This window comes from Faucicola mancuniensis (assembly GCF_046523945.1).
Lineage (GTDB): Bacteria > Pseudomonadota > Gammaproteobacteria > Pseudomonadales > Moraxellaceae > Faucicola > Faucicola mancuniensis.
Map to the genome: position 1 here is coordinate 1,268,775 of NZ_CP171363.1, position 57,671 is coordinate 1,326,445.

Sequence of the window (57,671 nt, forward strand, 5' to 3'; positions counted from 1 at the left end):
AACAAGAACCGTATGAAAACGTGATTTTTGACGTTGAAGAACAACATCAAGGTGCGGTAATGGAACAAATGGGATACCGTAAAGGCGAACTAACCAATATGGAAGTGGACGGCAAAGGTCGTATCCGTATTGAAGCGGTCGTGCCGTCTCGTGGTCTGATTGGTTTTCGTTCAGAGTTTTTGACCTTGACATCAGGTACAGGGATTATGACTTCAAGTTTTTCACACTATGGTCCTGTCAAAGCGGGCGAAGTGGCAAAACGCCAAAACGGTGTGTTAATATCGATGGTGACAGGTACGGTGTTAGGCTATGCCTTGTTCAACCTACAAGACCGTGGACGTATGTTCGTGTCGCCACAAACCGAAGTATACGAAGGCATGATTGTCGGTCAAAACTCTCGTAGCGATGACATGGTGGTAAACCCAACCAAAGCCAAACAGCTGACCAACGTGCGTGCAAGTGGTACAGACGATGCGATTATTTTAACGCCACCAATTATCTTTACGTTGGAACAAGCGTTAGAATTTATTGAAGATGATGAATTGGTTGAAGTTACGCCAAAATCTATCCGTCTGCGTAAAAAACACTTGACCGAAAACGACCGTAAACGCAACAGTCGTGGTAATTAATTGAACAAATTAATTAAGAATATCTAAAAAATAAATAAAAAATAGCTTGTCAATGCAAGCTATTTTTTATAATATGATCCGTTATTTATTCATTTGATAATTTTGAAAACAGTGAATTTATAATTTTCAATTAAAAATGTGATAACAAAAATTTTTTTCACATACAACAAACACAAAACAACCTTAGGTTGGGGTATTTTCTTATGAGTATATTACAAGAATTTAAAGAATTTGCGGTAAAAGGCAATGTGATGGATTTGGCTGTCGGTGTGATTATCGGTGGTGCGTTCGGTAAAATCACCACGTCATTGGTTGAAGATGTAATTATGCCAATCATCTCTGCGATTATGGGCGGTAAGATTGATTTTACCAATATGTTTGTAGTGTTGGGGAATGTTCCAGAAGGCACAGCGATGACCTACGAAGCCCTGAAAGCCGCCGGTGTGCCAGTGCTTGCCTATGGCAATTTTATCACCATTGTGATTAATTTTATCATTTTGGCATTTATCGTATTTATGTTGGTAAAAGGCATGAATAAAATGCGTAAACAAGCAGAAGCCGAGCCAGAAGCACCAGCAGAGCCAAGTGAAGAAGTATTGTTACTGCGTGAAATCAGTGCCAAACTTAGCAAATAATAACAAGTTATTGTTGATTATCAAAGCTCAAAAACCCTTAAAGTCATTGCTTTAAGGGTTTTATTTTGGCAAAATATTCATCAAAATCAACTTAATAGAACCATGAGAAAAATATGACACAGCACGTGATAGTGCTAGGTGCGGGCGTTGTGGGTGTAACGACCGCTTGGCAACTGGCACAAGCAGGCTTTAGCGTTACCGTGATTGAGCAAGAAAGTGGGGCTGGGCTACAAACGTCTTTTGCCAATGGTGGACAAATATCGGTTTGTCATGCAACGCCGTGGGCAAATCCTAGCACCCCGATGAAAGCATTAAAATGGCTATGGCAAGAAGATGCCCCCTTGTTATTTCGTTGGCAACGTTTGTTTGGACGAGATTTTGATGCGGATTTATGGCGATGGGGTTGGCAGTTTTTACAACAATGTCAATCAATAAATGCCGATAAAAACTTGGTGCAAATGGTTAATTTGGGTCTGTATTCTAGACAAATTTTGACAAAAGTGCGAGAGCAAACCCACATTGATTACGATTGTTTAACCAAAGGCATTATGCACTTTTACACCGATAAAAAAGAGTTTGAGCAAGCCCATGCTCCGACCGAACGTATGCGACAGTTGGGTTGTGACCGTGAAATTATCAGCGTGAAACAGGCGATTTTGCTAGAGCCTGCCCTTGCCAGTTGTGCCGACAATTTGGTTGGTGCGACTTATACCGCCCTTGATGAATCAGGCGATGCCAAAAAATTTACCCAAGAGCTTGCCAAACATTGCCAAAATCAAGGCGTTCAATTTTTGTTTAATCATCAGATTGAACGACTTTTATTTAAAAATCAACAAATTACAGGGGTAAAAGTTGTTACTGAACAACAAAGCCAAGTCTTAACTGCCGACAAATATGTGTTGGCGATGGGCAGTTATAGTCCATTTTTGGTAAAAGATTTGGGCGTGCATTTGCCGATTTATCCTGCCAAAGGCTATTCTGCGACTTATCCTGTCGTGGATAAAGACAAAACCCCCTATGTCAGTTTGATTGATGATGAGTATAAATTGGTTTATTCACGGCTAGGTGAACGCTTGCGGGTGGCAGGGACGGCAGAGTTTAATGGTTTTAATTTGGCATTAAATGCGGTGCGTTGTCAAGCAATTAGCCGTAGAGTACAACAAGTATTTGGTAATGTGGTGGATTTTTCACAGCCAAATTTTTGGACAGGCTTGCGACCGATGACACCGTCCAATGTGCCAATTATTGGGCGTGCGGTCAATGCTCAAGGGCGGATTGACAATCTGTATCTGAATACTGGACATGGTACGCTGGGTTGGACGCATTCAAACGGCTCAGCAAAGGCAATGAGTGATATTTTGTTGGGCAAAAAGCCTGATGTGGATTTTAATTTTGTCGGTTTAACATAAAATTTACGCCATTATTTTGGAAAAATAATGCTAAAGGTTGAGCTTTTGCCAATTTGAGATGTAATATGTAATTTTGCATGATGTTGATTTAATACATGCTTCACAATCGCCAATCCCAAACCCGTCCCACCTGTTTCACGGCTACGTCCGCTATCCACACGATAAAACCGCTCGGTCAGCCGTTCAATGTGTTCAGGTGCGATACCGATACCGTTATCCGACACGCTAAAATGGTAGCCATCGGCTTGTTCCGTCCAACGGATATGAATTTCACCGCCTTTGGGCGTGTATTTAATGGCGTTGGTGATAAGATTATTTAATGCACTTGTTAGATAATCTTCATAACCTTGTAGGTGGGCTTGGCTGTCAATTTCCAAATGAATGAGATGTTCAAAATCACGATTTTGGGCTTGGGCATCGTCAAACAACTGGGTCAAAAGTCTTGGCATATCAATTTCTTTCATCTCGCCAAGGTTGTTGTCATTTTCAAGTTTTGACAACAGCAACAAATCGTTGATGATATTTTTCATGCGTAAACTTTGTTGCGACATTTGTGAAAACGCCCGTTGCCAGCGTGGTTCAAGGTCTGGCTGTTCGCTAAAAGTTTCAAGATAACCCATTAGCACCGTCAAAGGCGTGCGTAATTCGTGCGATACATTGGCAACAAAGTCTTTTCGCATGGTGTCAAGCTGTTGGTGTCGTTCGCTAAGCTCTTGTTTTTCTTGGGAAATTTTTTGGATTTTTAGGGCGGATTTTTCAAAAAAAGGGTTTAAACCGATTTTGTTGTCTAACTGATTTTCCGAATTGTCCAAAAATTTTTGCAAATGTTGTAATTGATAAAATAGAAAAATGCAAAAAATACCGAAACCTAGACTAAAACTCAGCGTCAAAGCAAATAATAAGCCAGAAATTTGCCAATTTTTGCAAAAAAATGCCAAAATTAAGCCAAAACATAGCGAAATTGCGATGACAATGCCAAAGTTTTTCCATAAATAGGTGGTTAAGGTGCGTTTTGCCATTTTTATTATCAGCCAAAAGGTGAAAAAGATAGCATGATGATACGGTTTTTTTGTTACAATGCCATGAAATTTTTTCAAAAATGGGAGAGATGATGAAAGCGAGAATTTTAGCCGTGGGGCAAAAAATGCCGACATGGGTGCAAACGGGTTTTGACGATTATTATAAACGTATTCAACCCATGCTTGCAACCGAAATGGTGGAAATCCCAGCGAGCAAACGTGGCAAAAATCCATCGGCGAGCGAGCTTGAAAAATATGCCATTACTGAAGGCGGTCTGATTTTGCAAGCCCATGCCAATGCCAAGCGAGAGCGGTTGATTTGCCTTGATGTGCGTGGCAAAAACCTGTCCACCGAAGATTTGTCCGACAAAATCAGCGAATCCATGCAAATGGGCGATGATATGGCGTTTGTGATTGGTGGGGCGGACGGCTTGTCAAAAGATGTGTTGGCAAAGGCGGATTTTAAGTGGTCGTTGTCAAATTTGACTTTGCCACACCCCTTGGTGCGAGTGTTGTTGATGGAGCAGTTGTACCGAGCGATGACGATTATCCATCATCACCCGTATCATCGTGGTGATTATTTTTAACCTCAATCAATTCATTTGCTAAATCTTCAACACAAGGTTGCATATTATTTCCTTAAAATCACTCAACCGTTACTTTCGCATACGCCTTTTTCCCTGCTTGGATAATCACCGTTTGCCCAGCTTTTAGCGAAAAACCTGTGTCCACGATTTCATTATCCACTTTCACTGACTTGTTTTTCAAAAAGTCTTTGGCTTGAGCTGAATTTTTGACAAGCCCTGCTTGATTTAGCACTTGAACGATAAACAATTGCTCTTCGCCATTTAAACTTAGCGTAACTTCTGGTAAATCAATCGGCAATTCACCGTCCGCTAAGCGATTGCCTGCCGATTTGTGGGCGTTTTCCGCCGATTCTTTATCATGAAAACGCTCAATCAATTCCAACGCCAAAATACGCTTAATCTCTTGCGGATTGCGACCGTTCGCCATTTCATCAAGCAAAGCATTCACTTCGCTCATCGGTTTAAAACTTAACAACTCAAAATAACGAGCAATTAGCGTATCAGGCATAGACAGGATTTTTTGGTACATCATACCCGCAGGGTCATTGATACCGATGTAATTGCCGAGCGATTTGCTCATTTTTTGCACACCGTCTAAGCCTTCCAAAATTGGCATGGTAATACACACTTGTGGTTCTTGGTCGTAGCGAGATTGTAGCGTTCGCCCCATTAGCACGTTAAAGGTTTGGTCAGTACCACCAAGTTCCACGTCCGCTTTCATCGCAATGCTGTCATAGCCTTGCACGAGCGGATACAAAAATTCATGAATAGAAATCGGTGTTTGGCTTTCATAACGCTTTGAAAAATCATCACGCTCAAGCATACGAGAAACCGTCTGCTGACTTGCCAATGCAATCATATCGCCTGCCGACATTTTGCCAAACCAGTCTGAGTTAAACATAATCGTGGTTTTGCTTTTATCCAAAATTTTAAAAACTTGGTCGGCATACGTTTGGGCGTTTGCTTTCACTTGCTCTTCAGTCAATGGCGGACGAGTGGCGTTTTTGCCCGATGGGTCGCCAATGCGAGCAGTGTAATCTCCAATCAAAAACAGCACTTCATGCCCCAAATCTTGAAAATGACGCAATTTATTTAGTACCACCGTATGCCCAAAATGCAAATCTGGGGCGGTCGGGTCCATGCCAAGTTTGACACGCAATGGGCGTTTGGCTTTGAGTTTTTTGATTAAATCTTCTTTAGAATAAATATCTTGCACGCCACGTTCAATTAGGGCTAATTGTTCTTCAATCGGTAAAAAGTTGCTCATAATGCACCTGTTTGTTTATTAAAAATTAAGAACCTGTATTCACAACATTACGCAGTAAAATTTTATATTTTTTTAATGGATATTTGTTTTCTTTTTCATTGCAAAAACGTTGTGAATACAGGTTCTAAGTAAAAATTGTGATTATTCTAACATAAATTGTTAAATAAAAACCAAAAAAATAGCCACACTTTCGCATGGCTATTTTGTTAATTTTACAACAAGCTGATTTTACAAAAAACTGCTTATTTTAATTTTTTTAACGAAGTAACACGGCAGTCTTTATAAATAATTTCTGACGCTTCGTTTTGAATGCTCACATTGGCTTTGTGGTAGTTTGACAAAGTGAAATCATTGCTACCTTCGGTCATCAAGCTATAGTTATTTTCATCGCCAAACACCGTATCTACGCTGTCTGAGCGGTCAAGGTTAATCGGCATAAAGCGGTTTTTGCCGTTGGCATAAATACTGGCATAAGTTGGCAATTTTTCAGCATTAAAGCCATAAGTTACTTTGGTTTTTTTGTTGCCTTGACATTGATAAGACACTTCACGTTTTAAAACGGTGCTTGCGTCCGCTTCATGAGCGTCAGTCGCACTGTATTCTGCGTGGGCTGTGCCGACAAGGGCAGTCATGGTTAAAGCAGTTAAAGCGATGGTTTGTAGTTTCATGTTCATTACCTTTTAATTAATTTACCAAAAATTGTCATGCAAAAGCACAACGTAAAAATTAAGTTTTGTTAAACAATTTGCGTTTAATAACTTATGATATTATTTTAACAAAAAAAATTGGCAAAAATAGGGTAAAAAAGTAATGAATTGTTGCTAGGATAAGCAATTTTGTAAAAAAAGCGATTTTTTGACATAAATTGTTACATTTGACACAATCAACAATAGGAAAGTTATTTTGAAACATTTATTTGAAAAAAAATCAACAAAAAACAAAGATTTTACTTGACCCTGTCGCTAGGTAAGCGATAATAAGCAGTTAAATTTTATTTTAGGTAACGCCATGTCTAATAGCGAACAAAAGTCTTATTTTTTGCATGAAACGGTTTTGTTAAAAGAAACGGTTGCTAGTGTTTTGGGTGTAAAAAAAGTAGATGATTTGCAAAAAAATTTGCCAAAAAAATCGGGCATTTTTGTGGATGCAACCTTTGGGCGTGGCGGACATAGCCGATTGTTGCTTGAATACCTTGCCGATGATGCGGTTTTGGTGGTGTTTGACAAAGACCCACAAGCGATAGCAGTTGCCAAAAACTTGGCAAAAAACGACAGCCGTATCAAAGTCGTGCATGATAGTTTTGCTAATATTATCAATGCGTTAGCAAGTTTAAATATTGACAAAGTGGACGGTATCATGGCGGATTTGGGCGTGTCTAGTCCACAGCTAGATGATGGCAGTCGTGGCTTTAGCTTTATGCGTGATGGCGTGGTGGATATGCGAATGGACACCAGCCGTGGGCAGTCGGTGGGCGAGTGGCTACAGATGGTTGATGAAGAAACGCTTGCTAATGTGCTTTTTGAGTATGGCGAAGAACGCTATAGCCGTAGGATTGCCCGTGCGATTAAGCAGATGGAAAATTACAATTCCACATTAGAGCTTGCTGAAACCATCAAACAAGCCCACCCAAATTGGCAAAAAGGCAAACACCCTGCAACCCAGAGTTTTCAAGCCATGCGGATTTTTATTAACAATGAATTGGGTGATGTGGAGACGTTTTTGGACGCAAGTTTGACCGTGCTAAAACCAAATGGACGGCTTGCGGTGATTAGCTTTCATTCGCTAGAAGACAGACGCATTAAGCAGTTTTTGCAAAAGCACAGCAAGGGGCAATACCCAGAAGATGAGCAGTTGCCGATACCGCCAAAACGCCCAAAATATCTGACAAAACCCGAACGCACCGCCCCAAGCGATGGCGAAGTTAAGCAAAACCCACGAGCCAGAAGTGCGTGGCTAAGGTCGGCAAGTCGCACTGATATTGTTTTTTAACCGTTTTTTTTAATTTTTTCACAGTCAAGCAGTTTGTTATGCTAAAATCCAATGCAACCTTTTTAAACAACGCAAAAAATTCTCAGTCAAATCCTGATAAAGCCAGTTTTATGGACAATGTGCAGGTCGCTAAGGCAATCTTTGCTAAAAAAAACCAACAAAATTCCACTAAATTAACACCGCACCGTGGCACAACAGGCGTGAATCAAGATGGCATTCAACAAAATATCAATGATGTACTTAATGCCGAATATCGTGGCATGAGTTTATACAGCATTGCGATGATTTTTTTGATTATTGCGATTTTGTGGACAGGGGTGCAAACGGTTGAACAGGTGCAACAATATCACCAAGAATACGGACAGTTGCAACAGTTAAAAAAAGATTTTCGTGCACTTCAGATTGAACACCAACAAATGTTGATTGAACAACAGGCATTTAGTGCCACGCCTCAAGTTACCAATCGTGCGGTTACTGAGTTAAATATGTTTTATCCCAACGTGTCTGACCGTATGATTATTAATAACAATGGACAAGAAATTCATCAAAAAAACTTCTGACGAAGATGTTAAACCCATTGTAATTGACTAAAATACTCAACATTAATTCACTGATGTAACTATATTATGTTTAAGCTGTCAAAAAATAAAAAAACCACCCAAAAAACTACCACAACCAAACGCAAAAATGCAGGTGCGTCCATGCGAGCCAGCGTGGAAACGGACAACCCACGTTTTAAATTGGTTTGGTTGTTGATGGTGCTGTGTTTTGGGGCATTGTTTAGCCGTTTGGCATATGTGCAAGTGATTAACCCAGCTTATTACCAAGAAAAGGGCAACCAACTGATTACCACCACGGTCAAACAGTCGCCGTATCGTGGCATGATTACTGACAGAAACAATATTCCTTTGGCGATTTCAGCACCGTTGGTTACGGTCGTTTTTAGCCCACACGATTATGCAGTTGAGTACTACAGTTTAAAAAAGAGTGAAGAAGAATTAAACAAATCCACCCCCAGTAAAGTGGTGAATGAAAATAAAGCACGAGTTGCCAAACGTCTGCAAAACATGGATTTGCAACGATTATCAGCATTAACAGGAATCGATGTCAATCAGTTCAAACATGCGGTACAAATTAACAACAACATAGATTTTTCGGACGAAGAAGCGGTCAAATCCGTGTTACCAAATGGGGCAGGTTCGCATTATTTTATGTTGATGAAAAATGTCAGTCCAGAAAACGCCCAAGGTGTGATAAATGCCGACTTTGCAGGGGTGAATGTGGAGTATTTTTACCAACGTTTTTATCCACAGCCACAACCAAACGCACAGTTGTTGGGTTTTATGTCAAAATCTGATGACAAAGATGGCGGACATTATCGTGGACAATCAGGGATTGAGCGGGTTTTTGATGAGCAATTATCGGGTGATTTTGGCGAAGTGATGGTAATGAAAGATGCCAAAAATAACCGTTTAAAAGAAATCAAACAAATCAAACCTGAAGTTGCAGGCAAAGACATTCAGTTAACCATTGATTCACGCTTGCAATATATTTTGTATCAAGAGTTGGAGCGTGCAGGGCGTTTGCAAAAAGCCCAATGGGCGACAGGTATGATAGTTGATGTCAGTTCTGGCGAAGTGCTTGCCATGTCAAACTGGCCGTCATTTAACCCCAATGATTTAAACAGTATGACCAACGAAAATCAGCGAAATCATGCGTTGATTGATATGTTTGAACCGGGTTCGGTGATGAAGCCTATTACTGTTGCGACAGGGTTAAAATCAGGGCAATATAATTTAAATTCAAAAATTAACACAAGCCCTGGTAGCATGAATGTGCAAGGGCATACCATCAGAGACCACGGCAATTTGGGTGTGATTAGCTTACGTCAGCTTATCCAAAAATCCAGTAATATCGGCTCGGCAAAAATCGCTTTGTCTTTACCACCAAGTACCATGAGCGAAACTCAAAAACTATTTGGTTTTGGCAAAAAAACTAATCTGAAATTACCGGGGGAAGTGGCTGGCAACGTTCCTACGCCCAACAACAATGAAATCGCACGCCGAGCGACAGTCTCTTATGGTTATGGACTTAACGTAACACTGGCTCAACTGGCACAAGCCTACACAGTGCTAGGCTCTGGCGGTATTTTTCGTCCTTTGACTGTGGTAAGAAGTAGCCGTGATAACGCCATCAATAGCCACAGTCTTAACAATGTCGCCGTGCCATTTGCCAAGCCAGACAGCACACAAATTATCAAAAATTCTGATGCCTTGGCGGTCGTGGATATGATGTCAAGCGTAACCGAAGCAGGTGGAACGGCACGCCTTGCCGCCATTGATGGCTACCGTGTCGCAGGTAAAACAGGCACAGCCAGACGTGTGAACCCAAAAGGCGGTTATTATGATAACCAATATCATACTTCATTTGTCGGTATTGCCCCAGCCTCTAACCCTCGCTTTGTCGTGGCGATTATGGTGGAAAATCCGCAATTACAAAAATTTGGCGGCTTGGTCGCAGCACCCGTATTTAAAAACGTGATGAAAGAAACCTTGCGTCTGTACAACGTGCCTTTTGACAAACCGTTAACAGGCAAAGAAGTAACCAGTGTAGATGCCAACAGTGCCAATGATTTATAAAAACACACATGATAAAAAGGAAAAAATCATGAAAATTTCGCAATTTACTCTAAATAATGAATTAAAACAAATTTTACAATTAGTTGAAAATTTAACTTTTAACAACTTTGCCGTTGATAGCCGAAAAGTGCAAAAAGGCGATGCGTTTATTTTGTTAAAAAGCCAAAATCCCAATGCCAAATTTGATTTGCAAACGCTTGGCAGTTATTTAAACCAAGTCAAAGACAAAGCGGTGTTTGTGTTGTCCGAGCTTGACGTGTCAGAGATAGCCAAAGCGTATGATTTTCCGATTGTGCTTTTGCCAAACATTCGGAATTTTTTGGGTGATTTGATTTGTCAAAGTTTGCAATTGACCGAAAAAGCGTTAAATGAAAAAATAGCCTTGCCAAAAATCGTTGCCGTTACAGGCACAAATGGCAAAACTACCGTCAGCCAACTTACCGCCCAGCTTATCAGCCAAGCCAACATCAAAACCGCTGTCATGGGAACGGCAGGTAATGGCATTCTACCCAATCTTACCCCAAGCACGCACACCACGCTTGAAGTGTTTAATTTGCACCATACCATTTTTGATTTTGCCAAACAAGGCGTACAGGCGTTAGCGATTGAAGCCAGCTCGCACGGCTTGCACCAACAGCGTTTACAGGGCGTGGGCGTTAATGTGGCGATGTTTACCAACCTTAGCCGAGACCATTTGGATTATCATGCCGACATGGACGATTATGCACAGGCTAAGGCACGTTTGTTTGATAAAAATGAATTTCCACAATTGACGCACGCCATCATCAATCTTGATGATGAGTTTAGCGAGTTGATGATTAACAAGGCAAAACAGTCGGATTTGACCGTTTGGACGTACAGTTTAACCAACGATAAAGCCGATTTTTTTGCCAAAACAATCGCCCCAAGTTTGAGCGGTGTGGATTTGATTTTAACAACGCCACGAGGGGAATTGGCGGTAAAAAGTCCGCTGTTAGGGCGGTTTAATGTGGCAAATTTATTGGCAAGTATTGGCGGTGTTTTGGCTTTATCAGAGAGTGGGGTAATGGGTTTAACACTTGACCAAATCCAAACCGCTGTGCCAAATTTGTATGGAGCGATTGGGCGAATGGACAGAGTGCCTTCAAAAGCTGGCTGTTTTATCGTGGATTATGCTCACACGCCAGATGCACTTGAGCAGGTTTTTACAAGTCTAAAACAGCACTGCACAGGCGAGTTGTGGGCGGTATTCGGCTGTGGCGGTGATAGAGATAAGGGCAAGCGTCCGCTGATGGCACAAGTTGGACTAAAATTTGCCGATAAGGTGATTTTTACCGCTGACAACCCACGCACCGAAAACCCTAACGCTATTTTAAACGATATGCAACAAGGCATGACCTGCGAGCAACATTACAAGGCGATGATTGAGCCTGACCGCAAAACGGCGATTGAATATGCGGTGCAAAATGCAGGGGCGAATGATATTGTGGTGATTGCAGGCAAGGGGCATGAGACTTATCAAGAGATTGATGGTGTACGGTATGATTTTGATGATAAAGTGATTGTTAAAAATGCGTTGGGAAAATTTGGGAAGTAACGTGAATATTAAAGTTTATTGCCAGTAAGAACATTCTTGCGGTCGGGCTTGACCGTCTGGGAGCAGGAATCCCCGAACGATAGGGAGGAGAGGAAGTCAAAAACAAAAACTATCTAAGATTTTGGCAGTTAACTTGATATATATCAAGATATATACTATAATCAGTCTAAAAAGGAGTGCTTATGTCAAATTTACACATTTCTTCTAAAACCAGCCCACCAACTTCAATCCCAACAACCGCCAAAATCTTCATGAACGGACGCAGTCAAGCTGTACGCTTGCCATTGGCATATCGTTTTGATACCGATGAAGTTTATATCAGCCGTGATGAGACAACAGGCAACATCATTTTGTCTGCCAAACCCAAAAAAATAAACGATTGGAACAGCGTATTTCAAGCCATCAGCGAATTGCAAGTGGACGATGTGGCAGGATTTTTAGACACACCAAAAGACGACAGAGAGCCAAAAGACGTGTTTGGAGATTGGCACGCATGAAACAGTATATGTTTGAAACCAATATGCTTAGTTTTTTATTACGCAGTGTCATGCAAAATCAGCATACTCGCATTCAAGAAAAATTGGCGTATTGTCATCATTCACAATTGTTTATTTCTAACATTGTGCTTGCCGAAGTGTTATTTGGGCTTGCCAAAAAACCTGAAGCAACACGTCTACACAAGGCAACGCATTTACTCCTTGAGCAGTTTAATGTGGCGGTTTTTGATGAAAAAATGAGCGAACATTATGGGCAATTTAAAGCAAATTTGATACGTTCTGGCAAAAATCTCACGCCACTGGATTTATTAATAGCATCTCACGCTGATGGGCTTGGCATGACTTTGATAAGTAATGACCAAGCGTTTTTTCAATTGGAAAATTTTAGTGTGGAAGATTGGACGGTATAAAAATAATGCTCAAATTTGACGAATTGATAAGAACCTTATTTGTAGAAATTGATAAATATAATTTTTATTTAAAATTAAAAATTGAACTTATCAAAACCCACGACAATCGATTTTATACACGAGTGTTTGAAGAAAATCTTTATGAATTAACACCAACTTTTGACGAAAGTTTTTTTGCACCCAATCACCGTTCGGACGAGTTGTTATTTATTCCTATTGATTATTATTTTGATAAGGATAAATATGATGACGAGCAAGAATGCCTTGAAAAAACGCTACAAAAAATTGAGCAGATTTTTAATTAAAAGAGAAAAAATATGACCCCATACATTTGGCAAAAAGAAAACCTAACCCAAGCGGTAAAAGACCTAAACCCAACTTGGCAAGGCGAATTTACCGCACAAAGTACCAAAATCACGACTGACACTCGCAAAATTGAGCAAGGCGACATTTTTTTGGCAATTAAAGGCGACAACTTTGACGGACATGACTATGTGCAAACCGCCAAAGACAAAGGGGCGATTTTAGCCATTATCAGCACGGCTCAAGCGGTGGAATTACCGCAACTGATTGTCAGCGATACCAAACTGGCACTTGGCAAACTTGGGGCGTATCGCAGAGACCAGCACCCAAATCTCAAAGTCGTTGCCATCACAGGCTCGATGGGCAAAACCACCGCCAAAGAAATGCTCGGTGCGATTTTGGGTCGCATTGCCCCAACGCTCATCACTCGTGGCAATCTCAACAACGATTTGGGCGTGCCGATGATGTTGCTTGAATTAACGGACGAACACCGCTATGCTGTCATGGAGCTGGGGGCGAACCACGTTGGAGAGATTGCTTATACTACAAGCCTTGTCAAGCCTGATGTGGCGTGCGTGCTAAACATTGGCACGGCTCATTTGGGCGAGTTTGGCGGACGAGACAACATTGCCAAAACCAAAGCCGAAATTTATCAAGGTTTAAATCAAGATGGCGTGGCGGTTGTGCCGTTTGGTGATGATTATTTTGAAATTTTGCAAAATACCGCTCAAAATTTTACCAAAAATATTATCACTTTTGGTGAGCGTGAAGTATCGCTTGAGCAGGCTGGCGTAGATATAAGCAAAATTCACGAAATTGGCTTGACCAAAGACGACATGATTATGCTTGCAGGCGATGTATTTGCCGATGATGTGGACGTGGGCAATGTGTGCGAATCTAGCCTAAATTTTAATTTTGAAATTGATGAAATTCAAAGCACAGACGTAACCTTGCATTTTGCAGGCGAGCATAACATTACCAATGCGTTGGCAAGTTCCGCTTGTGCGGTGGCGTTGGGATTATCCATTGATGAGATTGCACAAGGTTTAAACGTGGCAAAACCTGCTAAAGGGCGGTTAAATTTTAGTGACTTTACCAATAAAGGGGGCAAACATACGCTGATTGATGACACTTACAATTCCAATCCGTCTGCGGTAATGGCGGCTGCTAACGTCTTGATAAATCAAGATAAAGTAAAAGTTTTGGTGCTGGGTGATATTGGCGAGCTTGGCGATGAAGCGGTCAATGAACACGCCAAACTTGGCGAAAAACTTGCCCAAATGCCAATTGATAAATTACTGGTAGTCGGTGAATTAATGGCTCATACGGCAAAATCCGCCAATGCCATTACGCCTGATTTTGCCATTCATTTTGACAACAAAAGCGACTTGGCAGAGCATTTAAAACAACTGCTTGCCAATGACGCTTGCACCGTGCTGTTTAAAGGTTCACGCTTTATGGCGATGGAAACGGTGATTGCGGATTTATTAACCAACAATTAAAAATAGAGCTTTTGGCAAAAACTGTTACGTTTTGCAAAACTTGATGATTTTTTTGCCAAAATTCTTTACAATAGCACTTTTTTATTATTTTTGCTAATTTATACCAAATATATCAAATACAATAAATTTTGTGTGGTAGAGGCGTATTGTATACGCCCTTAAATAAAATGCATTTTATCATTAGCCAAAATCCAAAAATTCCAAATAAAGGAGCAACCCATGCTATTATGGTTGTTTGAATGGCTTAGCCAGTTTTATTCCCCATTTTCGGCAGTGTCGTCCTTGACATTGCGAACTTTGCTGTCGGTTTTGACAGCGTTGGGCATTTGTATTGCACTTGGTAATCCTGTGATTGACCGCTTGCACGCACTCAAATTTGGGCAGGCTATCCGTGATGACGGTCCAGAAAGCCACAAGAAAAAAATCGGCACGCCAACGATGGGCGGTGTGTTTATTTTAATCAGTATCTTTTTGACGACAATCCTATGGGCGGATTTGACCAATCCGTATATTTGGATTTTGATGGTGGTGTTGCTGATTTTTGGGGCAGTCGGTTGGGCTGATGATTGGCTAAAAATTAAGCATAAAAACCCAGATGGCTTAATCGCTCGCAAAAAATATTTTTGGTTATCGCTTGGTGCATTGTTTGTCGGTATTTCGTTGTATTTTATCGCCACAAAACAAACTGATGTCGCCACCACAAAAGCCATGCAGGACTTGTTAATTCCGTTGTTCAAAAATTGGAATATTGCGTTTTCGGCTGTGCCGTTTGGTTTGGCTTTTATCATTTTTACCTATTTTGTGATTAACGGTGCGTCCAATGCGGTGAATTTGACGGACGGTTTAGACGGCTTGGCGATTTTCCCTGTGGTGCTTGTGTCGGCAGGGCTTGGCGTATTTGCCTATATTTCGGGCAACGCCAATTTTGCCAACTATATGCACGTGCCTTTTATCGCTTACAATGCCGAAGTTACGCTTGTTTGTGCGTCTATGATTGGTGCTGGCTTGGGTTTTTTGTGGTTTAATGCGCACCCTGCCAAAGTATTTATGGGTGATGTTGGGTCGCTGGCGTTGGGCGGTATGCTTGGCACGATTGCGGTGATGACACGCCAAGAAATCGCTTTTGCTATCATGGGCGGTGTGTTCGTTGCCGAAGCGGTGTCGGTGATTTTGCAAGTCGGTTCGTATAAAACTCGCAAAAAACGTATTTTTCGCATGGCACCGTTGCACCACCATTTTGAATTAGGCGGTGTTGCCGAAACACAAGTAGTCGCACGGTTTTGGATTGTTACAATTGTTTTGGTAATTTTGGGGTTAATGACGTTAAAATTACGTTAAAAATTAAAATTTTGTGTTATACTAAGTTATTGATTTTATAAAACTTTTAACTAAAACTTTAAAAACATTAATAATATCTAAAAAAAGGGGTAGTATAACATGAAAGTTCAAATTTTACAGCATGCGCAACCCGCTCAAATGCACATTATCAGTACAAACCAAGGAAAACAAGCCTTACAAACAGACGAACCGACCCCAAGAGAACGACAGTTTTTGTTGTTATTGGATAAAGATGATAGCGAGTTGAGCCGACAAGCTGTGTCGCTGTTGTTAACAAAGTTGGATTTGAACAAAATTGTCAAAAAAGGTTGGGTTGAGTATCATGTGTCTGATGATTTGTCAGTAACTCTTGATTTTCATGATAAAAATCATCAAAATGTTGACTTTTCAGTAAGTACCGACAAGCAAACAGGACAAAGAAAGATAAAAAGTTTTTTAAGTGAATATGCACAAAATCCACCAAAAACATTGACAACAGATTTAAAAACCCATATTGCCGACAGTCAAAATGCCGAACAACCTTATCATCAAAACCTACAACATCAGTTAGATAAAGTTATTGATATTCAACTACCAAAAGCGGTGAATGAAGACTTTGAAGATGTGATGATTTTGCAATCTTTGTTATAAATTTTTGCTATAATAATCATTTGTTGCCAATTATTTATAAGTTATGCTAAATTTATTTGTTTGCCCTGTTTGTCAATCCCCCTTATTGCCTAATGCTAAAACATGGCAATGTGCAGGGCAAAATCTAAACAACCAAAATCCCAACTTACGCCAACACAGCTTTGACGTGGCAAAACAAGGCTACGTCAATCTGTTACCTGTGCAACACAAACACAGCAAAAACCCCGGGGATACTGACAACGCCATCAAAGCTCGGCAACAGTTTTTGGCAAAAGGTCATTATCAAGGTTTTAGACAAAGTTTGTTGGATTTTGCCAAAGACAGCTTAACGCCAATAGACGATTTTTGTTGGCTAGATATTGGCTGTGGTGAGGGTTATTATTCACAAAAACTTTTTGAACAAGTCTTTGATTTTGCTCAACAGAACAACCTTAACAACCCAACCGCCATTGCCCTAGATATCAGCAAACCTGTGGTAACAGCGACTGCCAAAGCACTTAAAAATTTCACAAAAAATCAAGTGTATAGCTGTGTTGCATCAGCGTCCAATGTGCCGATATTGAGCGGAACTGTCAATGTGATTAGCACGATTTTTAGTCCGATTTTGCCAGAAGAATTTTATCGTTTATTGGCAAAAGATGGATTTTTGTTGATTGGAAAACCTAAAGCTAATCATTTATTTGAGTTGCGACAGGCGATTTTTGATAGGGTAGAAGCACACGATTCACAAAAATTTGTTGAGCAACTTACCCCATTGTTTCATCTGATAAAAGAACAACATTGCAGTTATCAAATTCAGCTAAATGCCACAGAACTTGCCGATTTATTGGCGATGACGCCCTATGCCTACCGAGCCAAACCTGAAAAAATTCAAGCCTTGCTGTCAGATTGTGAACAACAAGGTCAGATGATATTTACAGTAGATTTTTTGATGTATTTGTTAAAAAAAGTTGATTAATTTTTTAAAAATTAACAAGTCCCAAAAATTTCGGCTCGTTTGATAATCAATTCTGCCCAATTTTTATGGGTAGCAGGTTCAAGCATCATGTTATCTTGTTTGAACACCGCTTTGGCATTGGTGTGCAAAATGGCTTGGGCTTGCTCCAATTCGGCTTGTTTTACCATAAAACCTGTCTGTACTACTTCAATTTGACTGGGGTGAATGATGGTTTTGCCGACCAAGCCCAACTGCACGTCTTTGGCGATTTCTTGTGCGAACAATTTAGGCTTGTCCAAAAATTCAAACACAGGCGATGTCAAATAAAAACCATACGGCACAAAACCGCCCAATAACCGATAAATCAACGTGCCAAGCGGTGATTCGTACAAGGTGACATCAGGCAAACGACGCATTCTTAAGCATGACAACAAATCATTACCGCCAACACGCAACGCCAAAATCTGCTGACTAAAACTTTCGGTCAAGGCAATCGCCAACTCATCATTGTGCGTTGGGTGAAAAATCTGTGCGGTTTCCAAAGTCGGCATCAAAAACTGCCCATCGCTGTGCGTTTGGCTTGCCAATCGCCAATCAGCAAGACTTTTCATATCCACTTTTGGCAACACAAAACCATCAACCAAACCAATGTTGGTAAAATTTGACAGTTGATGAAGCATTTTGGCATGGCGTGGACGGATAAAAACCAACGGACGATTGTGAGGTTTTTCTAAATTTTTATCTTGTAAACTGTTGTGCCAATCGTTTAACAAGGCTTGTAAATTTGCCAACGCCATAGGCACGTCTGTTTCTTTGACTGCATCTTCAAGACAGATAATAATACTGTTAATTTTTTCTAATCTTTTTCGCTTAATCACCGCCAAAATATCGGTGCGTGTCGCAGGCATATACAGGCTCGCCCCTAGATGATAGGGGTGAATGCGTGGCACTGGCACAGGGTGAATGATATGCGTTGGCAAGTTTAAAATGGTCATACATTTTTTCCGTTAAAACTTTTTAAAATCAATGAATTATTTGACTTTTTTTGGCTAAATTATTGGCGTTTTTTGATGATGGTGATGGCTTGATAAGGGGTAATTTTATCACCGACAATCTCAATTGCAACATTTCTTTGTGCACACAGATGTCGCAATAACACGGTGTCGGCATGGTCGGCATTTTGTAGCAACACTCGCTCAGGCTCTCGGCGTAGCACCGCACGAGTGGCTTCGGCGATGGTCGGCTTGATACGGTTTAAATTATCAATGTGAAATTTATTGGCAAGCCTTGATATTACAGGCTTGGTACGAAATGTTGGCGTGCTTTGATAGGTTAAAATTTTTGGTAAAATGTGATTTTTTTGTTGCATATCACTTAAACAGTTTAAAATATTGTCAATAAAAAATAAACTTTTATCAAATTTTTCTAAATTATCATAATAGACACAGGCATGAAATTCATCGGCATTTTTGGCAAATAACGTACGAGAAATCAGCCCCGAAACGGTACTGTTTAACAAACTGGCAGGCATTAGCCAATCATCATCACTTGCCGACAGCCACGCCACGCCCGCAGGGTCGGACAAGGTGACTAGCGGAATAATTGGCTCGTGAGTGAGATTGTCATTTTGGTGATAAATTTGTTGCTTAAAATCAAATTGCGGATTTTGTTTGTTAAATTTTTCTAAACTATTTTTTAGTTCATGATAAATCGCTCCTTTGCCTGTCCAACCATCAACAAACACAATCGGCGAATCAGGAAAATTGGTCAAAACCCACGCCAACGCCACGCTATCAAGGCTACGCTCACGAATGATACTCATGCCAAAATGTTGGCTAGGCAGTTGGCAGTTAAATTGTGTATCAGCAAAAATCCGCTGTAACAATACGCCAACAGGCAAACCTGCACGAACCAAACTTAATAGAATCAATGGTTTATCATGGCTAACTTGCTGTACAAAATGGGTTTTTAGGGTGTAGGCAAGTGAAAAAATATCGCTTGCCATACGGTTTTGATATTGATCTAAGGCTTGTAAAAATAGGTTTTCATGGGTGTCGCTTGGCTTATCTTCTAGGGTGAGCATATCGGAATAATGGCGTTTGCCTGTTTGGATTAGCTGTTCTTTTTGGGCGACATCGGTGTTTTCTACCGCATTTTTTTCCAAGATTGTTAATAAAAACTTCACATCGCTGGCTAAATAACTGCCTGATGTTAAAGTGGAAAAATCATATTGTTTCATCAAAAATTTCTTAAAATTTTTTAATTATTAAAGATTAAAAATGTATTGGTTAATCGTGGCAAATTTGACAAATTTTATCGTGTAATTGTCCATGATTGGGCGTGCCGTACCAGTCCAATTGTTGCAAAAATAGCAAATCGGCAAGGCTATCGCCAAAGCCAAAGTAAGGGCGGTTGTTATCCAGTTGCTTTAACAAAAATGCCACCGCATGGCGTTTATGAATGGCATTTGGCAAAATCGCAAGATTATTGGCATTGACATGAATATAAAAGTTTTGGTTAAAATTTGGTAAATTGTCTTTTAAGATGTTTGCTAGATTATAGGCAATATCTTGAAGTATTTTTTCATCTTTTTGGCGGTGTTTGATTGCCAAATAAATTTTTAAGTTTTGATAACAATTACCATCAACAAAATTATCATTGTGTAAACTAAATACCAAACCCAAATCGTGCGTTTGGCTATGTTGTTCAAGTACATTTTGCAACAGGGTTAAATCATTTTGCAAAGGCGTTAATTTCTCAAACATTTGTTGTTGCCAAATGGGATTGCGTCGTCCATTTGGCTCTAACAAAATCGCCCCATGGGTGAGAATTTGCCAACTATCAAAGGGCAGTTTTACTCGCTTGATTTCGTTGCTATCCCTTGCAGTTACTGGGATTAGTTCGCAACTTTGCGATAACCAATTAAAAAAATTGGCTTGTTTTTGGCTAAAAAAACTTAACGGCTCGCCTTGTTTATTGACGCTGGCAATAGTTAGATTTTTGTTGGGTAATTGTTTGAGTAGTTGCCATTGTTCAATTTTGCGTAAAGTTTGAAACAAGGTATCGTCCAAATCCATCAAGGCATACGGCTTGACAATCGGCATGTGCTGAAAAAAAGGTGTGGTCATGGTAATCTTTGAAATTTTGATAAAATTTTTGCAAAAAAATTGGCATTGATACTAGTGCGACTATTATAGCACAACATGGGCGTGCAGGCGTGCGAAGTTGTGCTATAATGAACAAAATTTATCAAAAGGTTCACCCATGAGCGAAATCACATTTAACGACAATTTTTTTAGCCATTTTACCGAAATTATGGACGAAGCGATACAGCCGACACAGGTCGGACATGGCAAAACCTTGTCAAATTCGCCGTATTATATCGGTATGATGAGCGGTACAAGCCTTGATGGTATGGATGCGGTGCTGTGCCAGTTTTATGATGAAACGGGCGAGATTGAAGTGCTAGAAAGCCACAGTTTGGCGTTTCCAGACGATTTGCGGACGGTATTGTTGGCTCTGACTGTGCCAAATGGGGCGTATCAGCTGATTGAGCAAAATCAGCTTGCCTTTGAAAGTGAGCTGGATTTGTATGGTTGGGCGAGTAGTTTTTATGCCGAATTTGCCAGTCAAGTGGTGATTGAGTTACTACAAAAATCAGGCATGACGGCGGACGACATCGGTGCAATCGGCTGTCATGGGCAAACGGTGCGACACCACCCAAACTGGGGCTTTACGCTTCAATTGATTGACCCAAATATTATCGCAGAACGCACAGGTATTGCGGTGGTGAGTGACTTTCGCAGACGTGATATGGCGGTGGGCGGACAGGGTGCTCCGCTTGTGCCAGCCTTTCATCAAGCGATTTTTAAGCAAAACCAACAAAAAAATCAGCCCAATATCAGTGCCGTGTTAAATTTGGGTGGGATTGCCAATGTAACGATTTTTAATGAAGAGCAAAGTTTTGGTTTTGATACAGGCGTGGCAAATTTGCTAATTGATGGTTGGGCGTATCGTCATACTGGACAATTGTTTGATAAAAATGGCGACTGGGCGAAATCAGGTCAAGTGATTGAACCGCTATTAAAGCAATTATTAACCCACCCATTTTTTGCTGAAAATCCGCCCAAAAGCACAGGGCGAGAAGCCTTTAATTTAGCGTGGTTGGACGAGCAATTGCACCTTTTTTATCAAGTTTATCAATCCGACACACCAAACGAGCTTGCCCCAGAAGATGTGCAAGCAACTTTGACAGAATTAACGGTGGTGAGCGTTGCCAATGCGTTACAGGCGTTTGAATTTGACGATAAATATTTGTTGGTTTGTGGTGGCGGTGCGTTAAATACTTATTTGATGAGCCGTTTGCAGTCGCATTTGGGCGATTGGACGGTGGAAAGTAGCAAAAAATATGGCGTTTTGCCGACTTTAGTTGAAAGTATGGCATTTGCGTGGCTTGCTCGCCAAACCATGACTGGCAAACCCAGCAACTTGCCAAGCGTGACAGGGGCGAATAAAGCGGTGGTGTTGGGGCAGGTTTGTTTTTAATTTTTTTTGGGCAATTGTCAAAAATGATTTTGGTAAACGCATTTTTTTTGTTAAAATTGTAACAAAATTTTACCAAGCTTTACCCAAAATTTTGGTTTAATATGCAATTAATTTTTTTAACATCAGCAAACGCATAAGGATATATGCATGACTACCGAATTTTCTAACCACTCAAAAAAACCATATTTTGAAAAATCAGACCACGAGCGTATCGTGATTACAGGCATGGGGGCGGTTACGCCTTTGGGGCTTGATGTAGAGAGTAGTTGGCAAGGGATTTTGGCAGGTAAAAGCGGTATTAGCCAAATTGAACATTTTGATACCACCGATTACCGCTCAAAAATTGCAGGATTGGTCAAAGATTTTGACATTAGCCAATATATGTCGGCAAAAGATGCCCGCCGTTACGATATTTTTGTACAATATGGCGTGGTGGCGGCAACGCAAGCCTTAAAAAATGCAGGTTTGATTGACGGCTTACAAGCCGAACCTGTAAAAGGCATTGACCCTGAACGCATTGGTGTGTTAATCGGTTCTGGCATTGGTGGTATTAGCAATATTGAAGAAAATGCTGGCAAACTTATTCATGACGGTGCAAGAAAAATTTCGCCATTTTTTATCCCATCGGCGATTATTAACATGACCGCAGGGCAAGTGGCGATACGTCATGGTTTGCAAGGCTTAAACCTTGCCATTGCGACTGCTTGTACCACATCAACGCACGCCATCGGCTTGGCGGCTCGGCTGATTGCCTATGGCGATGCCGATATTATCGTGGCAGGTGGTAGCGAAAGAGCGTCCAATCAGCTTGGCATGGGCGGATTTGCCGCTATGCAAGCCTTATCCACTCGCAACGATGAACCGACTAAAGCCAGTCGCCCATTTGACAAAGACCGTGATGGCTTTGTGCTAGGCGATGGGGCAGGGGTGTTGGTACTTGAGCGATTGTCGCACGCCAAAGCCCGTGGGGCAACGATTTTGGCAGAGTTGGCAGGCTTTGGCATGAGTGATGATGCCAATCATATCACCGCACCGCCAGAAGATGGCAATGGTGCAAAGCGTGCCATGCAAATCGCCCTAAAAGACGCAGGTATCCATGCGGACAAAGTCGGCTATATCAATACTCACGGCACAAGTACGCCGTTGGGCGATGTTGCCGAAAGCCGAGCGATTGAAAGTTTATTTGGGCAAAACCAAAACTTTGCGGTCAGTTCCACTAAGTCCATGACAGGACATTTGCTCGGTGCGGCAGGTGGTATTGAAGCGATTTTTAGTGTCAAAGCCTTGATGGAACAAGTGTTACCACCGACCATTAATTTGGATAACCAAGACCCAGATTGTACGTTGGATTATGTGCCAAACGTGGCTCGTAAGGTGGAAAATTTGCAATATGCTTTGTCCAATAGTTTTGGTTTTGGCGGTACAAATGGTTCAATTTTGTTGGCAAAATGGCAGGATTAGCACATTTTTGCCAATTTTTTACAAAATTTTGGATAAATTTTCAAACCACACTTAAAAAAGTGTGTGGTTTTTGTTAATATAAAGCAATATTTTTAACAAAAGTAGAAAAACCATGTCAGGATTTGCCTTTTCTCCCCAATTTTCTCAACGCTGGCTTGCCACGTCTGATAGTATAAAAACTGCTATTATCAATGAGTTAGATGATATTCACACTTTGTTACAACGTGATACCGACATTGATACGTTTCAATTTCGTGTGAACAATTTGCATGATGAAGTGGAAACTATCATTGTAAAAGAGCGACAAGCCGAAGCTGAACGTATCGCCAAAGAACAAGCGTTGCAACGCCTAGAGCAAGAACGCCTTGAACGTGAACGCCAAGCAAAACTAGAACAAGAACGCCGTGAACAAGAAGCCTTACAAAAACAAATTGAAGCGCGTCTTGAAGCGGAACGCCTAGAAAAAGAACTTTTGGCAAAACAAGCCCGTATTGACAACGTCAAACAAGACATCATTGACAGTTTAAGCAAAAAATTGGACGATTATTTTGATGAAAAAATGGACGCATTGCGTCAAGAAATGCAAGCATGGCTAACGGCAGAAGTGGATAAGCAATTACAAGAAAAACTACAAGAACAAAATTAATTGGTTAAAAATATTTAACAAAAAATGCCAACCACCCAAATTTTTAATCTACCCGTAACCGCCCTATCAGGTGTCGGCACAAAAATCGCCGAACAGCTCGCCCAGCTTAACATTGAGCGAGTGTTTGACCTGCTCATGCACCTGCCACGAGATTACGAAGACCGTAGCCGACTGATTAACCTTGCGGACGTAACGCACGGACAGTCGGTGCTGGTACAAGGACAAATCATGCGTGTGGAAAACAAACGCACAGGCATGAGCGTCTATCTGCAAGACGGCACAGGACAGGTGATTTTACGCTTTTTTCATGTCTATAAAGGCTTAGCCGACACCATGCAAATTGGCACGGTTTTGCGAGTGTTTGGTGAAATTATCATCAATCAATACGGTACGCAAATTTCTCACCCAGAATACGAAATTATCATCGGACAAAAACCGCTGAGCAACACAGGGCTTGTGCCGATTTATCCAACGGTAAAAAATTTACACCAAAATAAATTACGCAGTTTGATAAAATTAGCATTGCAAACTGTTAAACAAAACTACAAAAATAATATTATACAAATTAACAATAATGATTGGCAACTCATTGAAAAACAAATCAAAACCCAATTTCCGTTAATTGCCAATTTAACCAATCCTTTTACTGAATTTAGCCTGATTGATGCGTTAAGTTTTATTCATCAACCGCCCACTTACACCAATTTAAGCCAACAATATCAAGTATTAGAGCGTTTAAAAAACCGCACGCACGCCACTTGTCAAAGGTTAATTACCGAAGAAATGTTGGCAAATCAATTGGCGTTACTTTACCGAAAACAGCAACTTTTTCAACACAAAGCCCCACGTTGCGATGATAAAAGCCAGCTTGCCGAACGTTTGTTAGCCAATTTACCTTTTACACCGACCAACGCCCAAAATCGTGTTGTCAATGAAATTGTCAAAGATTTGGCAACGTCCATTCCCATGTTACGCCTTGTGCAAGGTGATGTCGGAGCGGGTAAAACGTTGGTTGCAGGGCTGTCGGCTTGTTATGCGTTGGATAGCGGTTGGCAAGTGGCGGTCATGGCACCGACTGAGATTTTAGCCGAACAACATTTGATTAATTTTAAAAATTGGTTTGAACCGCTCGGCATAGGCGTAGGCTGGCTTGCAGGCAAACAAACCGCCAAAGAACGCACCAAAGCATTAAGCAATATTGCCGAAAACAACGTACAAATCGTGGTCGGTACGCACGCTTTATTCCAAGAGCAAGTGCAATTTGCCAAATTAGGTTTGGTAATTATTGACGAACAGCACCGTTTTGGTGTGGAGCAACGCATGGCGTTACTCGGCAAAGGCTTGGCACACACCACACCGCACCAACTCATCATGACAGCAACGCCCATTCCACGCACGCTTGCGATGAGTGCGTTTGGCGATATGGACACGTCTATTATTGACGAATTACCGCCCAACCGCACTCCCATCACCACAGTTACCATCAGCCGAGACCGCAGAGATGAAGTGATTGAGCGTATTGCGGTAAACTGCGAACAAGGCAAACAAGCCTACTGGGTGTGTCCGCTTGTAGAAGAATCCACCGCCCTAGACGCACAATCCGCCGAAATCACCTATGCCGACCTAGCCGACCGCCTAAACATCACCATTGGCATGGTACATGGCAAAATGAAACCTGCCGAAAAACAAGCCGTTATGCAAGATTTTAAAGCAGGAAAAATCTCGCTACTCGTTGCTACCACTGTGATTGAAGTCGGTGTTGATGTGCCAAATGCGTCCTTAATGGTGATAGAAAATGCCGAACGGCTTGGCTTGTCGCAACTGCACCAACTGCGTGGGCGTGTCGGTCGTGGTGAAGCCAAAAGTTTTTGCGTTCTGCTGTATCAAACGCCATTATCAGAAACAGGCATAGAACGTCTCAATGTGTTGCGAGATAGTACGGACGGCTTTGTCATCGCTCAAAAAGATTTGGAACTGCGTGGGGCGGGTGAGTTGCTTGGCAAACGGCAAACAGGGCATGACAGCTACTATATCAGCGACTTAGTGCGAGATGAATTTTTGCTTATCACCGCACAAGCGATTGCCAAACATTTGTTAAACAAACAAAACAAAATCGTTACCCAAGAAATGCAAAACCTTATCCAAATCTGGACACCTGATGCGTTAAAATTTATCAATGCCTAAAAAATACACGATAAAAAGATGGTTTTGTTAAGATTTATAAAGATTGTAAAAATTTAATATTTGTTCGGTTTTTAACAACCCAAAAAAATTGGCAAATATTTTGTGAATTGGCAAAAAATTATGATAAATAGTAAAAGATATCTGTTTTTTTTGCAAAAAAAATTTTATCCTTAACTAATAACCATTTATCAGGTTTACAAAAAATTAGCAGAAAATTTAAAAAAAAATCGGTAAAATAGAACTCATTAACTTTCATAAGAATTTTATTTGTTAAAGTGGTTAGCGGTATTTGATAAATAAAATTAAATTCACTCTTAAGTAAAAGGATATGTATCATGTCACAAGCTAAATACGAAAATGTAAAAGTTGCTGATAAAGCTGCTGCTGACGACCTAGCAAAAAAACTTGAAGGCGTTGCAGGTGTAAAATTTGTCAACGTAAACCACGAAACTGGTATCGTTGTTATTACTCATGGTGATGACTATGACGAAGGCAGTGCAAAATCTGCAATGGGTGTGTAATTAACTTTACCACTTCATAAAAAACCGCTTAATATCAAGTTAAGCGGTTTTTTGTTTTTGTAGGGTTTGATTAGGCTGATTTTACCAACTCTACCGCACCATGGTCATCGCAATGGTCGCCATGTTGATGGTGCAAACGCCCATCAACAATATAATCAATATGGTCGCCATGTGGTACAGCTTCGTGTCCACAGTTTTCACCGTGAATATGCTCGCCACAGTTAAAGCTGTGATTACACGCATCTGGGTTTTGTTCGTTAACATCTAGCGTATGTTCATCAACATGGTCGCCATGCACATGGTGCAAATGTCCGTCATGTAGATAGTCAATGTGGTCGCCATGTTTGATAGCCGTGTGTCCACAGTTGTCGCCATGAATGTGGTCGTGATTTGCGTGGATAGTACAAGTCATGATTTTTGTTCCTTTAGGTGGATTTATAAAAAAATTGATTAAAATGTAATGTTATATCATGTCAAAACACAATATTTGTTTGGTTTTATGTTTTCATTGTAAACCTTTAATAAAAAAATGTCAAGGACAAAAACAAAAAAAATCTGCCATTTTTGACAGATTTTTTATTTTAAAACAATCAGTTATGTTATAACATTTACATATTTGGGTAGTTTGGACCACCGCCACCTTCAGGCGTTACCCACGTGATATTTTGTGATGGGTCTTTGATATCGCACGTTTTGCAATGTACGCAGTTTTGAGCATTAATCACAAATTTGGCTTCACCATCATCATTGACGACCACCTCGTACACACCTGCTGGGCAGTAGCGTTGAGCAGGTTCGGCAAAGATTTTTAAGTTACGTTTAATCGGCACATTTGGGTCGGTCAAACGCAGATGGCAAGGTTGGTCTTCAGCATGATTGGTATTTGAGATAAACACCGATGACAGCTTGTCAAAGGTTAGTTTGCCGTCTGGTTTTGGATAATTGGGGGCAAAGGCATGGTCGGCACGCTCAAGCATATCATAATCGGGCATATTGTCATGAATGGTGAGTGGCATTTTGCCTTTTAACAGATTTTGGTCAATAAAGTTGAATGCACCACCCATCCAAACGCCCATACGGTGCATAGCAGGGGCAAAGTTGCGTGCTTCATAGGCATCTTCATACAGCCATGAGTTTTTGAATTTTTCTTCGTAACTGGTGATTTCGTCATGCTGACGACCTGCCTGAATGGCTTCAAAGACGGCTTCGGCAGCGAGCATACCTGATTTGATAGAGGTGTGCGTGCCTTTGATTTTGGCAGCGTTCAAAAAGCCTGCATCATCACCGACCAAAACACCGCCTGCAAAGGCAAGTTTTGGCAATGAGTTTAGACCGCCTTTGGCTAAGGCTCTTGCCCCATAAGACAAGCGTTTGCCACCTTCCAAAATGTTACGGATAACAGGGTGAGTTTTGAGGCGTTGCATTTCGTCAAACGGTGATAAATACGGATTGTGATAAGATAAATCAATCACCAAACCAAACGATACTTGATTGTTTTCATCAAAATACAACCACCAACCGCCTGATGAGCCCGTTTCGGTCAAAGGCCAGCCAGAGCCATGCAATACCATGCCTTCTTCGTGCTTGGCTGGGTCAATTTCCCACAGTTCTTTTAAACCAATGCCATAATGCTGTGGGTCTTTGCCATCAGCCAAATTAAAACGGCTAATCAAGCGTTTGCCCAAATGTCCACGACAGCCTTCGGCAAATACGGTATATTTTGCCAATAGCTCATAGCCTGGTTCAAAGCTCGGTTTGGCTTCCCATTTGGCATTTATACCCATATCACCAGTCACAATGCCTTTCACCGAGCCGTCTTCGTTATACAACACATCAGAGGCAGCAAAACCGGGGAACATCATCACTTCAAGCTCTTCGGCTTGCACTGCTAACCAACGCACCAAATTCCCCAAAGAAATGATATAATTACCATCATTGTGCATAGACGCAGGCACGATATTATCAGGCAGTTGGCAGTATTTTTGTTCATTTCTGAGCAAATATACACGGTCGCCTTTGACTGCCACATTGACGGGTGCCCCTTTTTGTTGCCAATCAGGAATGAGTTCATTTAACGCACGAGGCTCCATCACCGCACCAGACATGGTATGCGCCCCAAACTCTGAGCCTTTTTCAACCACGCATACGGTGAACTCTTCTAAGCCTTTTTCAATCGCCAACTGGCGTAAACGGATTGCCGTTGCCAAGCCAGCAGGCCCACCGCCAACGACAACAACATCAAATTCCATCTGCTCACGCTGAATATCTTGCATAACAACTCCAAACAATCCCAAACTTGCCAATGCTGGTGAAGGATTGTACTGATGATAAAAAAATGGATAAAATCACAAAAAGTTATTTATTATAATCTAAAATCTTGTGAAACAACATAGCCAAATGATTACAAAAAACTAGCAATCGGATTGAGCCATCTGACAACAAATTGATGTAATATATTATCATTTTACAAAAAACATCGGATAAAGCATGAATTTTTTGTCAAATTTTTTTTACAATTTTTGATAAAAATATTGATAAAATAGCATTCACGCTTAAAAATTTTTTTTAAAATTTAACATAAAAAACCTTATGAAACAAGACCTTATCGCCAAAATCAATCAAGCTGAACAACAAGCAGACAGCACCAATGCCAACAAAAGAGTGATTCCGCCTTTACAAAACTGGCAACCCAAATTTTGTGGCGATATGAACCTAAAAATTTGTGCCAATGGCGAATGGTGGCACGAAGGCTCAAAAATGACTAGACAGTCATTGGTGGATTTGTTTGCCAAAATATTGTGGTGCGAGATTGATGAAAACAATAACGCCCATTATTTTTTAAAAACGCCTGTGGAAAAAATCGGTATTCAAGTAGAAGACGCACCTTTGCACATTGTGGCGGTCAATCAAATTCAACAGTATAACCAAACTTTTATCAAGTTTTGTACTGCCAACGGCGATGAGTTTTATTTGGATAAACAACATGAAATCCGTTTTGGTTTGCCTTTTAACAATGCCAAAATTTCGGCTGATATGCTTGAAAAACAAGCAGAACAGCCTTATATTTTGGTGCGACAAAATGGCGAGTCTGTGCTGTATGGTTTGATTGTGCGGTCGATTTTTTATCATTTGGTGGCGATGGGTGAATTGATAGAAAAAAATGATAACGTGTATTTGCAATTAATTAGTGGTGATGAAACATTTGAATTAGCCATGTAATTTTACGTAAAAAATTAAAAATGATGGTGCAAAAATCAAAAGTAGCGTAAAATAGCAGGATTTAAAATTTTAAAAAATATTGGGTCTGGGCGATGAGCGAAAGATTGGTAGCAGCACCGATTGGGGTGTTTGATTCTGGGGTGGGTGGTTTGTCTGTATTGGCGAACATGACCGCTTTGTTGCCGTATGAGTCTTATATTTATTATGCCGATACCTTGCACGTGCCGTATGGCTCACGCAGTAGCGATGAAATCCGAGAGTTGACTATCCGTGCGGTGGATTTTTTGGCAAAACAGGGTTGTAAATTGGTGGTAATTGCTTGTAATACTGCGTCCGCTTATGGGCTTGATGCAGTGCGTGCGATGTATCCTGATTTGCCGATGGTGGGGCTTGTGCCTGCATTAAAACCTGCGGTGCTTGCGAGCAAAACCAAACAAGTCGCTGTTTTGGCAACGCCTGCGACCTTAAACGGACGTTTGTTAAACGAAATTATTGACAACATTGCCACGCCAAATCATGTCAATGTGCATAAACATAGCTTAGCAAGCCTTGTGCCGTGGGTTGAAGCAGGTATGCCAGAAACGCATTTGGCGGTTACAGAGCTTGAAGAATTGTTAAAACAGTTGCACCAAAATCAGATTGACCAGTTGGTGCTTGGGTGCACCCATTTTCCGTTTTTTAAGCCGTATTTGATGAATAAACTTACCACTATGGCGATGGATTATGAGCTTGCGATGATTGATTCTGGTAAGGCGATTGCTAAACGGGTGAAATCCTTGTTAGATAAAGATAATGCAAAAAATCCCGCAGAAGTTCACATGCCTGTGCAGTTTTTTACCACGTCAAATCAGTTGAACACCCAATCGGTTGTGACACGGTTATTAAGTCAATTTGACAAAAATGTGCAAATGAATTTTTGCAATATTTAACAGATTTTTTAAACATTTTTTTTAATTGAATTTTTCAATTAACAAATAAAGACCAATAATAAGTGAGAATAAAGTGCCAGTAAAACAACGTTTTCATGTTCATGTTTGTATTGTGCGAAATGAACACCCAGAGTTTGAAAATGCGTTGCAATTAGCATTGTCTGATGAGTATTTTTTGACGTGGGATTTGATTGCTCACCCCAGTCAATTTATGGATTATAGCAAGCAACAGATTGACCGTTGCGATTATTTATTGTTTGTGCTTGGGACGGGGTATGGGCATTTAAGTCCGTCAGGGGTGAGTAATTTGCATTTGAGCTATATTTATGCAAATACCAAACGAAAGCCCATGCTTGCGTTAATCAAATCGCAAAATGCCACGTCCGATTATTCTCGTCAACGCCTTGATTTAGCAAGTATGATTCAAAAAGATTTGTTAGACAATGCGATTTTTTATGAACGCACCCAAGAAGCGGTGAGTGAGTGCCAACGTGCCTTAAATGCGTTGATTGGCAGTAAGCCGACAGCAGGTTGGGTGCGTGCAAACAAGCCTGATACATCACTACGCACCACAGGGGTGAGCAAGCCACAAGTGATTACGCCTGTGGCGACCGCAAAACCAAAAGTCGTAGAACCAAAAATCATACTAAAAGCAGAAGATGTCGTGTTGGTGAATTATTCGGCACACGCCTATCAAGATGGTAATTTGCAAGATGTGATGGCAGCTCATACTTTTACATGGGGCGAAGTATTAGAGTTGTTAAAAATATTGCCACAACCATTTAGCAGTGAAATGATGTTAAAACAACTCAACGACTCGCTGAAAAACTTGGCATTGATTGAAGCAAGCAAAATTTTACCCAATGTTCATGCGGTTTCTCGTTGCCAAATTAACGCTGTGGATTTTCAATGGCTAAAACAGCAACTGGTAGACAGCGGCTGGCTGGTTTCTGCCAAAGAAGAACATAGCAACCGAGAGTTATGGCGTGTTAATCCAACCATGACCAATTAAACCAATCATTTCATCAAAAAGGAAAATAAAATGACCCAACATTTTACTCAAGAAGCCAATAATTTAGAACAAAAAATCAATAACTTAGAAGACACCATGCACGAAACCGAGCAGTTTCGCACGCTAGAAGAACAAGTGGCGGATATGAAACGCCGTGGCATTGACCCAAAAGACAGCTACAAAAAATGGGACGATGAAGAAGAGGAGGATTGATTTGGTAAAAATCCTATCAAAGTCTTTTAAATCTGTAACTTTGATTAAAATGCGTTAATTGGGTTAATCAAGGTTACGCCCGCTCTCTGTCCCATTCACTACGAATTTGGCGTTCATATTCTAAACCGTCAATTTTGTAATCTTTTAAGGGGTTGTTGGCAAAATTGCGGATTGGTTGGTAAATCTTTGATAATCATAGATTTTGGTTTACCATTTTCTACAATACACACGTTAAAATATTCCGTGGGTTTTTGGTGTAGGCGGATTTAGCCATACAAATAAATTTGCCAAAATCGCCCAACACAACACAAATGCCAAAAACTTGGATAATTTTGTTTCAAGTTTGGGAATTATATCAATTTTTTTCATTCAACTAATGCCCAAATTGCGGTTTAACAATTACCAAAATCACCACAGCAATCAAAATAAAAACAGGCACTTCGTTAAACCATCGCCAAAAAACATGGCTTTTGTATTGCGGATTATCAATCAACTTTAGGCGAAAATGTCCACAAGACAAATGATAAAACGTTAAAAACATGACCAAACATAATTTGATATGTAACCAAATTTGATTTTTATAAGCGTCCCAATTTGGCAACAACATACTTAACCCAAAAATCCAAGTCGCCACCATCGCAGGGGTCATAATGCCACGATAGAGTTTTCGTTCCATCACGGCAAACCGCTCTTGGCTCGTTTTGTCTTCGCTCATCGCATGATATACAAACAAACGTGGCAAATAAAAAATCCCCGCAAACCAACAGATAAGCGAAATCACGTGCCACGCCTTAAACCACAAAAAATATTCAGCCATATTACAACTTCAGTTATTTAAAAGGGCTATTTTACCCAATTTTTGCCAAAAAAACAGCACATTAATACACCGCCAAACTGCCAATCCGTCCACTCACCGCATTGGTAACAGGAATTTGGCGTGGTTCGGCTTTTTCTACAGTTAAACCCAAATCCGCCATCAACTTATCATCATGATTGGTCGTGGCATTGTCCGTTGTCAAAAGTCTATCACCATAAAAAAACGAATTTGCCCCCGCCATAAACAACATGGCTTGTTCGGTGTCGCTCAAACCATCACGCCCCGCAGCAATCCGTACATAACTGGTCGGACAGGCAAGACGAGCCACCGCAATCGTGCGAATCCACTCAAGCACAGGCAAACGAGTTTCGCCCAACTTATCGGCAATTGGTGTACCTGCAATCGGTACAAGCATATTAATTGGAATGGATTCAGGCGGTTTTGGTAAATTTGCCAACTCATGCAATAGGCTAATACGGTCTTCACGGCTTTCGCCCATGCCAATGATACCGCCTGCACAAATGTTTATCCCTGCATTTCGCACATGAGCCAGTGTATTTAAACGGTCATCATAATTACGAGTGCTAACGATTTGGCGATAAAAATCTCGTGACGTATCAAGATTGTGGTTATAGTAGTCAAGTCCAGCTTCGGCAAGCAGTTGGGCTTGGTTGCCTGTCAGCATACCGAGCGTCATGCACGTTTCTAGCCCCAACGCTTTGACTTCTTTAATCAGTTCAAGCACATAGGGCATATCTTTATCATGTGGGTGCTTCCACGCCGCTCCCATACAAAAACGGCTTGAACCGCTTGCTTTGGCTTTTTTTGCTTCTTCAATGGCTTTTGCGACAGCGATTTTCTTTTCAGGTTGTAAATCGGTGCTATGATGTCCTGATTGTGAACAATAACCGCAATCTTCTGGACAATTGCCTGTTTTGATAGATAAAAGTGTACTCACTTGTACGGTATTAGCAGGAAAATTTTCTCGCAAAACATTTTGGGCTTGCATAAGCAAATCCATCAAGGGCAAGTCAAACCACGCTTGAATTTGCGATTTACTGGGACGATGAGATGAAGTAGATGAAAGTGATAGGTCAGCCATGACAAATATCCTAAAATTTTAAAAAATGCCATTATACCAAAAAATCTTTTGCAAAAACCAAAAAAACAACCGTATCAAACGGTTGCTTTTTTATCGCTAAAAAATCAATTACGCATTACGAGTAACAGTGATGTTGATAATCGGTGATTTATTATTTTTCACTGCATCCGTTTTGACATTTTCAGCAATCACTTCATCATCAGCGTGTTTGGCTTCCAATGCTTGCGATTGGGTCATCGCAGGGGGTTGTGAATTATCTGCCGTTTCTTCTTTGTTTTCGCCACTCATTGCTTCCAATTGTTGATTGACTTCGTCCACTTTTTCTTCGGCAGTGGCTTTTAGTCCATCAAGTTTTTCTTTGCCATCTTCAATTTTGGTTTCAGCAGTGGTTTTGACTTCTTCCACTTTTTCTTCTGCAGTCGCTTTCAAATCAGCAACTTTTTCTTCGGCAGTGTGTTTTAATTCGTCAAGTTTTTCTTTACCGTCTTCAATTTTTGTTTCGGCTTTTTCTTTGATTTCTACCGCTTTTTCTTCTGCAGTCGCTTTCAAATCAACAACTTTTTCTTCGGCAGTGTGTTTTAATTCGTCAATTTTTTCTTTGCCTTCTTCAATTTTGGTTTCAGCAGTGGTTTTAAGTTCGTCAAACTTTTCTTCAGCCGTGTGTTTGACTTCTGCCAATTTTTCTTCGGCTTTTTCTTTGATTTCTACCGCTTTTTCTTTTAGGTTGTCCAACACGCTGTTATCTGTTGTTGTGCTATTGGTTGGCGTGTTTTGTTCGTTAAAAAATTTACTTTCGCCTTGTACGGTTTTTTCAGTTTTTTCGGTTTTGTCAAAAAAACTGCTGGCTTTGGCAAACAAATCTTTGGCAATCGGTGTGGCTTTGTCAATCAACGGTTTTGCTTGTTCAACGAATGGTTGCAATGGTTCTGGCACTTTTGGCACGATAAATTTGGCAACTTGGTTAAACCACATCAATAACGAATAATCGCCCGCCATTTTTAAATCGCCGTTTTGAATGCCAACCATAAATGCAGCAGCATCACCTTTGGCAAGCAGTTTTGCACCTGTCATGGAGTCTTTAAAGGTGATACTCAAAGTTGGGTTTTCGGTTTTGTCCGCTGTTTGGGTAAAATAGCCATTGTTTACCGCAAAGGTGCGAAAAACCTGCTCGGCTTCGCTACCCATTTGGATAGTAAAGTTGCGGTTTTCAAGTAGGCTTTTAAATTTGCTATCGCCTGATTTGGCAAGCTGTGATAAACGCAAGCCAACGGCAAATAACAATGCGTCTAAAGGGTCTGATTTTACGTTAAACATGGTGTTTCCTTAAAAAAATAAAGTTATGCTATATTATAGGCAATTTTTTGGTTAATTATCGTAATTTTTTCAATATAGTTATGGTTGTTTTGTAACAATTATAAAAAAATTGTATTTTTTGGTATTATTTTGGCTCATTCATGGGCGTATGACGCACAAAATGTTGATAAAATGATGTGTCACGCTCCAGATTATAAGGGCGAGCACCTGCCATGCGAGTCGGTTTGGCATGATGTTTTAACATTTTTTTGCCAAAACGATAAAAAATCGGTTTTTCCAACGCAAAACGGGCAATAAAAGGCAATATCGCCAAAACACTCGCTAACATATAACTGTGAATCCCCGTCAACGACGTGGCAAAAACCACCAACTGATGCATACTCTCAAGCCAAAAACAACATAAAAATCCCAACGCAAAATAACCCAACAAATAACGATAATTGCTGAATGCCAACGCTACCACGCCAAATAAACTCACCGCCAAAACCACCGATAACAAGATAGACATAAGTTATCTCCTTTGTGTTAAAAAGTTTAAAAACGTTTAAAAAATCTTAATTCAATAAAAAATATATCTATACAACACATGACTATATTATGGGTGTTTTTTGTTAAAAATAAAAGACAGTCTCTGCAATAATACGACAACGATTGTCGTGTATTTTGTAACTTGGTAAAAAACCTAAATTTTTTTGATTTTTGAGAAAAAATTGTGAAAAAAATGACAAAGTTTTGGCTATTTGGGGTGATAAATGGTTATAATAAGCAAATTTTTAACCACATTTTAGAGAAAAAGTTATGCTAACCTTTCAAGATTTGATTTTAACCCTACAAAACTACTGGGCAGAAAAAGGCTGTGTGGTCTTGCAACCTTATGATATGGAAGTGGGGGCAGGGACGTTTCACACCGCCACTTTTTTGCGTGCCTTAACGCCAGAAAAATGGAACGCCGCCTACGTTCAGCCGTCTCGCCGTCCGACCGATGGACGTTATGGCGACAACCCTAATCGTTTGCAACACTATTATCAGTTTCAAGTGGTGCTAAAGCCAAACCCTGCCAACATTCAAGAGCTGTATTTGGGTTCGCTTGAAGCCATTGGCATTGATACACTGACCCACGATGTGCGTTTTGTGGAAGACAACTGGGAGTCGCCAACGCTTGGTGCGTGGGGCTTGGGCTGGGAAGTGTGGTTAAACGGTATGGAAGTTACCCAGTTTACCTATTTTCAGCAGGTGGGCGGTATTGAGTGTTTCCCTGTTACAGGCGAGATTACTTATGGCTTGGAGCGTCTTGCCATGTACATTCAAGGCGTGGACAGCGTGTATGATTTGGTGTGGACGGACGGCGAATTTGGGCGTGTTACTTATGGCGATGTGTTCCACCAAAATGAAGTGGAGCAATCGACTTATAATTTTGAATATGCCGATGTACCAAAAATGTTTGAACTTTTTGATTTTTATGAACAACAAGCGGATAAATTGGTCGAAGTCAATTTGCCGTTGCCTGCGTATGAAATGGTGTTGAAAGCCAGTCATACTTTTAATCTATTGGACGCTCGTGGGGCGATTTCGGTAACGGAGCGTCAGCGTTTTATTTTGCGTGTGCGTACTTTGGCAAGAAAAGTTGCGGTCAGCTATACCGAAGCTCGTGCGAAATTGGGCTTTCCGCTTGCCGATGAAGCACATAAGGCGGAGGCGTTGGAAAAATGGTTGCCGAAAGTGGATAAAGAATAAATGTGGGAGAATGAATATGCAAGTAATGATTGAATTACCAAACACAATTACACCAATTATTTAAGATTTGGCTCATGAAAGTGGTAAAGATGAAAAAGATATTATCACATCTGCATTACTTGCTTATTTTGCCAATCAATCTACTAAATAAAATTTTGGTAATGGTTGGCAACAAATGTATCGTGCATTAGACGATTTTGAGCCAAATTTTAAGCTAGAACGTGAAAGTGATATTGAACAAATAAGACAGGAAATAGGCTAACTATGTATTTACTAGATACCAAAGAATTTGAGCGTATTCGTCAATTAAAGTTAGAAAACTGGGTTTAAATATTCTATGATCGCATAACTTTATCAAAAAACAAAACAGGACGGAATAATAAAACACGACTAAAATACCCACTCTAGCAACTTTTCTCAAAAAAAATCCAAAAAGAGTGGCGTATGGACATTTACTTTATCTTAGCAGGTATCTTTGTCGGCTTTTGCGTGGGAGTTACAGGCGTGGGCGGTGGCTCGCTCATGACACCGATTCTCATCATACTGTTAAAAGTTGAACCGCATATCGCAGTCGGTACAGACCTACTTTATGCCGCCATCTCAAAATTTTTTGGTGGTGTCGTCCATTTCAAAAAATCCAATGTCGTCTGGTCAATCGTGCTGTGGATCGCCATCGGCAGTATTCCTGCGTCCATCGCCACCAATTACCTAGTCGCCACTTATCTCGGCAACATCAACGCCATCAAAACCATCATGACGCTGATTTTGGGGGCGATGCTCATGGTAACAGGCGTGTCGCTGATTTTTCACAATCGTATTGAAGCCTTTTTTGACAAATATCGCAAAACCGCCAAAACTCACCATTTAGCCGTCCATATCCCAAAGTACAAGCTCGCCTTAATGGGCGTGTTGCTTGGCGTGGTGGTAACGCTGTCATCGGTGGGAGCTGGGGCGTTTGGGGTCATGGCGTTGGTGTTGATTTTTCCGCAGTTGCCTATGATTCGTATTATCGGCTCGGACGTGGTTCATGCGGTGCTTTTGACGCTCGTGGCAGGGCTTGGGCATTTGTTTACAGGCAGTGTGGATTTTCATATGCTCACCTTTTTGTTAATTGGAGCAATCCCTGCGGTGATTGTCGGAACGCTTGTTAGCAGTAAGTTGCCTGAGAAAAAACTTCGTCCGATTTTGGGCGTTACCTTGTTGTTATTGGGTGTGAATTTTATCGCTCACCCAACCAAAGAAAAACCCAAAACACCGATCACCGCTCAAGTGGTTGTAAAAAATCAATCGGCATAATTTTACAAAAATTAACTTTTATACCCCAATCGGTGCTGATTGGGGTATTTTTATGGGGGTAATTTCTGTTATAATCACAGTTATTTTTGTCTGTTGATACAATGTTAAAAAACTCAAATCCAATTCAGATTTACCAAGCCCAAAATGGTATAACGGAAGTTGAAGTGCGTTTTGATAACGAAACCGTTTGGCTGTCGCAAGTTCAAATGGCAGAGCTTTTTGACACAAGTGCGGACAATATTAGCTTGCACTTAAAAAATATTTTCTCTGAAAATGAGTTAGATGAAAATTCAACTACCGAGGATTTCTCGGTAGTTCGTCAAGAAGGTAAACGCCAAGTTAATCGTAAGATTAAATACTATAATTTAGATGCAATCATATCGGTTGGCTATAGGGTAAAATCTAAGAATGCGACCCAATTTCGTATTTGGGCGACTGCTCGTTTAAAAGAATATTTGTTACAAGGTTATAGCATTAATCAAAAACGCCTTGAACAAAACGCTCATGAGCCTGAACAAGCCTTAGCCCTAATCCAAAAAACTGCCCAATCGTCCGAATTAACCGTACAAAGTGGGCGTGGGTTGGTGGATATTGTCAGCCGTTATACGCAGACCTTTTTGTGGTTACAACAATATGACGAAGGCTTATTGAGCGAGCCAAAAAGCCAAATCGGTGGCACATTGTCAACGGTGGACGAGGCACGCAAGGCTTTGGCCGTTTTAAAGGCGGATTTACTTGCCAAAGGCGAGGCGACCGAGCTGTTTGCCAAAGAGCGTGGTGATGGTTTGCCTGCGTTATTGGGCAATTTGGAGCAGACGGTATTTGGCGAACCTGCCTATCCAAGCGTGGAGGCAAAGGCAAGTCATTTGCTGTATTTTGTTATCAAAAACCACCCATTTGCCGATGGTAATAAACGCAGTGGGGCGTTTTTGTTTGTTGATTTTTTATACAAAAATGACCGTTTGTTTAATGCCAAAGGCGAGCCGATTATTAATGATACAGGCTTGACGGCGTTGGCTTTATTGATTGCCGAATCCGCCCCAGAACAAAAAGAAACTTTGATTAAACTTATTATGAATATGCTACAAAACAATCATTCATTGTAAAGTAAAGAGAACCCTATGACCACCATTTTATTTGAATTAGGCACTGCCGAGTTGCCACCAAAAAACCTAAAACAAATGCGTGATGCCTTGCACAGCGGTGTCGAAAAATCGCTAAACGATGCCAATATCACCTTTGACAACATCAAAAGCTATGCCACGACGCGCCGTTTGGCGGTGCAGATTTTTGGCATTAGCGACAAACAGCCCGACCGTGTGGAGCAAAAACGAGGCCCTGCCGTCAAAGGTGCGTTTGACGCTGATGGTAATCTGACCAAAGCAGGACTTGGCTTTGCTCAAGGCTTGGGCATTAGCAAGGATGATTTAATCACCATTAGCACCGACAAAGGCGACTACATTGGCTATAATTTGACCGTACAAGGGCAAGCTGTGAGCGACTTACTGCCAGCCATTTTCCAAAAAGCATTGGACGAGTTGCCAATCGCTAAGCGTATGCGTAGTGGGGCAGAGCGTAGCGAATTTGTCCGCCCTGTGCAGTGGGTGGTGCTGATGGCGGACGACCAAGTCATTAATGCCAATATTCAAGGGCATAGCACGGCTAATAAGACTTGTGGACACCGTTTTCACGCCCCAGACTTTATCGATATTGACCGTGCGGACAATTACGAAAGCATTTTGCAAAACGCCTTTGTCATTGCCGATTTTGACAAACGCCAACAAGCCATTCAAGAACAAGTGCAAAAATTGGCGGACGAAGTCGGAGCGGTTGCCATTGTGCCACAAGATTTGCTAGACGAAGTAACCGCCCTTGTAGACTTGCCTGTGGCACTGCGAGCGAGCTTTGAAGAGCGGTTTTTGGCTGTGCCACAAGAAGCACTTATTAGCACAATGCAAGCCGACCAAAAATATTTTTGTTTAACTGACAAAGACGGCAAATTGCAACCGTATTTTATTTTTATCAGTAACATTGACAGCAAAGACAAAGCCCAAGTCATTGCAGGTAATGAAAAAGTGGTGCGTCCACGCCTTGCCGATGCTGAATTTTTCTTTTTACAAGACCAAAAACAGCCGTTATTTGCCTTGACCGAAAATCTTAAAAACCGAGTTTTTCAAGAAAAACTTGGCACAATTTGGGAAAAATCTGAGCGTATCGCCAAATTATCTGCCTTTATTGCCACGCAAATTGGGGCAAATGTCGAACACGCAACCCGTGCAGGCGTGCTGTCAAAATGCGATTTGGCAAGTACGCTGGTGGGCGAATTTCCAGAGTTGCAAGGCATTGCAGGCACATATTATGCACGCCTAAACAACGAGCCGACCGCCGTTGCCGATGCCATTGAAGAGCAATATTTGCCAAAATTTAGTGGCGACAAACTGCCCGCCACCGACATTGGCACGGCATTGGCGTTGGCTGACCGCATTGACACTTTAGTGGGGATTTTTGGCATTGGTGAAGCCCCAACAGGCTCAAAAGACCCATTTAGCCTTAGACGAGCGTCCATAGGTGTTTTACGAATTTTAATTGAGAAAAAATTGGCGTTAAATTTGGTGAGTTTGATTGAACAAGCCTTAAAAAATTATCAAGGCAAAATTGACAATCTTGCCAAAACTTTTACCGATGTGATGGAATTTATCAACGCTCGCTACCGTGCGATGTACACCGAGCAAGGCGTGGCGGTTGATACCATTATGGCGGTGCAAGCCATTAATCCGCATATGCCACTGGATTTTGATGAGCGTATTCGTGCCGTGCAAGCGTTTCGTGCGTTGCCACAGGCTCAAAGTCTTGCCGAGGCAAACAAGCGTGTGGCAAATATTTTGGCAAAAGCAGAAGGGCAAGTTGCCGACAACGTGGACGAGAGCCTGCTTACCGAAATAGCTGAAAAAGAGCTGTATCAAGCCGTGCAAAACGCCAAAAACGCCACCAAACCGTTACAAGAAAACGCCGATTATCAAGGGATTTTGACCGAACTGGCTAATCTAGCCACGCCTTTAACGGCATTTTTTGATAATGTGATGGTAAATAGCGATGATGTTAATCTTAAAAACAACCGTTTGGCACTGTTAAAACAAGTGCGTGGGTTGTTTTTGAGCGTGGCGGATATTGGCGAGTTGCAGGGCTGATATTACAGTTATTCATGTTAACTTTATAAAAATGGTAGTCTGAATTTTAAGACTACCATTTTTTTTGGGTGTAGGTTGATATACCAACCTATTTTATTAAATATTTTTATTAATATTATTTAGAAAATTTTAATTTATAAATAGCTTATCTTTATTTTTAGTATGTTAGTCATTTTTTTCTTTGGCTTTATTTACATAAATGTTAATATCATTATATATTATATATACATTTATTACGTTTTGTAAGTCGCTTATTCGTTAGAGTCATTCAAATTTAAAAAAAATTAAAAAATTTGAACACATCGTGCAAGATAAGGTAGTTACCATGATAAATTTTTATAAAACTTTGCCTTTATTTGTTGTATTGTTATGTACAGCATGTGCAAATCAAAAATCCAATGAGCAATCAGAAACAATAGCCTATCCAACAGCCAAGGTTGGCATGTCTATGAGTGCAATAGCAACCAATGCCTTTTTTAATGATATGTATGAGTCTGCCAAAGGCGTAATGCAACAACAGCCATCTTTGACTTTGTTGCTAGAGCAAGCGGATAACGACCAAAACAAACAATATCAACAACTTGATGATATGTTACAACAGGGTGCTAAAGCATTGGTGGTAAACCTTGCTGATGTATCACAAGGTCAAGCGTTTGTTGAAAAATATTGTAAAAAAGGTGTGCCTGTTGTTTATCTAAACCGTAATCCCGGCGATAAATATTTGGCAAGTTGCGATACGGCTTATTTTGTAGATGGCGATGCTAACCAAGCGGGTGTATTGCAAGGGCTACAAGTGCTAGAAAAGTGGAAAGCCAATCCAGATTGGGATAAAAATAAAGATGGTGCTATCTCATATGCGTTATTAGAAGGCATTCCAAACCATGCAGGGACAATGGCTCGTACTAAATGGTCAATCAGTACCATGCAAAACTACCCTTCGTTAGGTATTCCTGTACGACAGGTTTTTTCGGATACGGCAATGTTCCAACAAGACAAAGCGAGTGAAGTTGTAGAAAACTGGATAAGCCAACCAAATTTTGGCGATGTGGAAGTGATTTTAGCAAATAATGACAACATGGCGATAGGTGCGATTGATACCCTTAAAAAACACAATATAAAATTGCCTGTTTTTGGTATTGATGGTGGTAAAGTAGGGCTAGAGTTGGTAAAATCTGGCGATATGAGTTCAACTGTATTTAATGATTATGATAATCAAGTCAAAACAGCTTTGAGAATGGCAGCGAATTTGGCGACCAATCAACCTGTAATGAACGGCATTAATTATCGTATGGAATATAAAATTGTAAACGTTCCTTATCAAAATATTACGTTAAAATAAGGTATAAGACATGGCAACAACAAATCATACGAATACCACAGGTTCAAAATATAAAAAATATACCATGTTACTGACTTTGGTTGTGTTATTTTTGGTATTGACCGTTGGTATGTTAGCACTGAATTTTTTATCAACCAACCGTTTTACAACGTATGCACAATCATTAGAAGTTGCGAATAGCCAAGGGGCAACGAGTCAAGAGCTATCAAAAAACTTGCTAGATATTAATCTATATATTAATACAGCCTTAGAGCAACAAAAACAAAATGCTGTAGCGACAACGATAAATACAACGCAAAATCTAGCAACGCCAGTAACAGAAAACCAAGCAACAACGGTTGCGAGTGCAGTAGCCAATACGGAAACACCATCTGTTGCGAATACACAGCAGACGGTTAGTATTGATGCTTTGCCACAAATTGCTGTGTATAAAATTGATGAGATTAAAAAACAACGAGATACATTGTCTCAAGCATTACAAGCTTTCCAAAAAGGTGGTGCAGTTACTTTAACATCAGGCAAAGAAATTTCTTTAAATGCTACAAATAATCAAGCCGCTTTGAAAAGTTTACAAGAAACGGAGCAAATTTGGATTCCTTATTTGGGTTTGTTAGATAATTTTTTACAAGATATTCAAAAAGGCTATATTTCTAAACAAACAAGTGATTATTTGGTGGATTATACCCGATTATATAACCGAGCATTACTAACCGAATCTAATAATTTAACAACTGCCTTAAACCAAGAAATTGAACAACAAACCTTATTACAAAAAAATATACAGCTAGCAGGTATTATCAGTGCTTTTTTACTGTTCTTTGCGATTGTATTTGGTGCATTGCGTCAATTGTTAAATAGTGATAGTCGCTTGGCTCAAGCACGTCAACAGACAACGGACATTTTAAATACGGTCAATGAAGGACTATTCTTGATTGACAAAAATATGGTCTTGTCAGATGAGTATTCTCGCAGTACAGAGCAAATTTTGCATAAGTCTGAATTAAAAGGTAAAACTTTAACAGACTTGTTAAAAGATACGATTTCTCAACAGGATTTGGACAGTACAAAGCTGTTTATTGAACAATTATACAACGCTTGGGTTGTAGAAGAGTTAATCCAAGACTTGAACCCTTTAAAAAATATCCGCATGAGCTATGTAGATGACAAAGGGCGTACACAAATTCGCTTTTTAGATTTTAACTTTTTAAGAATCGTAGAAAAATCAGGCGAAATTAGTAAGGTGTTTGTGAGTGTTGTTGATATTACAGAAGCTGTTCATTTGCAAGAAAAACTTGAAAAAGCACGTCAGCAACATGACAATGAGCTAGAAATGATTAGTGCTATTTTGACAATTGATAATCAAAACCTAGTCGCATTCATTGCCAATACAAATCATCGAATTGATAAAATTAACGCTGTGTTAAAACAAGAATCTGCAGGTCATTTTGACCTACAAGAAAAAGCACGTCAAATATACCGAGAAATGCATAGCTTAAAAGGCGAGGCATCAGCGATTAAAATGAGTGCGTTTGTGAGTGCTGCAGAAAAACTTGAAAGTCAAATTAAAGAGTTATTGCAACATTCAAATTTAACAGGTAATGACTTTTTAGCGTTTACGATTAATTTAAAAGAATTATTGGATTTAAATCTTTTTGTAAGTAGCATATTAGAACGTTTACGTTTGGTAGGATGTAATGTGGACACTGTCGTTGCCCAACAACCACAAAGCAGTCCATCAGCTAGTGTCAGTCAAACAAAAGTAAATCCATGGCATGATTATTTTACGCAATATGCTCAAGATATCGCCAATCGTCAGTCCAAAAACGTGAATGTTCAAGTGAATGGGTTTGATGAGCTATTGCCATTTCACGATGAAAAAGCGAATGTATATAAAGACATTGCCACACAATTTTTGAAAAATGCGATTGTGCATGGCATTGAAAGCCCAGCCGAACGTTTGGCAAAAGGCAAAAATGAATCAGGTGAAATAACCTTAAGCCTTGAAAAAGTTGATGAAAATCATCAAAAAATCAGCATTCATGACGATGGTCAAGGCATTAATTGGACAAAAATCCGCCAAAAAGCCGTTGAGCTAGGTCATGTAACCGAGCTACAAGCCGAACAGCTACAAGCAAAAGATTTATTACGCTTAATGTTAAGTTCAGGTATTTCAACTGCCGAAAACCAAGATGAAGATGCAGGGCGTGGCGTTGGCATGGATATCGTGCGACAACTGGCGATAGAAGGCAGAGGCAAATTGGGTATCAATAGCCAACCTAACCAATTCACGATGATGAGTGTAACTTTTCCAAACCAATAATTTAAAAAAGGATATTCCATGGCACACCGTTTAATGATTGTTGATGACTCAAATATTATCCGTAACCGTATTGAACGTAGCTTTGAAGATAGCGATATACAAATTGTGGCAACAGCGAGCAATGGCTTAGAAGCGTTGCAAAAGTTTGATTTGGTAAAGCCTGATTTTATCACGATGGACTTGACCATGCCACAAATGGACGGCTTAGAATGTATCCAAAAAATCATCGCCCAAAACACAGGCGTAAGTATTTTGGTCGTTTCGGCACTGTCAGACAAAGCCACCGCTTTACAAGCTTTGCAATATGGGGCAAGGGGCTTTATTTGTAAGCCCTTTAGCGAAGATGAGTTGGTCAATGCGATTAATCGTTTGATTGAATTACAACAATCCTAATCCAAAAAAGCCCCAAATCTTGGGGCTTTCTTAATTAGCCTTAAGGCGTTGTATTCACATCAACCTTGTCGGTTACGATTACCGTTTGTGGATTGACAATTTGGGTCACAGGCTGAATCGTAGGCTGTGCGGTTGCCACAGGGTCAATACTTGGCGGTGTGACAATCACTGTATCTGTTTTGACAGGATTAGCATCGTCCAATGTGGGTTCAACCACGACAGTTGAAGCATTTGGCACTGTTACCACCGCTTGTGTCGCAGGTACAACCGTAGGCACGGTGCTTAATTTTTGTGATGCTGGCATGACCAAGTCATTTTTTGGCACGTCCACGATAGGGGCAGGGGTGGTATTTGGGTGCAACGGATAAGCGTTGTCAATATTTAACGGAATTTGTTTTAACGTGCCGTTTTTGTCAATCACTAATTGCATGGTGCGAATGCCTTCAAGGCTTTTTTCGGTCATACTGGCGACGGCTGTGCCATTTCGTAAAATGGTCGGTTGTAAAAACACAATCAAGTTTGTTTTGTCGCTGTTTTTACTTTTTGATTTAAACAAATTACCAACCACAGGAATATCACCAAGTCCCGGCACTTTTTGTTGCCCATAAGTGCTGTTATCACGCATTAAACCGCCTAGGGCAACGGTCTGTTGGTCATCTGCCAAAATGGTGGTTTTAATCAAGTTTTTGTTGGTAACAACACCGCTAACATTGTTTAGCGTACCGTCCACGATAGACGACACTTCTTGGGTAATTTCAAGTCTGACCGTGCCATTTTCGCCAATGTGTGGCACAACGTTTAGATTAATCCCCACGTCTTCACGGCTCACCGTCTGAAATGGATTGGTAGAAGAATTGTTGGTCGTGGTATAAGAACCCGTTACAAACGGCACATTTTGACCGACCAAAATATTGGCTTTTTCATTGTCCAACGTCAAAATTGACGGCATGGATAACAAATTGGCATTGTTGGTTTTGTTAATCGCTTGCAAAATCGCCCCATAAAATTGGCGATTGCCATTGCTATCCACTCTACTATCGCCCACACCAAACAACGCCCCTGCAATGGACGCAGCCGCTTTGCCGACTTGACCTGTTAAGGCTTCGGTAGCCAGACCAATCGCTGTTGCACCGACATTGTTAAAGTTCACCACGCCCACACCGCTATTGGCATTGCCCATCGCCCATTGTACGCCCAGTTGTTGCGTGTCGTTGCCAGAGATTTCCATGATGGCGGCTTGGATTAACACTTGGTCTCGGCGAGTGTCCAGTTGATTGATGGTATTTTCAATTTCAATCATCAAATCTGGACTGGCATTTACCACCACCGAATTTTGAGTTTGGTCGGCGATAATGCTAAAAGGGCGACCTTGCGTATTTGCGGTGCTGTTACTGCTGGTGTTGGTGGAACTGGTATTAATCGGTGAACCTGTTACCGAGGTGTTGCTTGTGCTGTTTGACGTTGATGTGTTGCTGCTATTGCCAAACATAGAAGTCGCTTCTAGCGTGGTTTGGTCACCTGCACTGTTAATAGATTGGTTGGATAACAAACTTCTTAACATATTGGCAATGTGGGTGGCACTGGCATATTTTAGGCGAAACACCCGCAAACCGCTCAAACGCTGACTTGGTATGGTGTCAAGTTCATCTACCATGCGTTGCACTTTGGCGGTCATTTCCACGCTACCTTTGACAAGCAGTCTATCGGCAATTGGGTCGGCAATGATTTTTATCAAACTGCCATTGCCTGATGCGACCGCAGGCGAGCCTTGTCCACTGCTGGCGGTACTTGTGCCTGACACGCCTGTCAATGAGCTGAGCAGTTGCATCATGCGTTCGGCATCTACATGACGCAAGGGAATGACGGTTAATTTGTCATTCATATTGCTGTCTAAGTCATTGATAAGTTTGGTAAGTTGGTTTAAATTATCGGCTCTGTCTGACAAAATCAACGCATTGATATTTGGCAAAACGGCGGCGTTGGCATACTGTGGCATCATCGGGCGGATAACGTTTAACACATCAGTGGCACTGGTATTGGTCAGATACAAAACCCGTGTCGCCAACTGATTGCCTGTGGTATTACCACGCAAATCCACATCAACGCCCGCTTGTTTGGCAACCGTATCAGGCAACAACTCAATGGTCGTACCACGGTCAATCGCCACAATCCCATTGACTTTCATCACCGCCAAAAACAAATCATAAATTTCGGCACGGTTTAACGTTTTGTTGGCAATCACCGTGACATTGCCATTAATGCGTGGGTCTAGCACAAAGTTTTTTTGCGTGATGGTCGCCACTTGGTCAATAAAGGCTTTAATATCAGCATCTTGCAAATGCACCTTGTAGCCTGTTTCGCCAGCCGCCACCGCCGTTGGGATATGACAAATACTGAAACTTACCAAAATACTGAATGTCAAAGGTTTTAATACAGATTTTAAAAAAGTCTTGCGTTGCGTGTGTTGTTTCATATCTAACCTATAAAATTTTCTTTTGTAAAATGCGAATTGATTGGCATTGCCAAAAATTTAAAACGACTGATTCAGCGTAATCACCTGTTCGCCACGTTGCACTTGGATTTGGGCTTGTCCTGACTGTCTGGCTTGTTGTAAAAGCTGAGAATCTTGTGCAGGATTTTGCCCCACATTTTGTCCATTTAATGAAATCACCCTGTCGCCTGTCTGTAGCCCCAAGCGGTCTTTAATCCCTGATGGCATTGCATCGGTTACCATATAGCCATTACCAGTCGCCGCCACACCCATTTGGCTAAGATAGCCTGCTGGATTTGCCTGTAAGCCTTCAATCGCATTATCCAACGGCGTTGGCGTATTTTGAGCTTGCGTTGGGCTTGTGCCATCAAGCGGTTGATTTGGCATTGGTGGTGGCGTTTGTGTTGGAATTTGTGGTACAGGCATACCTTGAGATGGGGGCATGACTTGTGGCATATTTTGGGCGGACAAACTTTCGTTGTTTAACACCATGGTATTGCCTTGCGTTCTCATCGCTTGTTGGGGTTGTTGTCCTCGTTGGTCAAGCAAAAATGGCTTACCAAAATCCACTTTGAACGTTTGTCCATTATTATCTGTCAAAATAATGTGGTCAATTTTCACATCGCTTAATTTAAAAGCCGAACCATCCAAAATTTCGTCCACTTTATAACTTTTGGTTTTGCCATTAAAGGTTAAAATCGCAAAAGATAAACTTTTGGGATTTGCCACCGTGATACCAACGATTTTGACATCAGGTGGTGGCAGACTTGACTGGGTCGCCATTGGGCGTGCAAAAATATCCAACCCATTGCCGACAGGCATAGCCATTTGACTGTTTTGTAATGGCACAGGCGAAAGGGCAGGGGCAGCCGGTGGGGCAATCACCAACCAAAACCCACGAGCCAACAACCAACACGCCCACACAATCACCACCAACAAAATCAGTGGATAAAATTTTTGTAAGGCTTGAAAAATGTTAAAATCCGTTCGCTTCACAACACCCCCTAAAAACTGCCAAACAACGGCTGACGAAGCGAAACCGCCACGCTGTCATCTGCCCCTTGTCCTTGATAATTTGGCATATTTTTTAACAAACGTTGGGTCAAAGCCACATCAAGCATATTGTCATTGTCCAAATACAAATCGCCCAAACGCTGTCCTTGCGGTGTCGCTAACGCCAAATGCAGACGGCTAGGCGATTGTGAAGTTTTTTCTTTATCCAAAACACCGACCATTTTTGGCAAATTAATCTGATAAACACGTCCGCCAAAAGGATAGCCCATATTACCACCCAACCAATCAAAATCGCCAGACGCATTGACAAAACCTGTCTTATTACGCGATAGCGATAAATTTTTTACCATAATTGGCGAATCAGGCAATTGCCAACTGCCCAAAGAACTTAACAAATCTTTGTTAATTTTGCCGTTAAAGTCATGGATTTGCCAACTATTTTTGCCGATTTTTGCCAAACCGTTTAACTCCGTTGTACCAGAGCGAATTTTAACATTCATGCCAATTTTGCCTGTAAAAATGTACAAGGGTTGCCATTGCCAGTCTAATGTTCCCGATAAACTTTTGTTTGGATTGTTGGGTGGGGCGATTTGCCAATTGGCTTGACCTTGCCAAAGATTGCCAGAGATTTGTTGTAAATATGGATTGTTCGGCACAAATTTTTGTACAAGCCAACTGGCTGGCAACTGCACCAACAAAAACAAGCATAACAAAATAAGACCGACTAACCACCAAAGTCGTGTAGGACGAGAAATTACCGTTGCCAAATCAATGCCCTTTTAAGCAAATAAAAAAATGTACAAAATTTTTATATGATAACTGATTTTGGCAGATTTGTAATGTGGTTTTTGTGAAAATGGGAATTTTTTTTGTTTTTTAACAAAAAAATAAAAATAGTGAATAGAAAAAGGAACATCAAACAATGTTCCTTTTTTTGATGTTGATAAATCAACAAATTAGTGAGCAGCAGATGCAGTAGCAGTTGCGTCAACAGCGTCTTTAGTTGCGTCAGCAGCTTGTTCAGCAGCAGCTTGTGCATTTTCAGCAACAGCTTCTGATTGTTCGGCAGCAGCTTCGTTACCAGCAGCAACCGCAGCAGAGGCGTTCGCAGCAGCAACAGATGCAGTAGATGCAGCAGCAACCGCAGTAGAAGCAGCTTCTTGTGCAGCAGCGTCAGTTGGTGCAGATGCAGCGTCAGCTACCGCAGCAGATGCAGCTTGAGTTGCTTCAGTTTTTGCTTCAGCAGCTTCTTCAGCTGGTTTTGAGCAAGCAGTCAAAGCTACAGTAGTAGCCATTAAAGTAGATAGTAAGATAGATTGGAATTTCATAAGTTTCTCCTAAGGAAATATAACCCGTTACTATTCTTACTCAATACAACTTTTAAGAATATTACGGGACATAGTGCGAGCGTATTTTAGCTCAAATCTTATTAAATTTAAACATCTTTTTTCATCACTTTGTAACAAAACATATTTTTGTTTAAAAAAAGATATCTTTTTAATGAAATTTTTGGGACTGCAATTATATTATAATTATCTTTGTGTTGTATAGTGATTTTTTAGATTTTTACAATTTTTTTTTAATTTGGCTGAAATAGGTTAAATAATTGATACAAATGTTTTTTTATTTTGACGTTATAATAAGGCAATATTTTTAGTTAAAGGGTGTTTTATGAAGTGGGAAGGCAGAGAAGGCAGTAGTAATGTGCGTATGAGCGGTGGCAAGGCTGTCGGCGGTGGTATCGGTAGTATTATTATTGGTTTGATTTTGTGGCTCGTGTTTGGTATGGACCCGATGACGGCGATGAAAACAGGTCAGCAGGTTACGGGTGGTGGACAGCAGACGACTACGGCGGTTAATCAACAAACGGCGGATAGAGATGCCAAGTTTGTATCGGTGGTGCTAGCGGATACTGAGGCGGTTTGGCAACAGATTTTTAAAGAAAATGGCATGACTTATAAAGAGCCACAGTTAATTTTGTTTAATGGGCGTGTGCAGTCGGCTTGTGGTAGCGCGTCTTCTGCGACAGGGCCTTTTTATTGTCCTGCTGACCAAAAAGTGTATTTGGATACGTCATTTTTTACCGAAATGCGTCAAAATCTGGGCATTTCTGGCGACCAAAATGGTTCTGGTGATGCACAAAATCAAGGCAAGGCGGGTGATTTTGCCCAAGCGTATGTGATTGCTCACGAAGTGGGACACCACGTGCAGACGTTATTGGGAATTAGCCAAAAGGTAAATGAAGCCAGCCGTAGAGCGAGCAAAGCCCAAGCCAACAATTTATCAGTACGCCAAGAGCTACAAGCCGACTGTTTTGCAGGTGTGTGGGCGAACCGCAATCAACAACGCGTGCAGTTTTTGGAGCAAGGCGATATTGAAGAGGCGATTAACGCCGCCGAGCAAATCGGCGATGACCGTTTGGCACATTCGCACGGACAAGTCGCCATGCCAGACAGCTTTACCCATGGCACAAGTCAGCAACGTATGACGTGGTTTAGCCGTGGTTTAAAATCAGGCGATATCAACCAGTGCGATACCTTTAACGCCAATATTTAACACATTTTTAACATATCAATATGGGGAATGTTATCTTCTAGGCAGCCTTTCCCTTGTTGTCTAAAGCCCAACGATTCATAAAAACCTTTTAAATAAGTTTGAGCCGAAATATATAGTAATTTAAAATAGGATTAAGACAAAGTTTCCGTTCGTGGTGAGCTTGCCGAACCATAACGGACACCGACCCTTCGACGAGCTCAGGGCGAACGGTTTCCTATTTCTAATTTAAATTACTATAGATTGGTTAAACTGAGCAAAAAAAATCGTTAGCGAAACCATCAACGTGCCTGTTACGTTAAACCGTGAAATTTTGGTGATTGAAAATGCAAACAATTTTGACAATGTCAATGCCGTTGAAAAAGTAAATATCACCATAAGCGAACCGCTATCTGCAATGATAAAAATCAATGGCGAAACGGTGAATATTACTGATGAACCGCTTGAAATCGTATTAAGCCAACAAGTTGCCAATGTAGCGATTAGCACCCATGTGGTAGAAGAAATTAATTTATCCACCGAAACGCTGACAACCCAATAACAAATCCCTGTTACCGTGCGTCATGAAGAATTGGTCGTAGAAGAAACCAAATTGGATAATTGACTTTATCAACGTTCAACATATCAAAGCCAACAATTTTACCAAAAACAAAAAAGCACATTTTCATGTGCTTTTTTAAGGTTTAACAGATTATTTATTTTCGTCTGATTTTGGATTGATTTCTAACAATTCCACATCAAAAATCAGCACGCTATTTGGCTCAATGTCGGTCATACCTGCTTCGCCATAGCCCAAATCAGCAGGCACGACAAAATGATATTTTGAACCCATAGGCATTAATTGTAACCCTTCTGTCCAACCTGTAATCACTTCGTTTAAGGGTAGGGTAATCGGCTCACCACGTTTGTACGAGCTATCAAACACCGTACCGTCAATCAATTTGCCTTCATAATGCACTTTGACAGTGTCAGTCGCTGTTGGACGTTTGCCCGTGCCTTGGGTGATGACGTTGTATTGCAAACCAGATTTGGTCGTGATAACGCCTGTTTTTTTGCCATTTTCAGCCAAATAAGCCTTGCCTTTTTCAAGGTTCTTTTTTGCCAATGCTTCTATTTCTTTGGCATATTCGGTTTCTTTGCGAGTTTGGTAATCCATCAAAGTTTGTTTGATTTGCTCTTCGGTCAAAGCTGGTGTGTTGCCAACATAGGCATCACGAAAACCTTGAAAATACGCATCTAACATCAAATCGGTCGCTGTGCCTTTGTTGCCATCGCCCATCATGTAACCAAAGCTATAGCCAACTTTTGTTAGCTCATCGCTTTTGACAGACACTTTGGATTTTTTTGGCAAATAGCTTGAATCTTTGACAGTCGTTTCGGCATGGCTAACCAAACTGGCAGTTGCCAACGCCAGGATACTTAAGGTGTGAAATAATTTCATACAATGCTCTTTTAAAATGTTTGTTTAAGCCTTTATTTCAGCCATTAGTGTGCAGGTTGCGAAGCGGTTTGTGCTTGTTGCATTTGGGCTTCTAACTGGCGTAGCTGGGCTTGGATATCTGGATTATCGCTCATCTGGGCTTGCTTTTGGGCTTCGCTTTGTGGCGGATTGACTTTTAACAATTCCACATCAAAAATCAGCACGCTATTTGGCTCAATACCGCCTTGTGGTGCACCTTGTTCGCCGTAGGCTAGGTTAGATGGGATATAAAAACGGTATTTTGCCCCTTCGCCCATCAACTGCAAGCCTTCTGTCCAGCCTGCAATCACTTGATTAAGCGGGAACTCAACAGGCTGACCGCCAGATTTTTCGGTGCTGTCAAATACTTGACCGTTTAACAATTTGCCTTCGTATTTTACCGATACTCGGTCGGTGGCTTTTGGTTTGGTAGCGTTGCCTTCTTTTAATACTTCATATTGTAAGCCTGAAGCGGTGGTTTTTACGCCTGCTTTTTTGCCATTTTCTGCCAAAAATTGTTGTCCTTTTGCCAAATTCCCGTCTAACATTTCTTTCATTTGGCGTTCTTGGTAAGCCATGACCGCTTGTTCCATCTGTTCACGAGTTAGGACGGCTTGTTTGCCTGCTTGTCCGTCTTGCAAGCCTTTGATGATGTCTTCTTGTTTTAAATCTTTGGCACTTTGAGCGACATTTGTTCCCATCATATAGCCCAGACTGTAGCCAGCTTTGGTGATGTCATCGCTTTGGGCGGTGATGTTGCTTGCTGTGGCTGTGCCAGTTTTGCCAAGACCGACATTGGCAACTTCAGGTTTATCACCAAAACTTTTTAAAAAAACAGGGGTTAAACCGACCGCACCCAAAACAACGGCTAATAAAATCGGAGCAGTTTTGTTACTCATATTCAAATCCTAAATAAAGTAGAAAAAATCAAACGAAAAATAATGCCTATCATAGCAGAAAATCACATGAAAACCTATAAAGCCAAGATAAGTTTGTAAAAAAAATCTGTCATTGTAAAAATATTTTAACAAAAAATTACGTTTTTTAACAAAAATTTAGAAAATAAGCCTTGTTTGCAACCAATCTATACTTTTTTTAACCATTTGTTTAATGTTACACTACTTACGTTTATCAAATTTAGGTTAATTGTTGTTTATTTTTTATAAAAATTAACCGTCATTGATAGCTGTTTTATATTTTCTACACAACTTTTATACAACATGATGTTGATGGTATTGCAAAACTCAAGGATTTATCAAGTGGTAAGTCCTTATTTTTTGTAAATTTTATCAACACTTGGAGGGGTTATGGATAATTTTTTTATCAATTTTAACCAAACGCTTGGTTCATCGGTGGTTACCATGATTGGGGCGTTGGTGATTTTTTTAATCGGTTGGATTTTGGCAGGTATCATCGGTTCTGCGGTGCATAAACTGCTTGCCAAACTGGATTTGAACCAAAAAATGAACGCATCAACAGGCAAAAATTATGATTTGGCGACTTTGTTGTCTCGTATCGCATTTTGGTTTGTATTTGTGATTGGCATTTCGGCAGCGTTGAGTTTCTTGCGTCTGGACGCAATTTCTGTACCGTTTGCCAACATGATTAATCAAGTGTTGCTATTTATCCCAAATCTGTTTGGGGCGACGGCGTTGGCAGTGTTGGGCTTTGTGATTGCAACCATTGCTCGCACAGCGTTGTCAGGCGTGTTAAACCGTACTTCATTGGACGAAAAACTTGCTAAAGATGCGGGCGTACCTGCGATGAGCGACAACATTGCCAATATTGCATATTGGTTTATTTTGTTGATGTTTTTGCCGATGGTATTGCAACAGTTAGGCTTAACAGGTTTATTAAATCCAGTTAATAATATGATTGGCAAAACGCTTGACTTTCTGCCAAATGTTGTTATCGCTGGCGTGTTGTTCTTTGTTGGTTTTATCATTGCAAAAATCTTGCGTGGTATCGTTACCAACGTGGTGGCAAGCCTAAATATCCAGTCAGTTGCGAGCAAAGTTGGTATTAGCAATCAGCTAAAACTTGCCAATATCGCAGGGACGTTGGTGTATTTGTTGGTGATGATTACCACGATTATCATGGCGTTAGATGCCCTAAAAATTGAGTCTATCTCTCGCCCTGCGACCAATATGTTAAACCAAATCATGTCCGCCGTGCCACATATCATTGCGGCGGTAGCGATTTTGGGGATTACTTATTATATCGTGAGCTTTGTGGCAAATATTGTCAAAAGTTTGCTTGAAAACACAGGCGTGAATGAGTTGCCTGCAAAATTGGGTTTGCAAAATGTGTTAAACACCAATGCACAAAACATTGACCCAACCAAACCACAAAGCACGAATACCAAAGTATCTGATATTATCGGTACGTTGATTGTTTGTTTTGCGATGTTGTTTGCTAGTATTGAAGCGGCAAATCGTTTGGGCTTTACCCACATCAGCGAATTGATTACCATGTTTATTGAATTTGGTGCGCAAATCTTGTTGGGTGCGGTGATTTTGGCGATTGGTTTTTGGCTTGCCAACTTATTGGCAGGTATGGTTCAACGCTCGCCAAGCGGTTCGTCATTTTTGGCAAACCTTGTGCGTGTGCTAATCATGGGCTTGGTGCTTGCGATGGGCTTGCGTGCGATGGGTATCGCTGATTCTATCGTAAATCTAGCCTTTGGCTTAACTTTAGGTGCGGTTGCGGTTGCATTTGCCTTGGCATTTGGTCTTGGCGGTCGTGATGCGGCAGCACGTTTGTTAAAAAACATTCAAGACAAAGCGGAAGCGGAAAACGAAGCCAAAAAACTGACTCAACCAACCAGCACATTTTCAACTGATGGTTTAAAACCAAAATCTGATGACAATGTCTAATGAATTGATTTTTATCAAAAAAACGCCTTCATTGTGAAGGCGTTTTTTTATGATTGTTTAAAATTTATTTTCTTAAATCTTGCAACGGTTTTGACATATTTTCGGCGACACCGCCTGTCACTCCTTCATAATAGTCATAAATTTTTGGCAAATCGGCATTGATGTCGCCAGTTGGATAAAAAAGTGGCAAAAATCGCACCTGTTTGCTCGGATAATCAATGGCAATCGGCAAAATCGGTACACCTGCCCCCACCGCCAGATAATAAAAACCTGTTTTCCAGTTTTCGGTATATTTGCGAGTGCCTTCTGGGGCAAGTCCCAAAAATAACTGGTCTTCTTTGTTAAAACGGTCAATGCTTGCCTGTAAGGTTGAGCCTTTTTTCTCACGGTCAATAGCGATAATCCCACCCCAACGCAAAAATTGAGCCAAAACAGGCACTTGAAACAGCTCTTTTTTGCCCATGATTTTGATATCCACGTTTAACGCCAAAATGGTCGCAATCGCCCAAAGTCCATCAATATTGGTGGTGTGTGGCACGGCAAGCATGACACATTTTTTGATATTGGGGATTTCGCCAACAATTTTCCAGCCACTTGCTTTCATAAAGGCTTTGGCAAGTTTTGGGGCGATTGTACCGTTTCGGCGTGGGGCGTTTTCGCCGATGGTATTGAGGTTGATTTCGGGTAAGTTGCTAGAATCCATGATGTCTTCCTATTTTTAAAATTTTTGGTAGTTTATAACAAGTGTAAACTAAAGTACAAGTTTTTTTGGCATTTATCCTAAAAAATGTCAAAGAAATTGACACAATTTTACACATATTTTTGAGAAAAAACGTTACAATGACAAAAAATTTTAAAAGTTTAAAAGCAAAATCATGTTAAAAAAATCCCTAATCACCCTAACCATCGCCAGCGTTTTATCTTTAACCGCCTGTTCATCTTTTTTAGAAAATTTAGGCAAAGTGCCACAAAACTACACCCAAGCGGTCAAACAAGGCGTACTCGAACAAAAATACACGCGTATGGGGTAATTTGCCGTTGCCAGTCAAACTTTTGGCGTGGGCAAAAATAACCAATTTAGCCAAAAAATTTGGTATCTGCAAAATTTAGAAAGTGGCAAAACTTATCCACTGGTGATGATGGTTAACGGCTCTGGCTCTACCTTTGGCAATTATGAAGCGGTGTTTGTGGGTGAAAATACCGAAATCCGTCATAATGCCAATTGGCAAAATGTGAATGTAAAAAATTTACCCAATTAATACAGCGAGCTTTTAAAAATTTGTTTAAATGCCAATTTAAGCCACAGGAGTTTTTTATGAAATTATCTGTAAGAACCTCAAGCGTTATTTACACTTTGTTTAAAATAAAACTCCAACCACTCATAAGGAGTAAAGGTTTGAGTTTTGCCAGTAATATCATCTTTTTTAGTTAAAGATGAATGGGGTTTAACGGTATTATAGAAATTAAGAAATCTTGTTAATTCTTGCTTTCTATGTTTACTACTTGTAAATTCACATTGTTCATGCCACATCTCCATGAGCGTACGTATTACTCGTTCTGCTTTACCATTGGTTTGTGGTTTGGCAACTTTGGTGAATTTCTGATTGATGTTGTTATTATAACAGGCTTTGACAAATTCATGGTCTTTTGTGCCTTTATATTCTGTGCCATTGTCAGA

57 protein-coding genes (2 of these 57 cut by a window edge) are annotated in these 57,671 nt (G+C 40.7%); 36 read left to right on the forward strand and 21 right to left on the reverse strand.

Annotation, left to right across the window (positions count from 1 at the left end; translation table 11 throughout):
- The 3 genes from typA to ACGTJS_RS06240 form a co-directional block, all read left to right on the forward strand.
- Positions 1 to 629 carry the final stretch of a translational GTPase TypA gene (typA, locus tag ACGTJS_RS06230; RefSeq protein WP_410473140.1) on the forward strand. 1,213 nt of this gene lie to the left of the window's left edge, so 629 of the gene's 1,842 nt are visible here — the last part of the coding sequence; its start codon lies beyond the left edge, outside the window; it ends in the stop codon at positions 627 to 629.
- A 203-nt stretch (positions 630 to 832) separates the two neighbouring features.
- Complete coding sequence (gene mscL, locus ACGTJS_RS06235; protein ID WP_410473141.1) at positions 833 to 1,264, forward strand: large conductance mechanosensitive channel protein MscL; 432 nt, start codon at positions 833 to 835, stop codon at positions 1,262 to 1,264.
- 113 nt (positions 1,265 to 1,377) lie between these two features.
- The gene (locus tag ACGTJS_RS06240; protein WP_410473142.1) at positions 1,378 to 2,673 is read left to right on the forward strand and encodes a D-amino acid dehydrogenase; all 1,296 of its coding nucleotides are present in this window, start codon (positions 1,378 to 1,380) and stop codon (positions 2,671 to 2,673) included.
- A gap of 11 nt (positions 2,674 to 2,684) precedes the next feature.
- On the opposite strand, the gene phoR is transcribed toward ACGTJS_RS06240, so the two are convergent.
- Positions 2,685 to 3,692 carry a phosphate regulon sensor histidine kinase PhoR gene (phoR, locus tag ACGTJS_RS06245; protein WP_410473143.1) on the reverse strand — a complete coding sequence of 336 codons (1,008 nt, stop codon included), beginning with the start codon at positions 3,690 to 3,692 and terminating at the stop codon, positions 2,685 to 2,687.
- A gap of 92 nt (positions 3,693 to 3,784) precedes the next feature.
- On the opposite strand from phoR, the gene rlmH reads away from it, so the two are divergent.
- A complete protein-coding gene (gene rlmH, locus ACGTJS_RS06250; protein ID WP_315041135.1) occupies positions 3,785 to 4,279 on the forward strand; it encodes a 23S rRNA (pseudouridine(1915)-N(3))-methyltransferase RlmH in 495 nt (164 codons plus the stop codon).
- Between the two features lie 58 nt (positions 4,280 to 4,337).
- Here rlmH and tyrS read toward each other — a convergent pair whose 3' ends face one another.
- Both tyrS and ACGTJS_RS06260 read right to left on the reverse strand, forming a co-directional pair.
- On the reverse strand, positions 4,338 to 5,546 hold the full coding sequence (gene tyrS / locus ACGTJS_RS06255; RefSeq protein WP_315041134.1) for a tyrosine--tRNA ligase: 1,209 nt from the start codon (positions 5,544 to 5,546) through the stop codon (positions 4,338 to 4,340).
- Between the two features lie 242 nt (positions 5,547 to 5,788).
- Positions 5,789 to 6,214: an adhesin gene (locus ACGTJS_RS06260; protein ID WP_315041132.1), complete on the reverse strand. Its 426-nt coding sequence runs from the start codon at positions 6,212 to 6,214 to the stop codon at positions 5,789 to 5,791.
- 340 nt (positions 6,215 to 6,554) lie between these two features.
- Between ACGTJS_RS06260 and rsmH the strand changes: the two genes are divergently transcribed.
- From rsmH to ACGTJS_RS06315, 11 genes are all read left to right on the forward strand, one after another.
- Positions 6,555 to 7,535 (forward strand): 16S rRNA (cytosine(1402)-N(4))-methyltransferase RsmH, encoded by a 981-nt coding sequence (gene rsmH / locus ACGTJS_RS06265; protein WP_315041130.1) that lies wholly within the window; start codon positions 6,555 to 6,557, stop codon positions 7,533 to 7,535.
- A gap of 38 nt (positions 7,536 to 7,573) precedes the next feature.
- Positions 7,574 to 8,095 carry a cell division protein FtsL gene (locus ACGTJS_RS06270; RefSeq protein ID WP_410473144.1) on the forward strand — a complete coding sequence of 174 codons (522 nt, stop codon included), beginning with the start codon at positions 7,574 to 7,576 and terminating at the stop codon, positions 8,093 to 8,095.
- 66 nt (positions 8,096 to 8,161) lie between these two features.
- Positions 8,162 to 10,174, forward strand: a complete 2,013-nt coding sequence (locus tag ACGTJS_RS06275) for a peptidoglycan D,D-transpeptidase FtsI family protein (protein ID WP_410473145.1) — start codon at positions 8,162 to 8,164, stop codon at positions 10,172 to 10,174.
- A gap of 28 nt (positions 10,175 to 10,202) precedes the next feature.
- Positions 10,203 to 11,750, forward strand: coding sequence for a UDP-N-acetylmuramoyl-L-alanyl-D-glutamate--2,6-diaminopimelate ligase (locus tag ACGTJS_RS06280; RefSeq protein WP_410473146.1), 1,548 nt, complete (start codon positions 10,203 to 10,205; stop codon positions 11,748 to 11,750).
- Between the two features lie 182 nt (positions 11,751 to 11,932).
- Positions 11,933 to 12,247 carry an antitoxin gene (locus tag ACGTJS_RS06285; protein WP_410473147.1) on the forward strand — a complete coding sequence of 105 codons (315 nt, stop codon included), beginning with the start codon at positions 11,933 to 11,935 and terminating at the stop codon, positions 12,245 to 12,247.
- On the forward strand, positions 12,244 to 12,657 hold the full coding sequence (locus ACGTJS_RS06290; RefSeq protein WP_315041118.1) for a PIN domain-containing protein: 414 nt from the start codon (positions 12,244 to 12,246) through the stop codon (positions 12,655 to 12,657). The genes ACGTJS_RS06285 and ACGTJS_RS06290 overlap by 4 nt, the downstream gene beginning before the upstream one ends.
- Positions 12,658 to 12,662: 5 nt before the next feature.
- On the forward strand, positions 12,663 to 12,962 hold the full coding sequence (locus ACGTJS_RS06295) for a hypothetical protein (RefSeq protein WP_410473148.1): 300 nt from the start codon (positions 12,663 to 12,665) through the stop codon (positions 12,960 to 12,962).
- 12 nt (positions 12,963 to 12,974) lie between these two features.
- Positions 12,975 to 14,462, forward strand: coding sequence for a UDP-N-acetylmuramoyl-tripeptide--D-alanyl-D-alanine ligase (locus tag ACGTJS_RS06300; protein ID WP_410473149.1), 1,488 nt, complete (start codon positions 12,975 to 12,977; stop codon positions 14,460 to 14,462).
- A gap of 219 nt (positions 14,463 to 14,681) precedes the next feature.
- A complete protein-coding gene (mraY, locus tag ACGTJS_RS06305; RefSeq protein WP_410473150.1) occupies positions 14,682 to 15,800 on the forward strand; it encodes a phospho-N-acetylmuramoyl-pentapeptide-transferase in 1,119 nt (372 codons plus the stop codon).
- Positions 15,801 to 15,899: 99 nt separating this feature from the next.
- Positions 15,900 to 16,430, forward strand: a complete 531-nt coding sequence (locus ACGTJS_RS06310; protein WP_410473151.1) for a hypothetical protein — start codon at positions 15,900 to 15,902, stop codon at positions 16,428 to 16,430.
- Between the two features lie 43 nt (positions 16,431 to 16,473).
- On the forward strand, positions 16,474 to 17,388 hold the full coding sequence (locus ACGTJS_RS06315; RefSeq protein WP_410473152.1) for a putative RNA methyltransferase: 915 nt from the start codon (positions 16,474 to 16,476) through the stop codon (positions 17,386 to 17,388).
- Between the two features lie 11 nt (positions 17,389 to 17,399).
- Here ACGTJS_RS06315 and ACGTJS_RS06320 read toward each other — a convergent pair whose 3' ends face one another.
- From ACGTJS_RS06320 to ACGTJS_RS06330, 3 genes are read right to left on the reverse strand one after another with little or no spacing between them, the layout of a single operon-like run.
- Positions 17,400 to 18,362: an HpcH/HpaI aldolase/citrate lyase family protein gene (locus ACGTJS_RS06320; protein WP_410473153.1), complete on the reverse strand. Its 963-nt coding sequence runs from the start codon at positions 18,360 to 18,362 to the stop codon at positions 17,400 to 17,402.
- Between the two features lie 59 nt (positions 18,363 to 18,421).
- Positions 18,422 to 19,606, reverse strand: a complete 1,185-nt coding sequence (locus tag ACGTJS_RS06325) for a cysteine protease StiP family protein (RefSeq protein WP_410473154.1) — start codon at positions 19,604 to 19,606, stop codon at positions 18,422 to 18,424.
- A gap of 49 nt (positions 19,607 to 19,655) precedes the next feature.
- Positions 19,656 to 20,495: a hypothetical protein gene (locus ACGTJS_RS06330; protein WP_410473155.1), complete on the reverse strand. Its 840-nt coding sequence runs from the start codon at positions 20,493 to 20,495 to the stop codon at positions 19,656 to 19,658.
- A 187-nt stretch (positions 20,496 to 20,682) separates the two neighbouring features.
- Between ACGTJS_RS06330 and ACGTJS_RS06335 the strand changes: the two genes are divergently transcribed.
- The 5 genes from ACGTJS_RS06335 to ACGTJS_RS06355 all read left to right on the forward strand — a co-directional run bounded on the left by ACGTJS_RS06335 (position 20,683) and on the right by ACGTJS_RS06355 (position 26,724).
- Complete coding sequence (locus tag ACGTJS_RS06335) at positions 20,683 to 21,912, forward strand: anhydro-N-acetylmuramic acid kinase (protein WP_410473237.1); 1,230 nt, start codon at positions 20,683 to 20,685, stop codon at positions 21,910 to 21,912.
- 147 nt (positions 21,913 to 22,059) lie between these two features.
- Positions 22,060 to 23,373, forward strand: coding sequence for a beta-ketoacyl-ACP synthase II (fabF, locus tag ACGTJS_RS06340; RefSeq protein ID WP_410473156.1), 1,314 nt, complete (start codon positions 22,060 to 22,062; stop codon positions 23,371 to 23,373).
- A 112-nt stretch (positions 23,374 to 23,485) separates the two neighbouring features.
- Entirely contained in the window at positions 23,486 to 24,019 is a 534-nt protein-coding gene (locus ACGTJS_RS06345) for a hypothetical protein (protein WP_410473157.1), read from the forward strand.
- Between the two features lie 24 nt (positions 24,020 to 24,043).
- Positions 24,044 to 26,203, forward strand: coding sequence for an ATP-dependent DNA helicase RecG (gene recG / locus ACGTJS_RS06350; protein WP_410473158.1), 2,160 nt, complete (start codon positions 24,044 to 24,046; stop codon positions 26,201 to 26,203).
- A gap of 335 nt (positions 26,204 to 26,538) precedes the next feature.
- The gene (locus tag ACGTJS_RS06355) at positions 26,539 to 26,724 is read left to right on the forward strand and encodes a hypothetical protein (protein ID WP_315041095.1); all 186 of its coding nucleotides are present in this window, start codon (positions 26,539 to 26,541) and stop codon (positions 26,722 to 26,724) included.
- A 70-nt stretch (positions 26,725 to 26,794) separates the two neighbouring features.
- Here ACGTJS_RS06355 and ACGTJS_RS06360 read toward each other — a convergent pair whose 3' ends face one another.
- Both ACGTJS_RS06360 and ACGTJS_RS06365 read right to left on the reverse strand, forming a co-directional pair.
- On the reverse strand, positions 26,795 to 27,136 hold the full coding sequence (locus ACGTJS_RS06360) for a hypothetical protein (protein ID WP_410473159.1): 342 nt from the start codon (positions 27,134 to 27,136) through the stop codon (positions 26,795 to 26,797).
- Between the two features lie 196 nt (positions 27,137 to 27,332).
- The gene (locus ACGTJS_RS06365; RefSeq protein ID WP_315041091.1) at positions 27,333 to 28,997 is read right to left on the reverse strand and encodes an electron transfer flavoprotein-ubiquinone oxidoreductase; all 1,665 of its coding nucleotides are present in this window, start codon (positions 28,995 to 28,997) and stop codon (positions 27,333 to 27,335) included.
- Positions 28,998 to 29,313: 316 nt separating this feature from the next.
- On the opposite strand from ACGTJS_RS06365, the gene ACGTJS_RS06370 reads away from it, so the two are divergent.
- The 4 genes from ACGTJS_RS06370 (at position 29,314) to ACGTJS_RS06385 (ending at position 32,097) form a co-directional block, all read left to right on the forward strand.
- Positions 29,314 to 29,943, forward strand: a complete 630-nt coding sequence (locus ACGTJS_RS06370) for a DUF1285 domain-containing protein (RefSeq protein ID WP_410473160.1) — start codon at positions 29,314 to 29,316, stop codon at positions 29,941 to 29,943.
- A 92-nt stretch (positions 29,944 to 30,035) separates the two neighbouring features.
- Positions 30,036 to 30,872 (forward strand): glutamate racemase, encoded by an 837-nt coding sequence (gene murI, locus ACGTJS_RS06375; protein WP_410473161.1) that lies wholly within the window; start codon positions 30,036 to 30,038, stop codon positions 30,870 to 30,872.
- Between the two features lie 73 nt (positions 30,873 to 30,945).
- Positions 30,946 to 31,884, forward strand: coding sequence for a DUF4062 domain-containing protein (locus tag ACGTJS_RS06380; protein ID WP_410473162.1), 939 nt, complete (start codon positions 30,946 to 30,948; stop codon positions 31,882 to 31,884).
- A gap of 30 nt (positions 31,885 to 31,914) precedes the next feature.
- Positions 31,915 to 32,097: a hypothetical protein gene (locus ACGTJS_RS06385; protein WP_315041083.1), complete on the forward strand. Its 183-nt coding sequence runs from the start codon at positions 31,915 to 31,917 to the stop codon at positions 32,095 to 32,097.
- Between the two features lie 373 nt (positions 32,098 to 32,470).
- Here ACGTJS_RS06385 and hemJ read toward each other — a convergent pair whose 3' ends face one another.
- The 4 genes from hemJ to ACGTJS_RS06405 all read right to left on the reverse strand — a co-directional run bounded on the left by hemJ (position 32,471) and on the right by ACGTJS_RS06405 (position 35,838).
- On the reverse strand, positions 32,471 to 32,914 hold the full coding sequence (hemJ, locus tag ACGTJS_RS06390) for a protoporphyrinogen oxidase HemJ (RefSeq protein WP_410473163.1): 444 nt from the start codon (positions 32,912 to 32,914) through the stop codon (positions 32,471 to 32,473).
- A gap of 61 nt (positions 32,915 to 32,975) precedes the next feature.
- Positions 32,976 to 34,016: a biotin synthase BioB gene (bioB, locus tag ACGTJS_RS06395; protein WP_410473164.1), complete on the reverse strand. Its 1,041-nt coding sequence runs from the start codon at positions 34,014 to 34,016 to the stop codon at positions 32,976 to 32,978.
- Positions 34,017 to 34,124: 108 nt separating this feature from the next.
- Complete coding sequence (locus ACGTJS_RS06400; protein ID WP_410473165.1) at positions 34,125 to 35,330, reverse strand: hypothetical protein; 1,206 nt, start codon at positions 35,328 to 35,330, stop codon at positions 34,125 to 34,127.
- A gap of 124 nt (positions 35,331 to 35,454) precedes the next feature.
- Positions 35,455 to 35,838 carry a hypothetical protein gene (locus ACGTJS_RS06405; protein WP_410473166.1) on the reverse strand — a complete coding sequence of 128 codons (384 nt, stop codon included), beginning with the start codon at positions 35,836 to 35,838 and terminating at the stop codon, positions 35,455 to 35,457.
- A gap of 290 nt (positions 35,839 to 36,128) precedes the next feature.
- On the opposite strand from ACGTJS_RS06405, the gene glyQ reads away from it, so the two are divergent.
- From glyQ to ACGTJS_RS06440, 7 genes are all read left to right on the forward strand, one after another.
- Complete coding sequence (glyQ, locus tag ACGTJS_RS06410; RefSeq protein ID WP_315041073.1) at positions 36,129 to 37,064, forward strand: glycine--tRNA ligase subunit alpha; 936 nt, start codon at positions 36,129 to 36,131, stop codon at positions 37,062 to 37,064.
- A 444-nt stretch (positions 37,065 to 37,508) separates the two neighbouring features.
- Positions 37,509 to 38,360, forward strand: a complete 852-nt coding sequence (locus ACGTJS_RS06415; protein WP_410473167.1) for a sulfite exporter TauE/SafE family protein — start codon at positions 37,509 to 37,511, stop codon at positions 38,358 to 38,360.
- Positions 38,361 to 38,461: 101 nt separating this feature from the next.
- Positions 38,462 to 39,466, forward strand: coding sequence for a RhuM family protein (rhuM, locus tag ACGTJS_RS06420; protein ID WP_410473168.1), 1,005 nt, complete (start codon positions 38,462 to 38,464; stop codon positions 39,464 to 39,466).
- A gap of 15 nt (positions 39,467 to 39,481) precedes the next feature.
- On the forward strand, positions 39,482 to 41,548 hold the full coding sequence (gene glyS, locus ACGTJS_RS06425; RefSeq protein ID WP_410473169.1) for a glycine--tRNA ligase subunit beta: 2,067 nt from the start codon (positions 39,482 to 39,484) through the stop codon (positions 41,546 to 41,548).
- Positions 41,549 to 41,996: 448 nt separating this feature from the next.
- On the forward strand, positions 41,997 to 42,887 hold the full coding sequence (locus ACGTJS_RS06430; RefSeq protein WP_410473170.1) for a galactose ABC transporter substrate-binding protein: 891 nt from the start codon (positions 41,997 to 41,999) through the stop codon (positions 42,885 to 42,887).
- Positions 42,888 to 42,897: 10 nt separating this feature from the next.
- The gene (locus ACGTJS_RS06435) at positions 42,898 to 45,207 is read left to right on the forward strand and encodes an ATP-binding protein (protein WP_410473171.1); all 2,310 of its coding nucleotides are present in this window, start codon (positions 42,898 to 42,900) and stop codon (positions 45,205 to 45,207) included.
- Between the two features lie 18 nt (positions 45,208 to 45,225).
- Positions 45,226 to 45,600, forward strand: coding sequence for a response regulator (locus ACGTJS_RS06440; protein WP_410473172.1), 375 nt, complete (start codon positions 45,226 to 45,228; stop codon positions 45,598 to 45,600).
- A 40-nt stretch (positions 45,601 to 45,640) separates the two neighbouring features.
- Here ACGTJS_RS06440 and gspD read toward each other — a convergent pair whose 3' ends face one another.
- The 4 genes from gspD to ACGTJS_RS06460 form a co-directional block, all read right to left on the reverse strand.
- The gene (gene gspD, locus ACGTJS_RS06445; protein WP_315041988.1) at positions 45,641 to 48,073 is read right to left on the reverse strand and encodes a type II secretion system secretin GspD; all 2,433 of its coding nucleotides are present in this window, start codon (positions 48,071 to 48,073) and stop codon (positions 45,641 to 45,643) included.
- A gap of 57 nt (positions 48,074 to 48,130) precedes the next feature.
- A complete protein-coding gene (locus ACGTJS_RS06450; protein WP_410473173.1) occupies positions 48,131 to 49,087 on the reverse strand; it encodes a type II secretion system protein N in 957 nt (318 codons plus the stop codon).
- A gap of 8 nt (positions 49,088 to 49,095) precedes the next feature.
- Positions 49,096 to 49,872 carry a type II secretion system protein N gene (gspN, locus tag ACGTJS_RS06455; RefSeq protein WP_410473174.1) on the reverse strand — a complete coding sequence of 259 codons (777 nt, stop codon included), beginning with the start codon at positions 49,870 to 49,872 and terminating at the stop codon, positions 49,096 to 49,098.
- Between the two features lie 189 nt (positions 49,873 to 50,061).
- Positions 50,062 to 50,433: a hypothetical protein gene (locus ACGTJS_RS06460; protein WP_410473175.1), complete on the reverse strand. Its 372-nt coding sequence runs from the start codon at positions 50,431 to 50,433 to the stop codon at positions 50,062 to 50,064.
- A gap of 343 nt (positions 50,434 to 50,776) precedes the next feature.
- Here ACGTJS_RS06460 and ACGTJS_RS06465 point away from each other — a divergent pair, with 343 nt between their 5' ends.
- Positions 50,777 to 51,661: a neutral zinc metallopeptidase gene (locus ACGTJS_RS06465; RefSeq protein ID WP_410473176.1), complete on the forward strand. Its 885-nt coding sequence runs from the start codon at positions 50,777 to 50,779 to the stop codon at positions 51,659 to 51,661.
- Here the strand turns inward: ACGTJS_RS06465 and ACGTJS_RS06470 are convergent.
- A complete protein-coding gene (locus ACGTJS_RS06470; RefSeq protein ID WP_410473238.1) occupies positions 51,658 to 51,771 on the reverse strand; it encodes a GNAT family N-acetyltransferase in 114 nt (37 codons plus the stop codon). The genes ACGTJS_RS06465 and ACGTJS_RS06470 overlap by 4 nt on opposite strands.
- A 173-nt stretch (positions 51,772 to 51,944) precedes the next feature.
- Between ACGTJS_RS06470 and ACGTJS_RS06475 the strand changes: the two genes are divergently transcribed.
- Positions 51,945 to 52,199 carry a hypothetical protein gene (locus ACGTJS_RS06475; RefSeq protein WP_410473177.1) on the forward strand — a complete coding sequence of 85 codons (255 nt, stop codon included), beginning with the start codon at positions 51,945 to 51,947 and terminating at the stop codon, positions 52,197 to 52,199.
- A gap of 150 nt (positions 52,200 to 52,349) precedes the next feature.
- On the opposite strand, the gene ACGTJS_RS06480 is transcribed toward ACGTJS_RS06475, so the two are convergent.
- Together ACGTJS_RS06480 and ACGTJS_RS06485 are read right to left on the reverse strand one after the other, a co-directional pair.
- Positions 52,350 to 53,099, reverse strand: a complete 750-nt coding sequence (locus tag ACGTJS_RS06480; RefSeq protein ID WP_315042001.1) for an FKBP-type peptidyl-prolyl cis-trans isomerase — start codon at positions 53,097 to 53,099, stop codon at positions 52,350 to 52,352.
- A gap of 44 nt (positions 53,100 to 53,143) precedes the next feature.
- Positions 53,144 to 54,016, reverse strand: a complete 873-nt coding sequence (locus tag ACGTJS_RS06485; RefSeq protein WP_410473178.1) for an FKBP-type peptidyl-prolyl cis-trans isomerase — start codon at positions 54,014 to 54,016, stop codon at positions 53,144 to 53,146.
- Between the two features lie 408 nt (positions 54,017 to 54,424).
- Here ACGTJS_RS06485 and ACGTJS_RS06490 point away from each other — a divergent pair, with 408 nt between their 5' ends.
- On the forward strand, positions 54,425 to 55,993 hold the full coding sequence (locus tag ACGTJS_RS06490; protein ID WP_410473179.1) for a mechanosensitive ion channel: 1,569 nt from the start codon (positions 54,425 to 54,427) through the stop codon (positions 55,991 to 55,993).
- 64 nt (positions 55,994 to 56,057) lie between these two features.
- On the opposite strand, the gene ACGTJS_RS06495 is transcribed toward ACGTJS_RS06490, so the two are convergent.
- Entirely contained in the window at positions 56,058 to 56,696 is a 639-nt protein-coding gene (locus ACGTJS_RS06495; protein WP_410473180.1) for a lysophospholipid acyltransferase family protein, read from the reverse strand.
- A 172-nt stretch (positions 56,697 to 56,868) separates the two neighbouring features.
- Between ACGTJS_RS06495 and ACGTJS_RS06500 the strand changes: the two genes are divergently transcribed.
- Both ACGTJS_RS06500 and ACGTJS_RS06505 read left to right on the forward strand, forming a co-directional pair.
- Positions 56,869 to 57,024, forward strand: coding sequence for a hypothetical protein (locus ACGTJS_RS06500; RefSeq protein WP_410473181.1), 156 nt, complete (start codon positions 56,869 to 56,871; stop codon positions 57,022 to 57,024).
- Between the two features lie 27 nt (positions 57,025 to 57,051).
- On the forward strand, positions 57,052 to 57,252 hold the full coding sequence (locus tag ACGTJS_RS06505) for a hypothetical protein (protein WP_410473182.1): 201 nt from the start codon (positions 57,052 to 57,054) through the stop codon (positions 57,250 to 57,252).
- Positions 57,253 to 57,329: 77 nt separating this feature from the next.
- Here ACGTJS_RS06505 and ACGTJS_RS06510 read toward each other — a convergent pair whose 3' ends face one another.
- Positions 57,330 to 57,671, reverse strand: partial view of an integrase core domain-containing protein gene (locus ACGTJS_RS06510; RefSeq protein WP_410472715.1) — the 3' portion only. The gene runs 501 nt beyond the window's last position; the window shows 342 of its 843 coding nt (coding positions 502–843); its start codon lies off the right edge, out of view — the gene reads right to left on this strand; it ends in the stop codon at positions 57,330 to 57,332.

Coding starts and splice junctions, on each gene's coding strand:
- mscL (WP_410473141.1), top strand. CDS start 833: ATGAGTATATTACAAGAATTTAAAGAATTTGCGGTAAAAGGCAATGTG.
- ACGTJS_RS06240 (WP_410473142.1), top strand. CDS start 1,378: ATGACACAGCACGTGATAGTGCTAGGTGCGGGCGTTGTGGGTGTAACG.
- phoR (WP_410473143.1), bottom strand. CDS start 3,692: ATGGCAAAACGCACCTTAACCACCTATTTATGGAAAAACTTTGGCATT.
- rlmH (WP_315041135.1), top strand. CDS start 3,785: ATGAAAGCGAGAATTTTAGCCGTGGGGCAAAAAATGCCGACATGGGTG.
- tyrS (WP_315041134.1), bottom strand. CDS start 5,546: ATGAGCAACTTTTTACCGATTGAAGAACAATTAGCCCTAATTGAACGT.
- ACGTJS_RS06260 (WP_315041132.1), bottom strand. CDS start 6,214: ATGAAACTACAAACCATCGCTTTAACTGCTTTAACCATGACTGCCCTT.
- rsmH (WP_315041130.1), top strand. CDS start 6,555: ATGTCTAATAGCGAACAAAAGTCTTATTTTTTGCATGAAACGGTTTTG.
- ACGTJS_RS06270 (WP_410473144.1), top strand. CDS start 7,574: ATGCTAAAATCCAATGCAACCTTTTTAAACAACGCAAAAAATTCTCAG.
- ACGTJS_RS06275 (WP_410473145.1), top strand. CDS start 8,162: ATGTTTAAGCTGTCAAAAAATAAAAAAACCACCCAAAAAACTACCACA.
- ACGTJS_RS06280 (WP_410473146.1), top strand. CDS start 10,203: ATGAAAATTTCGCAATTTACTCTAAATAATGAATTAAAACAAATTTTA.
- ACGTJS_RS06285 (WP_410473147.1), top strand. CDS start 11,933: ATGTCAAATTTACACATTTCTTCTAAAACCAGCCCACCAACTTCAATC.
- ACGTJS_RS06290 (WP_315041118.1), top strand. CDS start 12,244: ATGAAACAGTATATGTTTGAAACCAATATGCTTAGTTTTTTATTACGC.
- ACGTJS_RS06295 (WP_410473148.1), top strand. CDS start 12,663: ATGCTCAAATTTGACGAATTGATAAGAACCTTATTTGTAGAAATTGAT.
- ACGTJS_RS06300 (WP_410473149.1), top strand. CDS start 12,975: ATGACCCCATACATTTGGCAAAAAGAAAACCTAACCCAAGCGGTAAAA.
- mraY (WP_410473150.1), top strand. CDS start 14,682: ATGCTATTATGGTTGTTTGAATGGCTTAGCCAGTTTTATTCCCCATTT.
- ACGTJS_RS06310 (WP_410473151.1), top strand. CDS start 15,900: ATGAAAGTTCAAATTTTACAGCATGCGCAACCCGCTCAAATGCACATT.
- ACGTJS_RS06315 (WP_410473152.1), top strand. CDS start 16,474: ATGCTAAATTTATTTGTTTGCCCTGTTTGTCAATCCCCCTTATTGCCT.
- ACGTJS_RS06320 (WP_410473153.1), bottom strand. CDS start 18,362: ATGACCATTTTAAACTTGCCAACGCATATCATTCACCCTGTGCCAGTG.
- ACGTJS_RS06325 (WP_410473154.1), bottom strand. CDS start 19,606: ATGAAACAATATGATTTTTCCACTTTAACATCAGGCAGTTATTTAGCC.
- ACGTJS_RS06330 (WP_410473155.1), bottom strand. CDS start 20,495: ATGACCACACCTTTTTTTCAGCACATGCCGATTGTCAAGCCGTATGCC.
- ACGTJS_RS06335 (WP_410473237.1), top strand. CDS start 20,683: ATGGACGAAGCGATACAGCCGACACAGGTCGGACATGGCAAAACCTTG.
- fabF (WP_410473156.1), top strand. CDS start 22,060: ATGACTACCGAATTTTCTAACCACTCAAAAAAACCATATTTTGAAAAA.
- ACGTJS_RS06345 (WP_410473157.1), top strand. CDS start 23,486: ATGTCAGGATTTGCCTTTTCTCCCCAATTTTCTCAACGCTGGCTTGCC.
- recG (WP_410473158.1), top strand. CDS start 24,044: ATGCCAACCACCCAAATTTTTAATCTACCCGTAACCGCCCTATCAGGT.
- ACGTJS_RS06355 (WP_315041095.1), top strand. CDS start 26,539: ATGTCACAAGCTAAATACGAAAATGTAAAAGTTGCTGATAAAGCTGCT.
- ACGTJS_RS06360 (WP_410473159.1), bottom strand. CDS start 27,136: ATGACTTGTACTATCCACGCAAATCACGACCACATTCATGGCGACAAC.
- ACGTJS_RS06365 (WP_315041091.1), bottom strand. CDS start 28,997: ATGCAAGATATTCAGCGTGAGCAGATGGAATTTGATGTTGTTGTCGTT.
- ACGTJS_RS06370 (WP_410473160.1), top strand. CDS start 29,314: ATGAAACAAGACCTTATCGCCAAAATCAATCAAGCTGAACAACAAGCA.
- murI (WP_410473161.1), top strand. CDS start 30,036: ATGAGCGAAAGATTGGTAGCAGCACCGATTGGGGTGTTTGATTCTGGG.
- ACGTJS_RS06385 (WP_315041083.1), top strand. CDS start 31,915: ATGACCCAACATTTTACTCAAGAAGCCAATAATTTAGAACAAAAAATC.
- hemJ (WP_410473163.1), bottom strand. CDS start 32,914: ATGGCTGAATATTTTTTGTGGTTTAAGGCGTGGCACGTGATTTCGCTT.
- bioB (WP_410473164.1), bottom strand. CDS start 34,016: ATGGCTGACCTATCACTTTCATCTACTTCATCTCATCGTCCCAGTAAA.
- ACGTJS_RS06400 (WP_410473165.1), bottom strand. CDS start 35,330: ATGTTTAACGTAAAATCAGACCCTTTAGACGCATTGTTATTTGCCGTT.
- ACGTJS_RS06405 (WP_410473166.1), bottom strand. CDS start 35,838: ATGTCTATCTTGTTATCGGTGGTTTTGGCGGTGAGTTTATTTGGCGTG.
- glyQ (WP_315041073.1), top strand. CDS start 36,129: ATGCTAACCTTTCAAGATTTGATTTTAACCCTACAAAACTACTGGGCA.
- ACGTJS_RS06415 (WP_410473167.1), top strand. CDS start 37,509: ATGGACATTTACTTTATCTTAGCAGGTATCTTTGTCGGCTTTTGCGTG.
- rhuM (WP_410473168.1), top strand. CDS start 38,462: ATGTTAAAAAACTCAAATCCAATTCAGATTTACCAAGCCCAAAATGGT.
- glyS (WP_410473169.1), top strand. CDS start 39,482: ATGACCACCATTTTATTTGAATTAGGCACTGCCGAGTTGCCACCAAAA.
- ACGTJS_RS06430 (WP_410473170.1), top strand. CDS start 41,997: ATGAGTGCAATAGCAACCAATGCCTTTTTTAATGATATGTATGAGTCT.
- ACGTJS_RS06435 (WP_410473171.1), top strand. CDS start 42,898: ATGGCAACAACAAATCATACGAATACCACAGGTTCAAAATATAAAAAA.
- ACGTJS_RS06440 (WP_410473172.1), top strand. CDS start 45,226: ATGGCACACCGTTTAATGATTGTTGATGACTCAAATATTATCCGTAAC.
- gspD (WP_315041988.1), bottom strand. CDS start 48,073: ATGAAACAACACACGCAACGCAAGACTTTTTTAAAATCTGTATTAAAA.
- ACGTJS_RS06460 (WP_410473175.1), bottom strand. CDS start 50,433: ATGAAATTCCAATCTATCTTACTATCTACTTTAATGGCTACTACTGTA.
- ACGTJS_RS06465 (WP_410473176.1), top strand. CDS start 50,777: ATGAAGTGGGAAGGCAGAGAAGGCAGTAGTAATGTGCGTATGAGCGGT.
- ACGTJS_RS06480 (WP_315042001.1), bottom strand. CDS start 53,099: ATGAAATTATTTCACACCTTAAGTATCCTGGCGTTGGCAACTGCCAGT.
- ACGTJS_RS06485 (WP_410473178.1), bottom strand. CDS start 54,016: ATGAGTAACAAAACTGCTCCGATTTTATTAGCCGTTGTTTTGGGTGCG.
- ACGTJS_RS06490 (WP_410473179.1), top strand. CDS start 54,425: ATGGATAATTTTTTTATCAATTTTAACCAAACGCTTGGTTCATCGGTG.
- ACGTJS_RS06495 (WP_410473180.1), bottom strand. CDS start 56,696: ATGGATTCTAGCAACTTACCCGAAATCAACCTCAATACCATCGGCGAA.
- ACGTJS_RS06500 (WP_410473181.1), top strand. CDS start 56,869: ATGTTAAAAAAATCCCTAATCACCCTAACCATCGCCAGCGTTTTATCT.